We start from the raw sequence: 55,559 nt of genomic DNA on the forward strand, positions 1-55,559 counted from the left end.
AGCGGATCCCGCCGGCGTACCCCTTCGGGCACGGTCTCGGCTACACCACGTTCGCCCAGAGCGATCTGACCGTCGAGGTCACCGGCGAGGGTGACGACGTCCGGGCCATGGTCGCGGTGACTGTGACCAACACGGGGTCACGCCGGGGCACCGAGGTCGTCCAGGTCTACGTCTCCGACCTGTCGGCACCGGTCGCCCGCCCCGAGCGCGAGCTCAAGGGATTCGCGCGCGTCACGCTCGACGCCGGCGAGTCGGAGCGGATCGACCTCGAGCTCGGTCCGCGCGCGTTCGCGTACTGGCATCCCGTCCTGCGGCGCTGGGTGGTCGAGCCGGGCACGTTCACCGTCTCGATCGGCGCCTCGTCGGCCGACCTGCGCAGGAGCGTCACGGTCACCGTGGGCGGCGAGGAGCTCAGGAGGCCGCTGGCGGCCGACTCGACGCTGGCGGAGTGGAGTGCTGATCCTGCCGGGGCGCGGCTGCTCACGCGCGCGTTCGGCGACGCCGCGGCCAGGTCGGCGGTCGCGGAGCAGCCCATGGCCGCGCAGATCCCGCTGTCGGTGCTCGCCGGCCTGGCCGGCATCCCGAGATCGACGGTGGACGCGCTGGCCGAGGAGGCCGCGAGCCAGCAGGGGCCCCCCGGAGACGCCGTCAGCCCGGGACCTCACTGATCTCGGCGCGCGTGGCGGACAAGGCGTCGGCGAGAGCGTCGACGTCGACGGTGATCCCGACCCCGTGCCCACCGCCGCCGATCGAGATGGCGCCGGTGATCGCCGAGTCGATCACGACCGGCCACGCGGTCGTGCTCCCCAGCGGCGTGATGGTGCCGCGCTCGTAGCCGGTCACCGCCTTGGCCGTCGCGGCGTCGGGCATCGAGATGCGGTTGACTCCGAGGAGGGACCGCAGGCGGGGCCAGGACAGCTCTCGGTCACCCGGGACCATGACGAAGAGGTAGTCGTCGTCGCTCACGCGGAGCACCAGCGTCTTGACCAGCGCCCGTGGCTCGATCCCCCGGGCGGCGGCCGCCTCCTCGAGGGAGCGCACACGTCCGTGGCGCGTGACGGTGTGCGAGAGACCCAGCGCCTCGGCGGCGGCGATCGCGCGGGCGGACTGATCGGACGGGTCGGCCCCGGTCTCGGTGGTGGAGTCGGTCATGGGCACCATCGAAGCACGCAGGCCAGACGGCCGGGTCACACCATGCGGCGCACGATCCCGAGCGGGGCCTTCCGCAGGACGAGCGCGATCGGCCGCCACGGCCACGGGGGCACGATGCGCTCGGGCTTCTCGCTGTCGATCGCCTCCACCAGCGCCTTCGACCCCGTGATCGTGTCGACCATGCCCTTCGGCTTCTGCTCGACCTTGTCGTTCATCTCCGAGGCGATGTAACCGGGGAAGACGGTGGTCACCGCGATGTCGTGGCCCTTGCGGTTGACCAGGTCCGACCGGATCCCCTCCGCGAGCTGCGCCAGACCTGCCTTGGTCGCCGAGTAGGTCGTCATCGAGCTCGGCATCCCCCGCATCGCCGACACCGACGAGACGACGACGAGGTGTCCGGCGCGCCGGGCGTAGAAGTGCTCCATCGCCGCCTCGCACTGGGCCAGCGCGGCGACGAAGTTCGTCTCGGCGGTCTCCCGGTTCGCCTCGAACTTCCCCGTACCGATGCGCGCGCCCTTGCCCAGACCGGCGTTGACGACGACCCGGTCGAGCCCGCCGAGGTCGCCCGCTGCCGCCTTGAACACCGAGAAGACCTGCTCGTGGTCGTTGACGTCGAGCGCGTGGACGACCACGCGGATCGACGGGTACGCCGCCTCGAGCTCTGCCTTGAGCGCCTCGAGTCGGTCGACGCGGCGCGCGGTCAGTGCGAGGTCATGGCCCTTCGCCGCCCAGACACGGGCCATGCCGGCCCCGATGCCGGAGCTGGCGCCGGTGATGAGGATCGTCTTGCGCATGAGGTCTCCTGGGTTCGGGGGAAGCGGGTCAGCGGTACGTCACGAGGTCGGTCGGCAGGTGGGTGTGCTCATTGAACGAGACCAGGGTGCGTCCCGTCGATCCGGTGATCAGGGTGGTGACGCCGGCGTTGATGGCCACCGTGCTGAGGCGCGGCCACAGCGACTGGGCCTCGGGCGTCCACGTCTCGGCGTCGCCGGCCAGCACGTGCGCGGCGACGACCGCCAGCGGTCCCCCCGAGGTGAACACGACCACCGACTCGCGTCCGTCCAAGGAGTCGGTGAGCCGGTCGAACGCCGCGAGCACGCGGTTGGTGAAGTGCGCGTACGACTCGGCGTAGTCGCCGTCGTGACGACCGCTGGTCCAGCGACCGAGCGCCCCCAGGAAGATCTTCTGGAACTCCTTGGGGTCGGTCACCGTCCCCGCGCGTCCCGGGGCGTAGGCCTCGACGACCGACTCGTGGGCAAACTCGTCCCAGCCGTCGTCGACGTCGTACCCGTCCGACGGGCCCGCCGCGTCGAGCGCCGCGATCGCCGTCTGCGCGTGCCGCTTCATGGAGCCGGCGACGGCGCGCGTCGGCAGGAACCCTGAGGCTTCCCACGCCTGGCCCAGCGCGGTCGCCTGGGCGAAGCCGCGCTCGGAAAGCCGGTCGTAGTCGTCGGTGCCGAAGGACGCCTGGCCGTGCCGTACGAGGTGGATCGCGCTCATCGGCCGACCCGCGCGCCCGCCGTGCGCGCTCCGCCGCGCGCCTCGTCCTCGGCGGCGGCCTTGCGGGCGACGCGCAGCATGGCGGCGCGGTAGAGCCACGGCGCGAACCGCTTGGTCGCGTAGGCGATGCGCGCGTCGCGGTCGGGGAGGATGAGGTGCTTGCCGGCGTCGAGCTGGCGCAGCACCTCGGCGGCGACGGTCTCGGCGCTCCGCTTCGAGCCGTCGATGAGCTGACGCGCGGACGCGCTCGCCTCGGGGTCGGCGCTGCGGATCGAGTCGGCGAGGTTGGTGCGGAAGAACGAGGGGCAGACGACGGAGACACCCACGCCGTACGGCTCGAGCTCCCACCGAAGGGTCTCGCTGAGGGCGACGACGCCGGCCTTGACCGCGTTGTACTCGCTCATCCGCGGCGGGTGGACCAGGCCCGCGGCCGATGCGGTGTTCACCAGACGACCCGACCGCTGCTCCTTGAGCAGCGGCGCGAAGGTCCGGCAGCCGCGGGCGACGCCGAGCAGGTTGATCTCGGTGATCCACTCCCAGCCGTCGCTGGTGGTGAGGTCGATCCCGCCGCCGGCTGCGACGCCGGCGTTGTTGACGACGAGGTCGATGCCGTGCCAGGTCTCCTGGACCCAGGCAAGCGCACGCGACCAGTCGTCCTCGCTGCGCACGTCGAGGCGCTGGTAGGTCACCGCGTCGCCCAGGATCGACAGGGTGGCGGGCACGTCGTCGTGAACGTCGGTGGCGAGGACGCGGCACCGGCGACCGACGAGCTGGGCCACGAGGGCGAGCCCGAGGCCGGAGGCCGCTCCGGTGACGAGGACGCGGTCTCCTGTGCTGAGGCTCATGCGCCAGAGCGTACCGAGCGGGCGCTTACCTCCGGAACGGAGGCTTTGGAGGCGGCTCTCCGCTCGGTAGAATTGACGATTGGGACGCGACCTTCGTCTCGCCGTGCCCACGGGCTGTGAAGTCCTCCAGCCCGGTCGGCAGACCCGACGGCCGTCCCGCCAGGGACCCCTCCCCCGCCCAGCAGTGGCGGTCGGCGATGTGGGTGCCGCGACCGCCCGGGACGCGCCTTCGCGCGGCTCGTCGACGACGAGCGACACCTGTGTGGTCTCCAGAGGAGAAGCCAGAGTCGGCGTCCTGGGTCTGGCGAAACCGGGAAACCGTGACGTCATCCCAACAACGTCGCGACCTCATCCCTGCACGGCCTCGAGAGGAGTCGCATGTCTCATCAGAACCCGCCCGCCGGGTGGCACGTGGACCCGCACGTTCGCGGACAGCAGCGCTACTGGGACGGCCAGGCGTGGACGGCGCAGGTCCGACCGCTCATCCCGACCCCGCCGGCCGGGTGGTACGTCGACCCGCGCGTCCCCGGACAACAGCGCTACTGGGACGGCCAGGCGTGGACCGCGCATGTCCGACCGCTCGGGCCGAACCCGCCGAGCTCGCAACAGGGCAAGCCCTGGTACGAGAAGAAGCGGTTCGTGATCCCGATCGCAGTCGCCGGCCTGATCGCCCTTGGCGCGGCCGGTGGGGCATCCGGCGGCGCCACGGACGATGTCGTGACCGACACCGCGAAGCCGTCCGCCTCTGACCAGGCCGAAAAGGGCACCAAGGAAAAGGCTCAGGAGGATACGGACGCCGCCGAGAGGACGGCCCAGGAAGCGGCAGAGGCAGCAAAGGAAGCCGAGAAGAAGGAAGCTGCCAAGAAGAAGGAAGCCGAGAAGAAGGAAGCTGCCAAGCCCATCTCGGTCGATGCGGCCACGCTGATCAAGGCGTTTGAGGACAATGAGTTCGCCGCGGACGCCAAGTACAAGGGCAAGACGCTCCGCATCACCGGCAACTTGAGAAAGATCGAGACCGAACTGTTCGACGACAGCGACTACACCCTCCTCCTCGACGGCGGAGGAGAGTACGAGTTCGAACACGTGACCGCCTACGACGTTCCGAACAAGGACATTGCGAAGTTGGCCACGGGTGAGAAGGTCACCGTCGTGTGCAAGTTCAAGGACGGCGATGACCTCGGCGTCACGGTCAACAAGTGCGAGCTGGGCTGACGTCCCCGAGCGGGCGCTTACCTCCGGAACGGAGGCTTTGGGGGCGGCTCTCCGCTCGGTAGAATTGACGATTGGGACGCGACCTTCGTCTCGCCCTGCCCACGGGCTGTGAAGTCCTCCAGCCCGGTCGGCAGACCCGACGGCCGTCCCGCCAGGGACCCCTCCCCCGCCCAGCAGTGGCGGTCGGCGATGTGGGTGCCGCGACCGCCCGGGACGCGCCTTCGCGCGGCTCGTCGACGACGAGCGACACCTGTGTGGTCTCCAGAGGAGAAGCCATGAGACCGGGCTGGGCGAGTCCTGCGCGCCAGGAACTCGGTCGGCCCCGCAAAGAGAGGAGTCAGAAGTGCCGAACGCTGCCCCGTCGTCGACTCAGGAGAGTCCGCGAGTGGACGACGCCAAGGCTCAGCGTGCTGCCGCCAAGGCGTACGCGAAGGCTCAGCGTCCCTGGTACCGCAAGAAGCGTTTCATCATCCCCCTCGCGCTCGTGGTGGTGGGAGTGATCGCCGTCTCGAGCGGGGAGGAGAGCGAGGCCGGATCCACGACGACCGGCTCTTCGACCACATCGGAGGGGAACGCAGCGCCGAAGCCGTCGTACACCAAGAGCCAGGAGGAGGCGATCGAGGCCGCCGAGTCCTACCTCGACACGGGACACTTCTCCAAGAAGGGCCTGATCAGCCAGCTGTCCTCGTCGTACGCCGACGACTTCACGAAGGCGGACGCACGCTTCGCGGTGAACCACGTCGACGTCGACTGGAAGGCGGAGGCGGTCGAGGCCGCCGAGTCCTACCTCGACACGGGACACTTCTCCAAGAAGGGCCTGATCGGCCAGCTCTCCTCGTCGGCCGGCGAGGGGTTCACGCGCGCCGAGGCCGAGCACGCCGTCACGACGGTCGACGCCGACTGGAAGGCGGAGGCCGTGGAGGCGGCCGAGTCCTACGTCGAGCTCGGGGGCTTCTCCCGGAGCGGGCTGATCGACCAGCTGACGTCCTCGGCCGGCGAAGGGTTCACGCAGGCCGAAGCCGAGTACGCCGTCACGAAGGTCGGCCTCTGAGACCAGCGTCCTCGACACTCCGCAGCACCCGCGCCCGACCGGCAGCAACGCCGCCGGTCGGGCGCACTCGTCTCTTCTCCCCTCGTTCACTCCCGTGTCACGGTTGTGTAACGAGTCATGGGAGCGCTCCCAAGATCCTTGACGCAATCTGTGACGGCAATCACAGTGTCTGTGGGAGCGCTCCCATCAGACGGGGGCGGCGAAGGAGAGGATCACCGTGTCACACACACGCCGTTCGCGTTTGCTGGCTTCAGCAGCAGCGCTCGTCATGATGTCGTCGCTCGCCGCGTGCGGCGGGGACAGCGACGACGAGTCCGGGAAGGACGTCACGCTCCGCGTGAACCTGTTCGGCAAGTTCGGGTATGCCGACCTCTACAAGCAGTTCGAGAAGGAGAACCCGGGCGTCAAGATCGTCGAGACCGCCGAGGGCGACCTCGGCAAGTACAACACGCAGCTCACCCAGCGGATCGCCGCGGGGACGGGCGCAGGAGACGTGGTCGCGATCGAGGAGGGCCAGGCGGTGAACTTCCTGGCCAGCGCCGACAAGTTCGTCAACCTCCAGGACCACGGGGCCAACGACCTCAAGGACCAGTACCTCCCGTGGAAGTTCGAGGGCGCCACCACCGCCGACGGCTCCACCACGATCGGGCTCGGCACCGACGTCGGAGGGCTCGCGATGTGCTATCGCCGTGACCTCTTCGAGAAGGCCGGCCTGCCGACCGACCGCGAGCAGGTGGCCGCCCTGTGGCCGACGTGGGACGCCTTCATCGCCACCGGCCAGAAGTTCCAGGCGGGCATGAAGGGCCAGAAGTCGAAGTTCATCGACAGCGCCACCAACACCTACAACTCCATCCTCATGCAGGGAGCCGACCACACCTACTTCGACAAGGACGGCGAGCTCGTCATCGAGAGCAACCCCGCGATCAAGACCGCGTGGGACAAGGCGCTCGAGATGGACGAGAAGGGCATCTCGGCCGAGCTGAAGTCGTTCTCGCCGGAGTGGAACGCCGGCTTCAAGAACGGCGACTTCGCCACGATCGCCTGTCCCGCCTGGATGACCGGCTACATCAAGGACCAGGCCGGTGACGCGAACGCCGGCAAGTGGGACATCGCGACCGTCCCCGGCGGTGCCGGCAACTGGGGCGGCTCGTGGCTGGCCGTTCCGGAGGCCAGCGAGAACCAGGACATCGCGATCAAGCTCGTGAAGTTCCTGAGCAGCGCCGACGGACAGCTCGCCGCGTTCAACGCGGTCGGCAACCTCCCCTCCAACCCGACGCTGTACGACGATCCCGCGCTCAAGGAAGCGACGAACCCGTACTTCAGCGACGCACCGGTGGGCCAGCTGTTCGTGGCCGGCGCGGCCAACCTCGAGCCGGTCTTCCTCGGCGCGAAGAACCAACCCGTGCGTGACGCCGTCGAGAACTCGATGCGTGCGGTGGAGAACGGCAAGCGCAGCCCGAGCGAGGGATGGAGCACGGCCGTCAAGGACGCCGAGAAGGTCGCGGGGTAGGTCCGGCACGGCTCGCACCGGCGAGCCCTCACGCCCGTGGTGCCCGCGCCGCGCCCCCTACCGTGGCGCGGGCACCACGTGTCCAGCTCTCCACCTCGGACCAGGAGCCCGACATGCACCTGCGCGACCGGCTCGCCCGGATCGACATCCACGGCGCGCCGTACTTCTTCATCGCCCCGTTCTTCATCCTCTTCGGGATCTTCGGAGCGTTCCCCCTCGTCTACACCCTCTGGGTCTCGCTCCACGACTGGAGCCTGCTCGGCGGCAACGAGGGGTGGGTCGGGCTCGAGAACTACAGCGAGCTTCTCGCTGACGGCTACTTCTGGAACAGTCTGCTCAACACCTTCGCGATCTTCCTGATCGCCACGATCCCCCAGCTGATCGCCGCGCTCGCCCTCGCCCAGGTGCTCAACTCCAGCCTGCGCGCCCTCACCTTCTGGCGGATCGGCGTGATCATCCCGTGCGCGACCTCGGTCGCGGCGGTCGGGATCATCTTCACGATGATGTTCGCCCGCGACTTCGGGGTCGTGAACTGGCTGATCGGTCTGGTCGGCGTCGAGCCGATCGCGTGGAACCAGGAGCGCCTCCCGTCGTGGATCGCGATCGCCACGATGGTCGACTGGCGGTGGACGGGCTACAACGCGCTCATCCTGCTGGCGGCACTCCAGGCGGTCCCCAAGGACCTGTACGAGTCGGCCCGCCTCGACGGCGCGTCCGCAGCCCGGCAGTTCTGGTCCATCACCATCCCCATGCTGCGTCCCACGCTGATGTTCGTCGTCACGGTCTCGACGATCGGCGGGATCCAGCTGTTCACCGAGCCGCTCCTCTTCAACCCCGGAGCGAACTCGATCACCGGTGGCGACACCCGGCAGTTCCAGACGAGCGCGATGTACGTCGTCGAGCAGGCCTTCACCGGCCAGCGCTTCGGCTATGCGGCGACGATCGCCTGGATCCTGTTCGTGGTGATCGTGGTGGTGTCGCTCGTGAACTCCCTGCTCGTACGCCGCATCCGATCGGTCGACTGAGGAGCATCCGATGACGACACCCTTGACCACATCCGTCGCGCTGCCAGAGCTCGTCGACGAGCCCGACGAGCCCCCGCACCGCAGACGGGGCCGCTCCCGGCTCCACCGCGCCTCGCCGCTGACCTACCTGACGCTCACCTTCGTGCTGATCGCGTCGGTGGCCCCGCTCTACTACATGGTCGTGATGGCCTCGCGTCCCAACAGCGACATCACGAGCAACCCCCCTCCGATCACCCCGGGAGGCGAGCTCCGCGACAACGTGACCCGCGTGTTCGACAACCCCGACGTGGTCTTCGCCCAGGCGCTGCTGAACTCGCTGCTTGTCTCCCTGGTCGCGACGATCACCGTCGTCACGCTGTCGGCCCTGGCCGGGTTCGCGTTCGCCAAGCTGCGCTTCCGCGGCAAGAACGTGTATCTGCTCGCGGTGATCGGCACGATGATGGTGCCGGTCCAGCTGGGGTTGGTGCCGCTCTACATGCTCATGGGCTGGGTCGGCCTCGCCGGCAGCCTGTGGTCGGCGGTGCTGCCCTTCCTCGTGACCGGGTTCGGCGTGTTCTTCATGCGTCAGTACATCATCCAAGCCATCCCCGACGAGCTCATCGAGGCAGCCCGCGTCGACGGCGCGTCCACCTTCCGGATCTTCGCCCAGATCATCTTTCCCGCGCTGCGCCCCGCGGTCGCCGTGCTCGGCCTGCTCACCTTCATGGAGCGGTGGAACGACTTCATGTGGCCCTACCTCACACTCTCGCCGGAGAACCCGACCGTCCAGGTCGCCCTGTCGCGACTCTCGGGCGGCTACTACACCGACCAGGCGCTGGTGATGGCGGGCACGCTGCTCGCCACCGTGCCCCTGGTGCTCGTCTTCGTCCTGTTCGGCCGCCGCATCGTCGGCGGAATCATGGAAGGTGGAGTCAAGGCATGACCGACCTCGTCACAGAGCCGCTCACCACGCTCGCCACGGCGTTCCCTCCGGACTTCACGTTCGGCGCCGCGACAGCGGCCTATCAGATCGAGGGCGCGGTCACCGAGGACGGGAGGACGCCGTCCATCTGGGACGTCTTCTCCGCCGAGCCCGGCCGCGTGCACAACGGTGACACCGGTGAGGTCGCCTGCGACCACTACCACCGCATGCCGTCCGACGTGGCGATGATGCGCGACCTCGGCCTGAGGGCGTACCGGTTCTCCATCGCCTGGCCGCGCGTCCAGCCGGGAGGCCACGGTCCCGTGAACGCCCGCGGCCTCGCGTTCTACGACCGCCTCGTCGACACGCTGCTGGAGAACGGGATCCCGCCCTGGGCGACCCTCTACCACTGGGACCTGCCGGTCGAGCTCGAGCAGGCGGGCGGCTGGCCGGCCCGCGAGACCGCGTACCGCTTCGCCGAGTACGCCGGCCTCGTCGCCGACGCCCTCGGCGACCGGCTGAGCGGGCTGATCACGATGAACGAGCCGTGGTGCTCGGCGTTCCTCGGTTACGGCAGCGGGGTCCACGCACCGGGTCGCCGCGACGGCGCGGCCGCGCTGGCCGCCTCGCACCACCTGCTCCTCGGGCACGGCCTGGCGGCGGAGTCGGTCCGGGCGGCGGCACCCGCGGTGCCGTTCGGCATCACCCTGAACCTCTACCCGACCTCGCCCGGTGTCCCCCCGACCTACGACGGCCCGGACCGGGCGGCCTACGACGACGCCGTCCGCCGCATCGACGGGATCTCCAACCGCTGGTTCCTCGACCCTGTCTTCGGGCGCGGCTACCCCAGCGACGTCGTGGAGGACGTCCGCTCGACCAGCGCGCTCGAGTTCGTGCGTGACGGTGACACCGACATCATCGCGGCGCCGATCGACTTCCTGGGCATCAACTACTACACCCGTCACGTCGTCGCGCCGGGCGCCTACCCAGGGTCAGCGGGGGTCGAGTTCCTCTCGCGCGGCTTCCCGGTGACCGCGATGGGGTGGGAGGTGGACCCGGATGGTCTGTACGACGTCATCCGCCGCGTGCACGACGACTATCCCGCCGTGCCGATCGTCGTCACCGAGAACGGCTCCGCCTACGAGGACGTGATGGGGGCCGACGGCGCCGTGCACGACGAGGCGCGCCTCGCCTACCTGCGCGACCACCTGGGTGCGATCGCTCGCCTCATCGCCGACGGTGTCGACCTGCGCGGCTACTTCGCGTGGTCGCTGATGGACAACTTCGAGTGGGCGTTCGGCTACGACAAGCGGTTCGGGCTCGTGCACGTCGACTACGCGACCCAGCAGCGGACGCCGAAGGCGAGCGCACGCTGGTACGCAGACCTTCTTGCCACGCACCGCAACGGTACGGAGCTGCCGAACGGGATACTGGGCCCATGACGGGCAGCCGGGCGGACGGGACGACGAAGCGCCCCACGCTCGAGCAGGTCGCAGCGCTCGCCGGTGTCGGACGCGGGACGGCGTCGCGGGTCATCAACGGTTCGCCGTCGGTGGCTCCGCAGACGCGCGACGCCGTCATGAAGGCCGTGGCCGATCTCGGCTACGTCCCCAACCAGGCGGCGCGCTCGCTCGTCACGCGACGGACGGGCGCGATCGCGCTGGTGATCTCCGAGCCGGAGGAGCGGCTGTTCAGCGAGCCGTTCTTCGCCGGGGTGGTGCGGGGCATCTCCAGCGTCATGGACGAGCGCGACCGTCAGCTGGTGCTCGTGCTGGTGCACGGAGCGGCCGAGCGACGCGACGAGCCCGCGGCGTACCTGAGCCCGCAGCACGTCGACGGCGCCCTCCTGCTGTCGCAGCACGAGGGCGACGACCTTCCCCAACGGCTGCGCGAGCGCGGTCTGCGCCTCGTCTTCGGCGGTCGGCCGCCGAGCGACGACGGTCAGAGCTGGGTCGACGTGGACAACGTCGGGGGTGCCCGTGCCGCCGTGGCCCATCTCCTCGCCCGACGGCGTACGACGGTTGCCACGATCGCGGGTCCCCCGGACATGCAGGCTGGACGCGACCGGCTCCTTGGCTACCGCGAGGCGCTCGACGCTGCCGGTGTCCCCTTCGACACCGACCTCGTCGCGACCGGCGACTTCACCGAGCTCGGCGGCTGGCGGGCGATGCGTCAGCTGCTCGAACACCGACCCGATCTCGACGCGGTGTTCGTGGCGTCGGACCCCATGGCGCTCGGCGCGCTCCGCGCGCTGCGTGAGGCGGGTCGGTCCATCCCGGACTCGGTCGCCGTGGTCGGGTTCGACGACTCACCGATGGCTGCGGTGAGCGACCCTCCGCTCACGACGGTGAACCAGCCGGTCGAGCTGCTCGGGCGCGAGGCGGCCGAGATGCTGCTCGCCCGCCTCGCCGACCCGGAGGGGGCGAGCCCTCGCAGCGTGGTGCTTCCGACCAGCCTGGTCGTGCGCGGCTCGTCCTGACCCGCGGGATCAGGTGGTGAGGGCCTCGTCCGACGTGTCGGTCCCGGATGTCACGGCCGAGGCACCCAGAAGCCCGAAGCACGCAAGCCCGGCCGACTCTGCGTCGCCGCGTACGACGGCGGCCGCGAGGTCCTCGAGCCGCTCCCGCAGCTGTGGCGACTCCTCGGGCTCGGCGGTCTGCACGGCGAGGAGGTCGTCGAGGTCACCGAGCAGCGTGTCGCCGGCGAGCTTGCGGACGCACCGCCAGACCTCCCCGAACGCCGGCACCGTCCCGTCGTCGCCCAGCATCGCGATCCGCATGGCCTTCTGGCGGTGCTGCGCCGCAGCGCGGGCGATGCCGGCCATCACCGCCTCCCGAGCCGCGGCCACGTCGGGGCGTGGACGCGTGGCGATGCGGCCGGACAGGTCCTCGGCACCGGACGGCGACTCCCGGACGAGCGCGCCGACTCCGTGCCGCACCTCGACCCGCCCCTGCGTCTCCAGCGCCGCGAGCGCCTGCGCCAGCGTCGCGCGGCTGACCCCGAGGTCGCGGGCGAGCTGACGCTCGGGAGGAAGCCGGTCTCCCGCGACCAGACCCTGCGCCTCGATGAAGTCAGAGATGTGCTGCGCGAGGTGCTCGTACAGCCGCGGACGGGCGACGGGTCCGGGCCCGCTGCGTCGACCCTCGGCCTTGCTCATGGCACCGAGGGTACTTGACTTTTGCGGACGTGGACCAGAGGCTAGGCCACTGTAACTGTGGTCTGGACCACACTGATCACCTCACCTGGGAGGGTCCCCCGTGTCCACCGAAATCATCGCGTTGGCCGCCCTCGCGCTGGTCTTCCTGATCGCGACCGTCCGCAGCATCAACATGGGCGCGCTCGCCCTCGTCGCCGCCTTCATCGTCGGCCTGAGCGTGTTCGGCGACGACACCGACGCGATCATCAGCGGGTTCCCCGGGGACCTCTTCGTGATCCTCGTCGGCGTGACCTATCTCTTCGCGCTCGCGAAGAACAACGGGACGGTCGACTGGATCGTCCACGGCGCCGTCCGGGCGGTGCGGGGACGCGTCGCGCTCGTGCCGTGGGCCATGTTCTTCGTCTGCGCGGTCGTCACCGGGATCGGCGCGGTCAGCCCCGCCGCGGTCGCGATCGTGGCGCCCGTCGCGATGGGCTTCGCGCACCGCTACCGGATCCATCCCGTGATGATGGGCATGATGGTCGTCGAGGGTGCCACGGGCGGCAGCTTCTCGCCGATCGGCATCTTCGGGAGCATCACCAACGGGGTCGTCGACTCCAACGACCTCGACGGCAGCCCGACGTTCCTCTTCCTCGCCGCGCTGTTCGCAGCGTTCGTCGTCGCGGCCATCACCTACGTCGCGTTCGGCGGCCGCGAGCTCATCCGGCGCGGCAAGGACGAGCGTGCGCTCGCGGAGATCGGCGCGACCGCCGGCGCGGCGAGCTCGTCGGCGACGCGCGTCCCGGTCACCGGGACGCCCGGCTCGGTCGTCGAGCGCGGCCTCGGCCACGAGGACGGCCCCGACGCGATCGACGACGACACCCGCCTCAACCTCGAGCGCTCCACGACTCTCCTCGGCCTGGTCGCGCTGATCATCGGAGCTCTCGCCTTCGACCTCGACGTCGGCTTCACCGCCCTGACCGTGGCCGTCGCCCTGACGCTGCTCTTCCCCCCGTCGGCCCGCGGAGCCGTCGAGAAGATCAGCTGGGGCACGATCCTCCTGGTCGGCGGCATCGTCACCTATGTCAACCTGCTCCAGAACCACGGCGTCGTGTCCTGGCTCGGCGACCGCGTCGCCGAGGTCGGTGCCCCGCTGGTCGCGGCGCTGCTGATCTGCTTCATCGGTGCGGTCGTGTCGGCCTTCGCGTCGACCACAGGCATCATCGGTGCCCTCATCCCGCTGGCCGTACCGTTCCTGCTCACCGACCAGGTCAGCGCGATCGGCCTGATCGCCGCCCTCGCGATCTCCAGCTCGGTGGTCGACTGCAGCCCGTTCTCCACCAACGGCGCGCTGATCGTGGCGAACTCCGACGAGGCCGACCGCGAGCTCGTCTTCAAGCGGCTGATGCAGTGGGGCATGTCGATCGTCGTGGTCGCCCCCATCGTGACGTGGGCCGTCCTCGTCCTCCCGAGCGCGTGAGTGACCAGCACGAAACCCGACCGGCGGGCGGCGACCACGCCGCCCGCCTGCGGGAGTCGTTCACCGTTCAGGCCGAGACGTTCGAGGAGCCGGCACTCAACGCGGCGTTCACCTCCGCGCTCGACTGGATCATCGAGGCCGTCGCTCCTCGCCCCACCGACCGCTGTCTCGACCTGGCTGCGGGCACGGGCCTGGTCGGGCGAGCGCTGTCCCCGCACGTCGCCGAGGTCACCTGCGTCGACACCACGGCCGCGATGGTGGATCGTGGGCGTCGCGCCGCCGCGGGCGAGCGGCTGAGCAACGTCGCGTTCGTCCTCGCCGATGCCACCACGCCGGTCGTCGCGCCGGGCAGCGTCGACGTGGCGGTCACCCGGTTCTCGCTGCACCACGTCCCCGATCCCGTCGGCATGCTGCGCGCGATGGTCGACGCCGTGCGGCCGGGCGGACGACTCGTCGTCCACGACCTCGCCGCACCGCGAGACCCGGCGGTCGCGGCCCACCAGGACGCGATCGAGAGGTGGCGCGACGACTCGCACCTGCGTACGCCGGTCGTCGGCGAGGTCGCCGCCCTCCTGCGGGACCTTGGCGCCGTCGTCGACCGTACCGCCCGGCGCGCGTACGTCCGGCTGCTCGAGCCCTGGCTGGAGCAGGCCCGCACCCCGTCCGACCGTGCCGACCGCGTGCGTGCGGCCTTCGCCGAGGAGCTCTCCGGAGGGACGCCCACGGGTCTGCACCCCGAGGAGCGCGAGGATGGTGTCTGGTTCACCCAGACCTGGGAGCTCACCGTCGCCCACCGCCCGTGATCCGCTGTCCCTCAGCCAAGGAGCACCGCATGCTGTCAGACATCGTCGTCCTCGACCTCACCCGCGCCCTGGCCGGGCCGCACGCCGCGATGATGCTCGGTGACCTGGGCGCCCGGGTGATCAAGGTCGAGTCGCCGGGCGGTGACGACACGCGCGGATGGGGTCCGCCGTTCGTGGGTGAGCCCGGAGACGAGGAATCGACCTACTTCCTCTCGTGCAACCGCAACAAGGAGTCGGTCACGGCCGACCTCAAGAGCAGCGAGGGCAAGGAGCTGCTCACCCGGCTCGTCCGGCAATCCGACGTGCTCCTCGAGAACTTCCGCCCCGGCGTGCTCGCGCGCCTCGGGTTCTCCGAGGAGCACCTCCACGAGCTCAACCCGCGCCTGGTCGTCTGCTCGATCACGGGCTTCGGCCACGACGGTCCCGAGGGCGGCCGCGCGGGCTACGACCAGATCGCGCAGGGCGAGGCCGGCCTGATGAGCCTCACCGGCCCCTCGCCCGAGGAGCCCACGAAGGTGGGCGTGCCGATCGGCGACCTGCTGGCCGGCATGAACGCCGCGTACGGGGTGGTGGCCGCGCTGCACGAGCGCCACACCACGGGGCGGGGACGGGTGGTCCGCACGAGCCTGCTCGCGAGCATCGTCGGCGTGCACGCGTTCCAGGGCACCCGGTGGACCGTCGCGGGCGAGGTGCCGCGAGGGATGGGCAACCACCACCCCTCGATCTCCCCGTACGGGCTGTTCCGTACGGCCGACGCCCCCGTGCAGATCGCGGTGGGCAGCGAAGGGCTGTGGGCGCGGTTCGCACCGTTGATCGGACTCGACCCTGCCGCCGCACCGTACGCGACAAACCCGGACCGTGTCCGGCGTCGAGACGACCTCACCGCGGTGGTGGAGGAGAGATTCGCCGACGAGGGTGCGGAGACGTGGCTGGCGCGGCTGGCCGAGGCCGGCGTCCCGGCGGGCAAGGTGAGGACGCTCGACGACGTCTACACCTGGGACCAGACGCTCTCGCAGGGTCTCGTGATCGACGTCGAGCACGAGAGTCTCGGCACGGTGCAGCTGCCCGGGCCCTCCTTGCGGCTCGACGACAACGCGTACGCCGGCGGCCGCGAGCACCACCTGCCTCCGCCGCGGCTCGGACAGCACAACGCCTCCGTCGCCGCCTGGCTCGACGCGGCCGAGGCTGCGGAGGCCGCGCCGCCGAGGTGACGGGGCAGCCCGGCGCCGCCGGCACCGCCGGCGTCACCGGCGTCACCGGCGTCACCGGCGCGGCAGGGTCACCACCGGGACGGGGACGCGCGTCATGATCCGCGGCGCATTGGATCCGAGGAAGATCCGGCGCAGCGGTCCTTCGCGGCTCGACGTCATCACCAACAGGTCGCCCTCGAGCCAGCGGACGCGGTCGACCGCGCTGCGCCAGGAGTCGCCGACCGCGACCAGAAGGTCGGTGACCTCGGCGCCCTCCCTCTCGAGCAGGGCCGCGGCACGGTCCTGGACGGCGGTGACCCGTTCCTGCCACGCCCGGAAGACGTCGTCGTCGGCGCGACGGCCTCCCCCGTCCGGCAACGCCGGCACCCGCCGTACCCCGAACGTGACCAGGGCGATCCCCACGCCGGCCCGCTTCGCCAGGGCGACCGTGCCACCGACGGCCGAGTCCACGCCCTCGTCGGAGTCGACGGCGAGCACGACCCGCTCGACCCGGTCGCTCCACTCCGACCAGAAGGCCCGTGGCGCCACCATCACCGGCATCGGCGCGCGGTGCAGCAGCCAGCTCGCCACGCTGCCGAGCGCCAGATGACCGATCCTCGCGTCGCCCGAGGACCCCACCACGAGCATCGACGCCTCGACGCGCTCCGCCTCCTCGACCAGGGCGCGCGGGACGGACCGGGCGGCGCGGACGACGACGTCCGAGATCACCGCCGGAGGGAGGCCCTCGCGAGCACTGCTCACCGCCTCGGAGGCCATCGCCTCCAGGTGCCGCCGCCAGTCCGCGTCAGCGCCGGAGGCTGCGGTGCCCCGTCCCCACGCGTCGGCCACGACGCAGCAGAGGACCAGATCCTCCCCGGTCGACGCGGCGAGACGGCCCGCGAGGTGCACGGCGTTCGAGCCACGTCCGTCCGGGCCGACCGCCGCGACCACCGTCATGACCGTGCCTCCTCGTCCCCGTCGGCGCTCCGCAGCGTCGAGCGCTTGAAGCCGTAGGCGAAGTAGAAGATCAGGACCACCGAGACCCATCCCAGGAACACCAGCCACGTGACAAGGTCCAGGCCCGTGATCACATAGAGGCAGGCGGCGATGGAGAGCAGCGGCAGCACCGGGTAGAACGGCACCTTGAACGTCCGCTCCAGGTCGGGGGCGCGTCGCCGCAGAATGATGACACCTGCCGCGACCACCATGAACGCCACCAGCGTCCCGATGCTGACCGTGTCCAAGAGCCAGTCCAGCGGGATGAATCCGGCGATGATCGCGACCACGGTCGCGACGATGATCGTGTTCGGGACGGGGGTCAGGGTCCGCGGGCTGACCCGGGCGAAGATCGGTGGCAGCATCCGGTCGCGGCCCATGGTGAAGAGGATGCGCGTCTGGCCGTACATCACGACGAGGGTGATGCTGAAGATCGAGATCACGGCCCCTGCGGCGAGGACCGTGCTCGGCCAGGTGGACCCGGTGACGTTCTCGAGGATCTGCGCGAGCCCGGCCTGCTGTCCCTCGAAGTCCTGCCAGGGTTGCGCCGCGACCGCGGTCAGAGCCACCGCGACGTAGAGGATCGAGACGATGAGGAGCGACCAGATGATGGCCCTCGGCATGGTGTGCGCCGGGTCCTTGACCTCGTCCCCGGCGGTCGAGACGGCGTCGAGCCCGATGTAGGAGAAGAAGATCGTCGCCGACGCCGCCTGGATCCCCGCGACGCCGAACGGCGCGAAGTCACTCAGGTTGTCGGTGCTCCAGCCCGTGGCGGCGATCGCCACGAAGAGGATCAGCACACCGACCTTGATCGCCACCATGACGGTGTTGACGATGGCCGACTCGCTGGCGCCGCGGATCAGCAGCATCGCGCAAAGGCCGACCAGGACCATCGCCGGCAGGTTCACAATGCCACCCGCCTCGGGGGCGTACGACAGGTCGTGCGGGATGGTGGCCCCAAAGAGGTTGTCGAGGAGCTGGTTGAGGTACTCCGACCAGCCGACGGCCACGGCTGACGCCGACACCCCGTACTCGAGCAGGAGACAGGCGGCCACGACCATCGCGACGACCTCGCCGAGGGTGGCGTAGGCGTACGAGTAGGACGACCCCGACACCGGCACGCTCCCGGCCAGCTCGGCGTAGCAGAGCGCCGTGAGCCCGGCGGTGACCGCGGCGATCACGAAGGACACGACCACGGCCGGGCCGGCATCGGGGACGGCGGTGGTGAGGACGAAGAAGATGCCCGTCCCGACGGTTGCCCCCACCCCGAAGCCGATCAGCTGGACGAGCCCGATCGTGCGCTTGAGGCCTTCCTCGGCGTGCGGCCGCTGACCCACCGGCATCCGTCGGAAGATCTGTGAGGCGAACGACTCGGCCATGACCGATCAAAGGCACGGTCACGACCGCCCCGCAAGCCGGAGTGCGGCGGCGGGACGGCGTCGGAACGGCAGTAACCGGCGTCACGCATGGTGCGCGCGGCGCTCGGGTACCGAACGGTCTCCGACCGAAGGAGGCGCCTTTCCGATGGCCACGTCCACCAGCCCGCGCGACGGGCACGCGACCCTCGCGGACCGTCCACCGTCGCTCGCCCTGCCCGGGATCGTGCTGGGAGCCGGGCTCGGCGGGTTCGTCGACGGAATCCTCCTGCACCAGATCCTGCAGTGGCACCACCTGCTGACGTCGACCAACACCGACAACATCGGTGTGCCCTACTACCCGGCCAACACGGTGCACGGCCTCGAGATCAACACGCTGTGGGACGGCATCTTCCACGCCGTCACCTGGGTGCTGGTCCTCACCGGGCTGGCTCTCCTCTACTCGCGCGTCCAGCACTCGCGCGGACGGGTGTGGGCCTCGCGCGCGCTGTGGGGCTGGGTGCTCGTCGGGTGGGGCGTCTTCAACCTCGTCGAGGGCATCGTCGACCACCACCTGCTCGGGATCCACCACGTGCGGAGCGGTCCGAACGAGCTCGCCTGGGACCTCGCGTTCCTCGCGCTCGGTGCGGTGCTCGTCCTCGTCGGGTGGCTGCTGCAGCGCGGCGCCACGTTCACCGACGACCGGGCTGTGGCCGACCGGGCATGAGCCGGCTGACTGCGGCGGCCGGCCCCGGCGTGCTCGCGCACGGGCCGTCGCACGACGAGGGGGTCGGCAGCCGGCTCCTCGAGGTCGCCCTGACGACCGGCCCCCTGGTCGTCGTCACGCTCCTCGCCCTCGCCTACGTCGCCGCGGCTGTGATCGAACGCGGGCGTCGCGGGTGGTCGACCGTCCGCACCGTGGCCTTCGTCGCGGGGTCGGTGGTGCTCCTGCTGGCCCTCTCCCCCGCGTTCGACCGCTATGCCGACGACGACTTCGCGGGGCACGCCGCGCAACACATCCTGATCGCCATGCTCGCCCCGCTCCTGCTGGTGCTCGCCGCACCCGTCACGCTGCTGCTGCGTACCCTCCCGCACGCCGGAGCCGTCCGCGTGGGCCGGATCCTGCGGTCTCGACCCGTCGGGGTGCTGACCCGACCCGTCGTCGCGCTCGTCCTCAGCAGCGGTGGGCTCGTGCTGCTCTACTTCACCCCGCTGTACGACCTGAGCACCCGCAACGGCGCCGTCCACGGCCTCGTCCATCTCCACATGCTGCTGGCGGGCCTGCTCTTCGCCTGGGTGATCGCCGGTCCCGACCCTGCGCCTGGCCGGGCCACGGTGCCCGTGCGCCTCGTGGTGCTCGGGGTCGCCATCCTCGTCCACGCCGTGGTCTCGCAGCTGCTGTACGCCGGCCTGCTGGTGCAGGTCCGCGAGCCCGTGGCGGAGATGCAGGCCGCGGGGAACCTGATGTACTTCGGCGGCGACCTGGTCGAGCTGATGCTGGCGCTCGCGCTCCTGCTCACCTGGCGCACGAAGCCGGCGCGGACGCACGAGGGCCCCGAGACCGTGCGGTCCCGGGGCCCTGTGGCGATCAGCTGATCACGCGATCAGGCTGATCGGACTGCTCAGACGAACTTCTCGTCCTTCGCGGCCTTCTCGAGCAGCAGTGCGGGCGGGGTGAAGCGCTCGCCGTACGCCGCGGCGAGCTCCTGGGCCCGCTCGGTGAACGCCTGCACGCCGATGCGGCCGTCAGCAGCCTCGTAGCCGTTGATGTACTGCAGCGCACCACCGTAGACCGGCGGGAAGCCGATGCCGAAGATCGAGCCGATGTTGGCGTCGGCGACGGTGCGGAGCACACCCTCCTCGAGACAGCGGACCGTCTCGATGGCCATGATGAAGGTGTAGCGCTCCTGCATGTCGGCCCACGGGATCTCCGCGCCCTCCTTGCGGAACTGCGAGAGTCCCGACCAGAGGTGCTTCTTGGCGTCGGCGGGGTACTCGTAGAAGCCCGCGCCGGCCGCCTTGCCCTTGCGGTCGAGGTCGACGAGCGTGTTGATGACGTCCATCGCCGGGCTGTCGGGGAAGGCCTTGCCCTCGCCCTCGGCGGCGGCCTTGGCCTCGCCGTTGATCTTCTGCGGCAGGGTCAGCGTGACCTCGTCGATCATCGCCAGCGGCGGAGCCGGGAAGCCCTTCGTCGTCGCGGCGCGCTCGATCGAGACCGGGTCGAGGCCCTCGGCGAGCATCTCCGCGCCCTCCATCGTGAGGGTGCCGAAGACGCGGCTGGTGAAGAAGCCGCGGCTGTCGTTGACGACGATCGGCGTCTTCTTGATCTGCTTGACGTAGTCGAGCGCGCGGGCGATCGCCTCGTCGGAGGTCTTCTCGCCCACGATGATCTCGACCAGCGGCATCTTGTCGACCGGCGAGAAGAAGTGGATCCCGATGAAGTCCTCGGGACGCTTGACGCCGTCGGCGAGGATCGTGATCGGCAGCGTCGACGTGTTGGACCCCAGCAGGGCGTCGGGCTTCACGACCGGCTCGAGGTCACCGAAGACCTGCTTCTTGAGCTCGACCGACTCGAAGACGGCCTCGATGACGAAGTCGCATCCCTCGAGCTCGGCGTAGTCGGCCGTCGGGTGGATGCGTCCGAGGATCTCGTCGCGCTTCTCGGCCGTCAGGCGCCCCTTCTCGACCTGCTTGTCGAGGAGCTTGGTGCTGTAGGCCTTGCCCTTCTCGGCCGCCTCGATCGAGATGTCCTTGAGCACGACGTCGATGCCCGCACGGGCCGAGACGTACGCGACGCCGGCGCCCATCATGCCGGCACCGAGGATGGCGAGCTTGGTGGCCTTCGTCTTCTCGATGCCCGCCGGACGCGAGCCGCCGGCGTTGATCGCGTTGAGGTCGAAGAAGAACGCCTGCGTCATGTTCTTGAACTGCTGGCCGGTGACCAGGTCCACGAAGTAGCGCGACTCGATGCGCGAGGCGGTGTCGAAGTCGACCTGCGCACCCTCGACGGCCGCCGACATGATGTTGCGCGGAGCCTTGAACGGAGCGCCCTTGGTCTGCTTGCGCAGGTTGGACGGGAACGCCGGGAGGAACTGCGCCAGCTTGGGCGACGAGGGGGTGCCACCGGGCATCCGGTAGCTCTTCTTGTCCCAGGGCTGGGTGAAGGCCTCGGCGTCGTCCTTGTTGGCGAGGATCCACGCCTTGGCGGCGGGGACCAGGTCGTCCTGCGTGGCGACGACCTGGTCGATCAGACCGGTTTCGAGGGCGCGCTGGGGCTTCATGCGCGGTCCCTGGAGGAGGACCTCCATGAGGGCCTTCTGCAGGCCGAACATCCGGACGGTGCGGGTGACGCCGCCGCCGGCGGGCAGCAGGCCCAGGGTGACCTCGGGCAGACCGATCTCGTAGCGGCCCTCGACGGCGATGCGGCGGTGGGTCGCGAGAGCGATCTCCAGGCCGCCACCGAGCGCCGCGCCGTTGATCGCCGCGACGACCGGCTTGCCGAGCGTCTCGAGCGTGCGCAGCGTGGCCTTCATCGCCTCGACGCTCTCGAACACGACAGGCGCGTCCGCGGGGGTCATCTGCGTCATCAGCTTGAGGTCGCCACCGGCGAAGAACGTGCTCTTGCCGCTGGTGACGACGACGCCGGTGAGGTCGTCCTTCTCAGCGACGAGACGGTCGACCGCCGCCTTCATCGAGGCCTGGTAGGCCTCGTTCATCGTGTTGGCGCTCTGGGTCGGGTCGTCGAGGACCAGGGTGACGATGCCGTCCTCGCCGCGTTCGTAACGGACGGCCTCGGCCGCCGTGGTCGTAGCGTTCTCAGTCATTCGTGTGTGCTCCGTGAACTCTGCTCGTCAAGAAAGGGTGAGTCGGTGGGCGAGGGATCAGAGACGCTCGACGACGGTGGCGATGCCCATGCCGCCGCCGACGCACAGCGTCGCGACGCCGTAGCGCTGGTCGCGTCGCTCGAGCTCGTCGACGAGGGTGCCGAGGATCATGGCACCGGTCGCGCCGAGCGGGTGGCCCATCGCGATCGCTCCACCGTTGACGTTGACGATGTCGTGCGGGACGGACATGTCCCGCATGAAGCGCAGCACCACCGCGGCGAACGCCTCGTTCATCTCGTACAGGTCGATGTCGCTCGCCTCGAGGCCCGCCTTCGCGAGAGCCTTGCGGGTCGCCGGCGCAGGGCCGGTGAGCATGATCGTGGGCTCCGAGCCGGAGACCGCGGTCGCGAGGATCCGGGCGCGCGGGGTGAGGTCGTTGCGCCGGCCCGCCTCCTCGTTGCCGATCACGACGATCGCGGCACCGTCCACGATGCCGGAGCTGTTGCCGGCGTGGTGGACGTGGTCGATCTTCTCGACCGAGTGGTACTTCTCGAGGGCGACGGCGTCGAACCCGCCGAAGTTGCCGATCGCCTCGAACGACGGTGCGAGCGAGGACAGCGACTCGACCGTGGTGCCCGGACGCACGAACTCGTCGTGGTCGAGGATCGTGAGGCCGTTGACGTCCTGCACCGGGACGACCGACTTGGCGAAGTAGCCGTTGGCGATCGCCTTGGCGGCACGCGCCTGCGACTCCGCGGCGTAGGTGTCGACGTCGGTGCGGCTGAAGCCCTCGATCGTCGCGATCAGGTCGGCGCCGATGCCCTGGGGCACGAAGTCGGTCGCGAACGCGGTGGCCGGGTCCATCGCCCAGGCGCCACCGTCGGCGGCCATCGGGACGCGGCTCATCGACTCGACGCCGCCGGCGAGGATCAGGTCCTCCCAGCCGGACCGGACGCGCTGCGCGGCCTGGTTGACCGCCTCGAGGCCCGAGGCGCAGAAGCGGTTGAGCTGCACGCCCGCGACGCTGTCGGGGAGTCCTGCGGCGAGCGCGGCGGTCTTGGCGATGTCGGCGCCCTGGTCGCCGACGGGGGTGACGCAGCCGAGGACGAGGTCCTCGACCTGGCCGGGATCCAGAGTCGGGTTGCGCTTCTGGACCTCCTCGAGGAGCCCGGTCACGAGGCTGATGGGCTTCACCTCGTGCAGGGATCCGGTCTTCTTGCCGCGCCCGCGGGGGGTGCGGATCGCGTCGTAGATGAATGCCTCAGTCATGGCGGTCCTTCGATTCGTTGACGACCCGACAAAGTTACTTGCGAGTAACGAGTGTGTCAATGATACCTAAAGGCCACTATGACACCACCGCTGTCATGGTGTTGTCGCGCGGTGGTCAGTGGCGCGACCACTCCCCGAGGAGCACCTGGAGCGCGGCCACGAGGGCCACCGGCTGGTCGAGCATGATGTGGTGCCCCGCGTCCGGGACGACGGTGACGGGAACGTGCCCGCCCAGCCGCTCGGCGACCGTTGTCGTGATGTCGGTGGTCGCCATGCCCCGCTCCCCTCGGACCAGGGCCGTGGGGCAGTCGGTCTCGGCCACCTCGGCGGGCTCCATCTGGGCGCTGAGGAACACGTGCGGGTCGAACTTCCAGGTCCAGCCGCCCTCCACCTCGCGCACCGAGCCCGCCGCCACGTGCTCACGGACGTACGGGAGGGTCGCGTCGTCGGGCGGCAGCGTACGGAAACGGCGCACGATCTCGTCCCAGCTGGGATAGACCTTGTTGCCGGGCAGGTGCCGCCCGGACTCCTTCCACGCGCGGGTCTCCGGCGACATCTGGCGCACCGGGGAGTCGATCGCGCAGGCGCCAGCGAGCCGTGACCCGTGGTCACGGGCCGCGGTCAGGCTCACGAACCCGCCCATGCTGTGCCCGATCACGACCGGCAAGACGCCGTCCTGTGCACCACCGGACGGCGTCTCGGCCGCGGCGACCGCCATCACCTCCTCGGCGAAGGTGGCGAGGTCGTACTGCCGTCGCCACTGCGAGTCGCCATGCCCGGAGAGATCGATCGCGGCGACCCGGTGCGACGCCGCGAGGAACGGGGCGACGTGGTCCCACCAGCCGGCGTGCGCCGCGCCTCCGTGCACGAGCACGACCACAGGCATCCCCGGCTCGCCCCACGTGCGGTAGGCGATCCGTGCGCCGGCCACGTCGACGTCGTGGCGGTGGTACGGCGTTGCGACCGCCTCGGAGAACCAGGCGGGTACGGCGGTGACCGGCGCCGCACCGGTCGTCTGCGAAGACATGGGCCCCCTCGGGGAGGACGAGCTGTGATCCTTCCGGAACCCTACGACCGGCGGCGTACGATCTCGCGCTTGGTCTCGTTGACGGCGCTCTCGTAGGCCGTCACGAGCGCTTGCACCGTGAGCGGCTTGAAGCGCTCGACCATCGCCGCGATCGCCTCCGACGACTCGCCGCTCGCTCGGTAGTGCGGCAGCACCTTGTCGCGGAAGACCTCGGTCAGCTCCTCCGCGATCGCCCGGGCATGCGTCTCGAAGATGCGCTCGGCCTCGACGGCGCCGTCGAGCGGGAGACCGAGGTCCATGAGCTCGATGCCGATCGACAGGTGGGCGGGCGCGACTCGGAAGACGTCCTCGTCGGGCGTCGGCTCGACCACCCGCAGCGCGACGAGCAGCTCGATGTCGTCGTCGGACAGCGGCCTGCCCGCGCGCGCCTCCAGCGTCGCCCGGTCGGCCGTCTCGGGCAGGTCGGAGAGCCAGGGCGCCAGCATCGTGCGTTGAAGCGCGACGTCGCCCGGCGTGGCCGTGGGCGAGAGGCGCTCGAGGTATCCCTCGATGGCCGAGAGCGTGAAGCCGTGCGCCTGGAGCTCGCGCACGAGCTCGAGCCGCACCAGGTGGTCGGCACCGTAGAACCCGTTGCGCCCCTCGCGGACCGGCGGCGGGATGAGCCCTCGGCCGGCGTAGAAGCGGATCGTACGGACGCTCATCCCGACCCGCTCGGCGAGCTGCTCGACCGACATCCGGTCCGGTCCTGTCGGGGTCATGTCCGCACGATAGACCGCTCGACGGCTCTGGTCAGTCCACCCCCATCGGCAGGATCACGACGGGGCACGGGGCGGTCCGGGCGAGGACGTCGCTGACCGAGCCCAGGGCGTTGTGCCTGATCGTGGACGTGCCGTGGCTGCCGATCACGAGCAGCTGTGCCCCAGCAGCGACCGACAGGAGGACGTCGACCGGCAGCCCTTCGTGGACCCCGACCGCCACCTCGGCGTCGCCGTCGTGGAGCGCGGCCACCTCGGCCGTCTCGGCCGCGAGGCGCTCGCCCTCGGCGATGGTCCGGACCGACGATCGGTCGGGATCGACGGTGATCACGACCTGCACCGCCGCGCCCCGCAGGTCGGCCTCCGTCATCGCCCAGTGGAGCGCGCGTCGCGCTCCCGCCGAGCCGTCGCTGCCGACGACGATCGTCCCGGTCCGTTGTGGAGACTCAGTCATGCCGCCATCCTGTCGGACGCGCGGCCGGCAGGCGACCCTCAGAGACCCATCGTGCGGCCGATGATCTCCTTCATGATCTCGGTCGTGCCCCCGTAGATGGTCTGGATGCGCGTGTCCGCGTACGCCTTGGAGATCGGGTACTCGCTCATGAAGCCGTACCCGCCGAAGAGCTGGAGGCACTGGTCGACCGTCTTCTTCTGGACCTCGGTCGTCCACCACTTGCCCATCGCCGCGTCGGAGATGGTGAGCGTGCCGGCGTTGAGCTCCATGATCGAGCGGTCGACGAAGACCTGAGCGATCTGCGCCTCGGTCTCGAGCTCGGCGAGGGTGAAGCGGGTGTTCTGGAAGGAGCCGATCGGACGTCCGAACGCCTTGCGCTCCTTGACGTACTCCAACGTGAGGTCGATGACGGCGCGGCACGCGGCGGCGGCGGCCACCGAGATCGCGAGCCGCTCCTGAGGGAGCATCTCCATCAGGTAGACGAAGCCGTTGCCCTCCTCGCCGAGGAGGTTCTCCTTGGGGACCCTGACGTCGGTGAAGAAGAGCTCGGCGGTGTCCTGCGCCTTGAGGCCGAGCTTGTCGAGGTTGCGACCGCGCTCGAAGCCCTCCATGCCGCGCTCCAGCACGATCAGCGAGACGCCCCGCGCCCCCGCGCTCGGGTCGGTCTTGACCGCGACGATCACGAGGTCGCCGAGGATGCCGTTGGAGATGAAGGTCTTCTGGCCGTTGACGAGGTAGTGGTCGCCCTGGTCGATCGCCGTGGTCGCGATCGCCTGGAGGTCCGAGCCGGTGCCGGGCTCGGTCATGGCGATCGCCGCGATCGACTCGCCGCTGCAGAACGCGGGCAGCCAGCGCGCCTTCTGCTCCTCGTTCGCGTACGACAGCAGGTATCCCGACACGAGGTCGACGTGCAGCGGGAAGCCGACACCGCTGGCGTGCGCCCGCGCCAGCTCTTCGTCGATGATCGCGTTGTAGCGGAAGTCCGAGACCCCGCCACCGCCGTGCTCCTCCGGCATCATGAAGCCGAGGAAGCCCTGCCGACCGGCAGCCCGCCACATGTCGCGGGAGACGATGCCGTCGATCTCCCACTGTGCGTGGTACGGCTTGATCTCCTTGTCGACGAAGGTCCGGAAGGCGTCGCGGAACGCGTCGTGGTCCTCGGTGAAGATGGTGCGCTGCATCGGCGGGCCCTTCGTGGTGTCGTGGTTAGGACGGATCGTTCTGGACGACGGCGCCGGACGCGACGAGGGCGTCGACGTCGCCGACGCCCCACGCGGCGAGGGCTTCGCGGGTGTGCGCCCCGGGCCGGGCGGGGGGACGCCCCAGGGTGGCCGGAGTCCGCGAGAACCGCGGTGCGGGCGCCGCCTGGACGACGCCGTCGTGCTCGACGTACGTGCCGCGCGCGGCGAGGTGCGGGTGCTGGGGTGCGTCGCGCATCGGGACCACGGGCGCCACGCACGCGTCCGTGCCCTCGAAGACCTCCGCCCACTCGGCCTGCGTGCGCTCGGCGAAGCGGGCCGCCAGGCGGGCGCGCAGCTCCGGCCAGACGCGAGGGTCGTTGCGGTCGGGCAGCGGTGGGTCGGGCAGCGCCACGTCGGCCGGCACGTCGAGGCCGAGCAGCCGCACCATCTCCGCATAGAACTGCGGCTCCAGCGCGCCCACGGACATCCAGCGTCCGTCGGAGGTCTCGTACACGTCGTAGAACGGCGCACCGCTGTCGAGGAGGTTGGTGCCGCGGGCATCGTTCCAGGCGCCGACCTGCTGGAGGTTGGTGATCATCGTGAGCAGGTGCGCCGTGCCGTCGACGATCGCGGCGTCGACGACCTGGCCGCGGCCGGAGGTGCGTGCCTCGAGGAGAGCGGCGAGGAGGCCGACGACGAGGTAGAGCGAGCCACCCGCGAAGTCGCCGAGCAGGTTCATCGGGATCTGCGGGGGCCCGCCCGCGCGGCCGATCGGGTCGAGCGCCCCGGAGACGGCGACGTAGTTGACGTCGTGCCCGGCGCTCGAGGCGAGCGGGCCGTCCTGGCCCCACCCCGTCATGCGTCCGTAGACCAGCCGAGGGTTGCGCTCGAGGCAGACGTCGGGGCCGAAGCCGAGCCGCTCGGCGACGCCGGGCCGGAAGCCCTCGACCAGCACGTCGGCACGCTCGACCAGCTCGAGCAGGACGGCGACACCGTCGGGCTGCTTGAGGTCGATCGCGACCGTACGGCGACCGCGGGCGAGGACGTCACGCTCCTGCGGCAGCGACTGGAGGCCTCCCGGCGACACCCGGTCCACACGGACGACGTCCGCGCCAAGGTCGGCGAGGAGCATCGCGGCGAAGGGGCCGGGGCCGATCCCCGCGATCTCCACGACCCTGAGGCCGGACAGCGGGCCGGACAGCGGGCCGGACGGCGGTGTGGTGTCGGTCACGCCCTGATTGTGACAGTAGGACTGTCAGAGTGGCAAGCGCGCGCCACCTGCGGCTACGCTCGCCGAGTGTGACACGTCCGATGTCACATCCCGCGTGACAGGAGAGCGTCGATGAGCGTCGTCTACAGCAGGCAGGGCTCCGGTGAGCCGCTCGTCCTCCTCCACGGGATCGGTCACCGCAAGGAGGCGTGGAACCCCGTGCTGTCACGGCTCGCCGCGCACCACGACGTCGTCGCTCTGGACCTCCCCGGTTTCGGCGCGTCGCGGGCCCTCCCGAGGAGCAGGCGCGACGGCATGGACCAGCTCACCGAGGCGCTGGCCGACTTCTTCGCCGCCGTCGGGATCGACCGGCCCCACGTCGTCGGCAACTCCCTCGGTGGCGCCCTGGCCCTCGAGCTCGCCGCCTGCGGCTCCGTGCGTACCGCGACGGCGCTCTCCCCCGCCGGGTTCTGGACCGAGCCCGGCCGCGCCTGGGCGTTCGCGGTATTGCTCGGGCTGAAGGGCACCTCCCGCCTTCCCGAGCCGTTCGTCCGCCGCATCTCGACCCGCCGCTGGACCCGGGCGGCGGCGATGTCGTCGCTGTTCGCCCACCCGGGGCGGATCACCGCCGACGACTTCCTCGGCGACACCTTCGCCCTGCGCGACGCCGACGCCTTCGTCCGGGTGCTTCGGTCGGGGGCGCGCTACCACTACCGCGGCCGGCCGTCGGTCCCGACGACGGTGGCCTGGGGGGCGAAGGACCGCATCCTCCTCCCGTCCCAGGCGCAGGAGGCACGTCGACGGCTCCCGACGGCGACGCACGTGGCCCTCCCCGGCTGCGGCCATGTCCCGATGATCGACGACCCCGACCTCGTCGCCGCAGTGATCCTCGAGCGCACGCGCGGAGTCTCGCCGGTCGCGGCCTGACCGGCGTACGGATCACGCCTTGCGGCGGCCACCCGGCCGCTCGCGAAGCCCGACCAGGGTGAACAGGAACACCAGCGCCGCCGTGATGCAGAGCAGCGTGAGCCCGACCGTGTAGGTGTGGTCCTCCTCGTTGTAGGTCGCACCCATCACCAGCGGCGGGAAGAAGCCGCCGAGACCACCGGCGGCACCGACGATCCCGGTGACCGAGCCGGTCTTGTCGGCCGGAGCGCGCTGGGCGACCCACGCGAACACCGACCCCGACCCGAGCCCCAGGAACGCCGCCATCGCCACGAAGGCGAGACCGGCCGGCCACTCCGGCTCGGGACGCAGTGCGAGCACCACGGCCATCACCGCGGTGCCGGCGAGCGAGACGAGGGTGACGAACCGCGGCCCCAACCTGTCCGACAGTGCACCGCCGACGGGGCGCGCGATCACGGCCGCCAGCGCAAACCCCGCCGTCCGCTCACCGGCCTCCGTGAGGCCGTACCCGTAGGTCGTCACGTCGCCGAGGTAGGTGGGCAGATACGTGGAGAACGCCACGAACCCGCCGAACACGATCGCGTAGAGCAGGGACATCTGCCAGGTCACCGGCTCCTTGAGCGCCGCCAGGAGCTTGGGTCCGGCCTTGTCCGCCGCCGGGCTCCAGCGTGGGGAGTCCCGCATGAACGCCCAGCACGCCGCGGCCGTCGCCAGCAGGGCGACGGCGAGGATCACGTGCGTCGCCATGTAGCCGAACCAGTCCACGAAGCGCGGGGTGAAGAACGACGACAGCGCCGTGCCACCCATGCCCGCACCGAACAGGCCGGTCGCGAAGCCCTGGCGCGGCTTCTCGTACCACGCCTTCACCGTGGGGATGCCGACCGCGAACGTCGTGCCGCCGATGCCGAGGAAGAACCCGAAGACGAGAAGCAGGGCGTAGGAGTCGGCGTTGCCTGCCACCGCGACGAGGACCACGAACGGTGCCGTCGCGACGAGCAGGACGGTGAACATCAGCCGGCCGCCGTACCTGTCGGTGAGCGTGCCGGCCGCGATCCGGCCCAGCGACCCGACGATCACGGGGACCGCGACCGCGAGCGACTTCTGCGTGGAGCTCAGGTCCATGTCGCCGGCGTAGCGGGCCGCGAGCGGCCCGATCATGTTCCACGCCCAGAAGCTGATCGCGAACGCCCAGGTGGCGAGGATCAGGTTGCGGGTCTGGGCGGCCCTCGGGAGAGCAGGTGCGTCGGTGGCGGTGCTCATCGCGGTGCCTTTCGGTGATCCACGGCCTGGTCGGCCGGTCAGCGGTCGCGGTCCGGTGTGCCGACGGGCTCCCAGCCCGGCCGCGGCGCGCGGGTTGCGGAGACGTCGTCGCGGCTGCGATAGACGATGTAGGGGCGGAACAGGTAGTGGACCGGCGCCGTGAACGCATGCACCAGCCGCGTGAACGGCCAGATCGCGAAGAGCGCCAGGCCGACCAGCGTGTGCACGTGGAACGACGTGGACGCGGCCGCCATCGCGTCGACGTCCGGCTGGAGGACGAACAGGCTCCGGAACCAGGGCGACACCGTGTGCCGGTAGTCGGTGACGTTGGTGTCGAACACGCTCACGCCGGTGGTCACGAGCCCCGCGACGATCGCCGCGACCAGCACGACGTACATCGTCTTGTCGTTCTTGGTGGTGGCCATGAACACCGGCCCGGTCTTGCGCCGGCGATAGATCAGCATGACGACGCCGACGAGCGTGGCGAGACCGGCGATCGTCCCGAGCGACAGCGCCATCGCGTGGTACTCGCTTTCGCTGACGCCGATGGCGTCGGTCCACGCCTCCGGGACGAGCAGCCCGATGACGTGCCCGATCACCACGACGAGGATCCCGAAGTGGAACAGCGGGGACGCGATGCGCAGCAGCGCCGACTCGTAGAGCTGGGAGGACCGGGTGGTCCAGCCGAACTGGTCGTAGCGGTAGCGCCAGATCAGCCCGCCGACGAAGGTCGCGAGGACCAGGTACGGGATGACCCCCCACAGGACGACGTCCATCAGTGACCTCCGGAGTCCGACATCGGCAGGAGACGGGGGTCGTAGGAGTCGAGCCCGACCGTCTCCGTGGGTGGCCCCGCCATCGCCATCGCGGCGGCGCGGTCCTGCGGTCCCGGGCCGTCGTACGTCGCGCACACCCCGCGCAGCACGTGGGCCCACGGGGTGGGCGTCGCCCCGGGCTCGTCCTTGCCGGCGGTCTGCTCGAGCGCCAGCCGCAGCAGCTCCACGCTCGGCCGGTAGCGCTCGAGGAGCTCGCCGCCGCGCTCCGGGTCGTGCGCCGCCAGCTCCAGCACCATCGGCAGGTAGTCGGGGAGCTCGCCGTGGGTGTCCACGAGCAGTCCGGAGTCGCGGTAGGCCTGCTTGAACCCCGCGAGCACCTCGCCACGGCGCCGCGTGTCTCCGTCGGTGAAGTAGGAGAGGTAGAGCGGATGCTTGCGGTCCAGGTCGAAGACCTCGACGTACCGGCGCGCCAGCGCCTGCACCGGGGTCTCCTCGATGACGTCGATGAAGGCGAGGAGGTGCCGGTACGGCTCGCGGCGCGCGGTGCGACCGCGTCCGGCGGACTGCTCCTCGAGCGCAGCGCGGATCAGCGGGAGGCGTTCGACGAGCCGTTCGTCGGGATAGGCGAGGAGCAGCGCGGCGCTGCGGTGCGCGACCCGGTGGTCGGTCATGGGACGTCCTCCCGGTCGGTCGCCGGAGGCGGGAACATCCCCTGCGGAGCACCGCGGCCGTCCCAGTTCAGGAGGTTCACCTGGCCGCTGCTCGAGGGGTCCGGGGCGGCCACGGTGTCGGTTCCCTGACGCTGCCTGAGCGCGTGGAAGTTCTCGACCGCCATCGGCACCGGCCGTCCGCTCGCCTCGCCGACCGCCCCCGACTCGTACATGCCCGGCCCTTCCTCGAAGTCGAGCGAGCAGCCGAGCTCCTCGAGGTCGTGGGCCTGCTCGGCGTGTGCCGTCGGGATCACGTACCGCTCGTCGTACTTGGCGATCGCCATCAGGCGGTACATCTCGTACATGTCCTCCTCGGACATGTCGACCGACGCCGGGATCGTGCCGTCAGCGACCTTGCCGAGGTTGATCCCGCGCATGTAGGACCGCATCGCGGCCAGCTTGCGCAAGACGCCGGTGATCACGTCGGTGTCCCCGGCGGTGAAGAGCTCGGCGAGGTACTCGACGGGGATGCGCAGCGCCTCGATCGCCCCGAACAGGGTGCGCTCGTCCTCCGCGTCGTGCCCCTGGTCGGCGAGCAGGTCGACGATCGGTGACAGCGGCGGAACGTACCAGACCATCGGCATCGTCCGGTACTCCGGATGCAGCGGCAGCGCGACCTTGTAGCGCTTGGCCAGCGCGTAGACCGGTGAGCGGCTCGCGCCCTCGATCCAGTCCTCCGGGATCCCGTCGGCCCGGGCCTGCGCACGGACCTGCGGGTCGTCGGCGTCGAGCATGAGGTCGAGCTGCGCCTGGTAGAGCTGCTGCTCGTCCTCGACGGACGCGGCCTCGGTGACGCGGTCGGCGTCGTAGAGGAAGACGCCGATGTAGCGCAGCCGTCCGACGCAGGTCTCGGCACACACCGTCGGGATGCCGACCTCCACCCGCGGGTAGCAGAAGGTGCACTTCTCGGCCTTGCCCGACTTGTGGTTGAAGTACATCTTCTTGTACGGGCAGCCGGTGATGCACTGCCGCCAGCCCCGGCACCGGTCCTGGTCCACGAGCACGATCCCGTCCTCGGACCGCTTGTAGATCGCACCGCTCGGGCACGACGCCATGCACGACGGGTTGAGGCAGTGCTCGCAGATCCGCGGCAGGTAGAACATGAAGGTCCGCTCGAGGTCGAAACGGATCTTGTCCTCGGACTCGCGGCGCACCTTCTCGACCATCGGGTCCTGCAGCACCGACTCCGGCCCACCGCCGAGGTTGTCGTCCCAGTTCGCCGACCAGGTGATCGCCATGTCCTTGCCGGTGATCAGCGACTTGGGGCGCGCCACGGGGAAGTCGTCACCCAGCGGCGCGCGGGTGAGGTTCTCGTAGTCGTAGGTCCAGGGCTCGTAGTAGTCCGACAGCTCGGGCTGGACCGGGCTGGCGAAGATGGTGAACAGCCGTCGGGCGCGTCCGCCGGTGCGCAGCGAGAGCCGCCCACGACGGTTGCGTACCCAGCCGCCCCGCCAGCGCTCCTGGTCCTCGTACCGGCGGGGATAGCCCTGACCGGGTCGGGTCTCCACGTTGTTGAACCAGACGTACTCGACGCCGCTGCGGTTGGTCCACGCCTGCTTGCACGTGACCGAGCAGGTGTGGCAGCCGATGCACTTGTCGAGGTTCATCACCATCGCGACCTGCGCCATGACCTTCATCGGTTCTCGCTCTCCGCCCGTGGCCGGCCTGGGCTCGGACTAGTACGTCACCGGCACGGTCCGCTTGCGGACGGTGCAGACGATGTCGCGCTGGTTGCCCGTCGGGCCGAGGTAGTTGAACGCGTAGGACAGCTGCGCGTACCCGCCGACGAGGTGGGTCGGCTTGACCAGCAGACGGGTGACGGAGTTGTGGATACCGCCGCGTCGACCGGTCTTCTGCGACTTCGGGACGTCGATCAGGCGCTCCTGCGCGTGGTGGACGTAGACGACGCCGTCGGGCATCCGGTGGCTCACGATCGCGCGCGCGACGAAGACACCGTTGGCGTTGTCGCACTCCACCCAGTCGTTGTCGGCGACCTCGATCCGGTCGGCGTCCCCGACGCTCATCCACACCATCGGACCGCCGCGCGACAGCGAGAGCATGAGGAGGTTGTCCTGGTACTCCGAGTGGATCGACCACTTGTTGTGCGGGGTGAGGTACCGGACCGCGATCTGCAGGGCACCGTCCTCCACGGGAGCCGCAGCGTCTCCCACGGCCACGTCTCCGTACATGCGGTGCATGTCCAGGGGCGGACGGTACGTCGGCAGCTGCTCGCCGTAGTCGCGCATCCAGGCGTGGTCGAGGTAGAAGTGCATCCGCCCGGTGAGCGTGTGGAACGGCTTCAGGCGCTCGATGTTGACCGTGAACGGCGCGTAGCGTCGCCCGCCGGTCTCCGATCCCGACCACTCCGGAGAGGTGATCACCGACTGCGGAGCCTCCTGCGTCATCCGGAAGGTGATCTGCTTCTCCTCCGCGCCCTCGGCGAGGTCGACGAGCGGGCGGCCCGTGCGCCGCTCGAGGTCGCGGAAGCCCTGTGCGGCGAGGTGCCCGTTGGTCGTCCCGGAGAAGGTGAGGATCGCCTCCGCCATCCGCGAGTCGGTGTCGATCGCGGGCCGGCCCTCGGCCGCTCCCGACCCCATCACGCCGTGCTTGGCACCGAGCGAGGCGACCGCCTCCTCGAGGTCGTAGGTGATGTTCTTGGTGGTGAAGCCGAGCTGCTCGGCCTTGGGCCCGACGGCGGCGAGCTTGTCCGCGATCGCGGTGTAGTCGCGCTCGACGACGGCCACGACCGGCATCGTCTTGCCGGCGACCGGATCGGTCTGCCCCTCCCTCCAGTCGAGGCTCCGCCCGCCGGGCTGCGCGATCTCGCCCGGTGTGTCGTGCTGCAGCGGGACGGTGACCAGGTCCTTGCGGACCCCCAGGTGCGTCTTCGCCATCTCCGACAGCCTCACCGCGATCGCGGTGAACATGTCGAAGTCGCTGCGCGTCTCCCACGGCGGGTCGATCGCCGGGGTGAAGGCGTGCACGTACGGGTGCATGTCGGTCGAGGAGAGGTCGTACTTCTCGTACCAGGTGGCAGCCGGGAGGACGATGTCGGACAGCAGCGTCGTCGAGGTCATCCGGAAGTCGGCCGACACGAGCAGGTCGAGCTTGCCCCGCGGCGCCTCGTCCCGCCACCGGATCGTGCGCGGCGGCTCCGGTGCGTCGGTGTCGTCGACGTTCGACCGGGTGCCGAGCAGGTACTCGAGGAAGTACTCGTTGCCCTTCGCCGACGAGCCGAAGAGGTTCGAGCGCCACAGCACGAGCGTGCGCGGCCAGTTCTGCGGTGCGTCGACGTCGTCGATCGCCGCGTTCAGGCTGCCGTCCCGGAGCCGGTCGGCGATCCACGAGCCCGCGTCCGCCGCCGAGCCGGCGGCCGTCGCCGCGCCCGCCTCGTCGGCGAGGTCGAGCGGGTTGCGGTCGAACTGCGGATAGAACGGCATCCATCCCATCCGTGCCGACTTCGCGATCAGGTCGGCGGTGTGCAGGCCGCCGAGGTCACCCTCCGCGAGCGGTGAGGCGAGGACGTCCTGGTGGGAGCCGTCGGAGCGCCACTGGCCGGTGTGCATGTACCAGTACGACGTGCCGGTCATCGTCCGCGGCGGGCGCGACCAGTCGAGCGCGTTGGCCAGCGACAACCAGCCGGTGATCGGACGGCACTTCTCCTGGCCGACGTAGTGCGCCCAGCCGCCGCCGTTGCGCCCCATGGCTCCGGTGATCATGAGCAGCGTCAGGATCGCCCGGTACGTGACGTCCCCGTGGAACCACTGGCAGACGCCCGCGCCCAGGATGATCATCGTCCGCCCGCCCGACTCCTCGGAGTTCTGAGCCATCTCGCGTGCGATCCGGATGCACTGCGACGCGGGCACCGACGTGATCGCCTCCTGCCAGGCCGGCGTGTACGGCGACGACGCGTCGTCGTACCCGGTCGGCCACTCGCCGGGCAACCCGTCGCGGCCGACGCCGTACTGCGCGAGCATCAGGTCGAGCACCGTGGTGACGGTGTGCTCCCCGACGCGACGGACCGGGATGCCGCGCCGGATCACGCTTCCCGAGCCGTCGGGGGCGTCGAAGGCGGGCATCAGCACCTCGGCCGGCCGCGCGTCCGGGCCGATCACCGACAGCGCGGGGTCGACCTCGCCGAGGTCGAGGTTCCAGCGGCCTTCACCCTCCTCGCCGTAGCGGAACCCGACCGATCCGTTGGGGACCACCGGCTCGTTCGTAAGGGCGTCGAGGAGCACCGTCTTCCACGCCTCGTTCTGCGACGTCCCCGAGCCCTCGAGGTCGGCTGCGGTGAGGAAGTTCTCCGGGACCCAGGAGCCGTCGTCGGACTGCCTGAGCCGGACGAGGAAGGGCAGGTCGGTGTACTGCTTCACGTAGTCGGTGAAGAACGGGACCTGGCGCTCGATGTAGTACTCCTTGAGCATCACGTGGCCCATCGCCATCGCCATCGCCGCGTCGGTGCCGGCCTGCGCCGGCATCCACTCGTCGGCGAACTTCGTGTTGTCGGCGAAGTCGGGTGAGACCGCGACCACCTTGGTGCCGCGATACCTCGCCTCCGCCATCCAGTGCGCGTCCGGCGTGCGGGTGACGGGGACGTTCGACCCCCACATCAGCAGGTACGAGGCGTCCCACCAGTCACCGGACTCCGGGACGTCGGTCTGGTCGCCGAACACCTGCGGGCTCGCCACCGGGAGGTCGGCGTACCAGTCGTAGAACGACGTCATGACGCCGCCGATGAGCTGGATGAAGCGCGTGCCGATGCAGTGCGACACCATCGACATCGCCGGGATCGGAGAGAAGCCCGCGCACCGGTCCGGCCCGTACGTCTTGATCGTGCTCACGTGCGCGGCGGCGGCGATCTCGACCGCCTCCTCCCACGAGATGCGGACGAGGCCACCCTTGCCGCGGGCCTGCTGGTAGCGGCGACGCTTGTCAGGGTCTGCCGCGATCTCCGCGAAGGCGAGGACCGGGTCGCCGAGACGCTCCTTGGCCTCGCGGTACATCTCGATCAGGACACCTCGTCCGTACGGGTAGCGCACCCGGGTGGGCGAGTAGGTGTACCAGGAGAAGGCCGCGCCGCGAGGGCATCCGCGCGGCTCGTACTCGGGGCGGTCCGGTCCCGTGGTGGGATAGTCGGTCTGCTGCGCCTCCCACGTGATGATCCCGTCCTTGACGTAGACCTTCCACGAGCACGACCCCGTGCAGTTCACCCCGTGCGTGGACCGAACGACCTTGTCGTGGCTCCACCGGTCGCGATAGAAGACGTCGCCGCGGCGACCGCCCTTGCGATAGACAGCGCGCCGGTCAGCACTCTCGTCCCAGCGTGAGAAGAAGTCACCGAGCGCGAGCAGGGCCTCCGACGCAGGACCGTCCGTGCCCCCGCCGGATCCCCGGCGCCGAGCACGCGCTCGTCCTTCACGGGTGGTCTGAGTCATCACAGCCTCCTCTCGCGACAACGTAGGTCGGACCGGGCATGGCCGCGACCGGAACTTCTGCGGCCCTCTGACCCCCTGTTCGCCGCCGAGCGGGGCGGGCCGGGGCCGACTACGCTCACCGTCATCGCCCGCACGGAGACGGAGGTTCGTATGCGCGACGTCGCTGCGCTCACCGAGGAGTACGTCGACGCCGCCAGCTCGGCGCCGCACGGAAGGAGCGCCGAGCTGGTGCTCACCGACGGCCCGTTGCGCCAGAGCGTCCTCGGGCTCGCCGAGGGCGCCGAGCTCTCCGAGCACGAGGCACCGCCGGCAGGCAGCATCCTGGTGCTCACGGGCGCGATCGAGGTCGTCGGCGCGTCCGGCACGACCGCCCTCGAGACGGGCATGCTCGCGCAGATCCCCCGCGAGCGTCACTCGGTGAAGGCGCTCGCCGACTCGGTCTTCCTGCTCACCGCTGTGACCGACATCTGACGCACCGGCGGGTAGGCCCTCGATCCGTGGGTACCGACGCGGCATGAAGGACATCGCAGCTGCCACGACGCCGGAGCGGAAGGCCGTCCAGACCGTACGAGCGATGGCTGCCGTGGTCGGCGCCACGTTCGTGCTCGTCGGGATCCTGGGATTCGTCCCGGGGGTGACGACGAACCTCGACGCGATCACCTGGGCCGGTCACGAGAGCGACGCCGAGCTCTTCGGCCTCTTCGAGGTCTCCGTGCTGCACAACATCCTCCACCTCGGGTTCGGGGTGGCCGGGCTGGTCCTCGCGCGGAGCGTGATCGGCTCGCTGCGCTATCTCCTCTGGGGCGGCGTCGCCTATCTGGGCCTGTGGGCGTACGGCGTCATGGTCGACCACGACCACGGCGCCAACATCGTCCCCGTGAACGATGCCGACAACTGGCTCCACCTCGGGCTGAGCATCGGCATGATCTTCCTGGCCGCCGTCGGGCGAGGACTGCTGACGCCCCGCGCGGCCGAACGCGCGCCTGGACGTGCCACGAACTGACGGGATCGCTCAGGTCCGGGCGCTCAGGTCGGGGCGCTCACACCAGGAACTGGAACGCCGGGTCGTCCGGAGACAGCTTCGTGGCGCGCACCGGCGAGTCCTCGAGCCGCGCGACCAGCCCGCCGAGATCGTCGGGAGAGCCGAGCTCGATACCGACGAGCGCCGGCCCTGTCTCCCGGTTGTGCCGCTTGACGTACTCGAAGAGCGTGATGTCGTCGTCCGGCCCGAGCACCTCGTCGAGGAACCGCCGCAGCGCCCCTGGCTCCTGCGGGAACTCCACGAGCCAGTAGTGCTTCACGCCGCGCGAGACCAGCGCCCGCTCGATCACCTCGGCGTAGCGGCTCACGTCGTGGTTACCACCGGACACGACCGCGACGACCGACTCGCCCGGCGCCACGAGCCCGGGCACGCGCAGGGCAGCCGCGGCGAGCGCCCCGGCCGGCTCCGCGATCACGCCGTCGACCTCGAAGAGGGCGAGCATCTCCTCGCTCACGGTGCCGGCGTCGACATCGACCAGCTCGACCGCCCGGCCGCGACGGGCCAGGTCCTCGAGGACTGCCCAGGTGTGGTCCCCCACCCGGCGAACCGCGGCACCGTCGACGAACGCGTCGACCTCGTCCAGCGTGACCGGAACGCCCTTGCCCATCGCCGCGGCCATGCTCGCCGCGCCTGAGGGCTCCACACCGACGATGCGGGTGTGCGGGTGGCGTACCGCGAGCCACGCCGCCATGCCCGCGACCAGGCCCCCTCCTCCGACCGGCACGACGACGACGTCCGGGGCCGAGCCGAGCTGCTCACCGACCTCTCGCGCGACGGTGCCCTGCCCGGCGATCACGTCCGGGTGGTCGAACGCGGGCACGATCGTCGCGCCGGTGCGGGAGGCGTCCTCGTACGCGGCCGCGCTCGCGGCGTCGTAGGTGTCCCCACCGACGATGACCTCGACCGCGTCGCCGCCGAGCGTCGCGATGCGGTCGCGCTTCTGTCGCGGCGTGGTCCGCGGGAGGTAGATGCGTGCGTGCGCGCCGAGGGCACGCGCGGCGTACGCGACTCCCTGGGCGTGGTTGCCTGCGCTCGCGGCGACGAGGCCGCGCCCGCGTTCGGCGTCGTCCAGCCGCGAGATCATGTGGAAGGCGCCGCGGAGCTTGTAGGAGCGGACGACCTGGAGGTCCTCACGCTTGAGCCACACGTCGGCACCCGTCTGCTCGCACAGGCGGACGTCGCGCTCGAGCGGTGTCCGCAGAGCGACCCGGGAGACGGGCTCGTAGGCGGCGTCGACGTCGTCAGCGGTCACAGGCACACCGTCCAGCGTAAGGACGGGCGTTGTCCCACTCGCACTCGCCCGCCCGTCGAGACGCCCACCGAGACGCACGTCACGGGCGCGTCAAGATCGCGTCAAGGCCGGTCAAGGTCGCGTCAAGGTCGGCCGCAGGCAGCCGTCAGCGGCCAAGACTCGGCGTCATGAGTCTTGACACCGGCCTCCTGATCACACTGGTGGCCCTTCTGATCGGCTATCTGGTCGCCTCTCTCATCCACCCGGAGCGGTTCTGATGAGCGACGGTCTCGCAGGCGCGCTGAGCCTGCTCGCCCTCGTCGCCCTGCTGGCCTTGGCCTACCGCCCTCTTGGCGACTACATCGCCCGGACGCTCGAGAGCCCGCGCCACAGCCGCGTCGAGCGCCCGCTGTACCGGCTCGCCGGGGTGAACCCGGACGCGACGCAGAGCACCCGCTCGTACGCGCTGGCCGTCGTCGGCTTCTCCGTCGTGAGCCTCCTCCTCCTGTACGTCCTGCTGGTCGCACAGTCGGCCCTGCCCTACTCCCGTGGGATGGGGGGCATGCCCTGGGACATGGCGCTCAACACCGCCGTCTCGTTCGTCACCAACACCAACTGGCAGTCGTACGCTGGTGAGTCGACGCTCGGCTGGACCGCGCAGGCCGCCGGGCTCGCCGTGCAGAACTTCGTGTCGGCCGCGGTCGGCATCGCGGTCGCCGTCGCTCTGATCCGCGGCTTCACGCGAGACCGCTCGGACCAGCTCGGCAACTTCTGGGTCGACCTCGTCCGGGTGAGCCTGCGGGTCCTCCTCCCCATCGCCTTCGTCGGGGCCGTGCTGCTCGTGGTCGTGGGCACCGTGCAGAGCTTCGGCGCGGACCAGGTCGTGGACACGGTCACCGGCGGGCAGCAGACGATCACGACCGGGCCGGTCGCGAGCCAGGAGGCGATCAAGGAGCTCGGCACCAACGGCGGCGGGTTCTTCAACGCGAACTCGGCCCACCCCTTCGAGAACCCGAACGGCTTCTCGAACCTGCTCGAGATCTTCCTCATCCTCCTGATCCCGGTCGCCCTGACCCGCACGCTGGGCACGATGCTCGGCAACCGTCGGCAGGGATACGCGGTCCTGGCGGCGATGGGCGCCCTCTTCGTCACCTCGCTCGCAGTGACCACCTGGGCCGAGGTCGGTGCGCACGGACAGTCCGCACAGGCTGCCGGCGCCGCGATGGAGGGCAAGGAGACACGCTTCGGTGAGTGGGCATCCGCCCTCTTCGCCACCGCGACGACCGGCACCTCGACCGGGGCCGTCAACGCCGCGCACGACTCGTTGACCCCGACGGGCGGAGGAGCGGTCCTCGTCAACATGATGCTGGGCGAGGTCGCGCCCGGCGGTGTCGGCGCCGGGATCTACGGCATCCTCGTGATGGCGATCCTCGCGGTCTTCGTCGCAGGTCTCATGGTCGGCCGTACGCCCGAGCTGCTCGGGAAGAAGATCCGCTCGACCGAGATGCGCTACGTGGCGCTCTACACGCTGACCACGCCTGCCCTCGTCCTCGTCGGCGTCGGGATCGCGATCGGCCTCCCCAGCACCGCAGCAGCGATGGGCAACCCGGGAGGCCACGGCTTCTCCGAGGTCGTCTACGCGTTCACGTCGGCGGCGAACAACAACGGCAGCGCGTTCGGCGGCATCACGGTGACGTCCACGTTCTTCCAGCTGATGCTCGCCGCGGCGATGCTGCTCGGCCGGTTCGTGCCGATCCTGTTCGTCCTCGCCCTGGCCGGCTCGCTGGCGCGCCAGGGGAAGGTCCCCGAGACGACCGGCACCCTTCCCACTCACACTCCCCTGTTCGCGGGCCTGCTGGTCGGGGTCGTCCTCGTGATGACCGGGCTGACCTACTTCCCCGCGCTCGCCCTCGGTCCGATCGCGGAGGCCCTCGCATGACCCTCTCCCAGCTCGTGAGCCAGGCGCCGACGGCCCTGGCCAAGCTCGACCCGCGCCACATGTGGCACAACCCGGTGATGTTCGTGGTGCTCGTCGGGTCCGTCCTCACCACCGTCCTCGCCCTCGCCGACCCCGGCTTCTTCACGATCGCGATCGCGGTCTGGCTGTGGTTGACGGTGATCTTCGGCAACCTCGCCGAGGCCGTCGCCGAAGGACGCGGCAAGGCGCAGGCCGCCTCGCTGCGCGCCGCCCGCAAGGACACGGTCGCCCGACGCCTCGAGCGCGACGGCACCGAGACGGAGGTCCCCGGCACGGACCTCGCGATCGGTGACCGGGTGGTCGTCGCGGCCGGGGAGGTCATCCCGGGCGACGGCGACGTGGTCGAGGGCATCGCGTCGGTCGATGAGTCGGCGATCACCGGCGAGTCCGCTCCTGTGATCCGCGAGGCAGGCGGTGACCGGTCGGCGGTGACAGGCGGCACGACCGTGCTGTCGGACCGGATCGTCGTGAGGATCACCGCGGCCCCGGGCAGCACGTTCCTCGACACGATGATCGCGCTCGTCGAGGGCACCTCGCGGCGCAAGACACCCAACGAGAACGCCCTGACGATCCTGCTGTCCAGCCTCACGATCGTCTTCCTGCTGGCGGTCGCGACGCTGGCACCGATGGCAGACTACGCGGGTGCACCGCAGCGCACGCTCGTCCTGGTGGCGCTGCTGGTCTGCCTGATCCCGACCACCATCGGCGCTCTCCTCTCGGCCATCGGCATCGCCGGCATGGACCGGCTCGTGCGGGTCAACGTCCTCGCGATGTCGGGTCGCGCTGTCGAGGCCGCAGGTGACGTCGGCACGCTGCTGCTCGACAAGACCGGGACCATCACCTACGGCAACCGCCGCGCGACGTCCTTCGTCCCGCAGGCGGGTCTGGACCCCGAGGTCCTGCGGGACACCGCACGACTCTCGAGCCTTGCCGACCCCACTCCTGAAGGCCGGTCGATCGTCGAGCTCGCCCTCACGCAGGGCGCTCCCGACGTGCCGCTCCCGGTCGGGGCCCAGATCGTCGAGTTCTCCGCATCGACGCGCATGTCCGGGGTCGACCTCGCCGACGGGACGGTGGTCCGCAAGGGCGCCTGGTCGGCCGTCCTCGCCTGGCTCGACCAGACCGCTCTGCCCCCGAGCGTCGAGTCTGCCGTGGAGCGCATCAGCGCGGACGGCGGCACCCCGCTGGTCGTCGCCGTCCGCCCCGCGCACGGCGGCGCAGGACAGGTCCTCGGCGTGATCCACCTCAAGGACGTCGTGAAGCCCGACATGGCCGAACGCTTCGCCGAGCTGCGCCGGATGGGCATCCGTACGGTCATGGTGACCGGCGACAACGCGGTCACGGCGAAGGCGATCGCGGCGGAGGCCGGTGTGGACGACGTCCTCGCCGAGGCGACGCCCGAGGAGAAGATGGCCTACATCCGTCAGGAGCAGGCCGGCGGCCGCCTGGTCGCGATGACCGGTGACGGCACGAACGACGCTCCCGCGCTGGCCGCGGCCGACGTCGGCGTCGCGATGAGCTCGGGAACGTCGGCCGCCAAGGAGGCCGGCAACATGGTCGACCTGGACTCCGACCCGACGAAGCTCATCGACATCGTCGAGATCGGCAAGCAGCTGCTCATCACCCGAGGCGCTCTGACGACCTTCTCCGTGGCGAACGACGTCGCCAAGTACTTCGCGATCATCCCCGCGATGTTCGTCGCGGCCTACCCCGGCCTGGAGTCGTTGAACGTCATGCGGCTGCACAGCCCCGAGTCGGCGATCCTCTCGGCAGTCGTCTTCAACGCGCTCATCATCGTCGCGCTGATCCCGCTGTCGCTCAAGGGCGTGAAGTACCGGGTGACCTCCGCGGCCGGACTGCTGCGACGCAACCTCGTGGTCTACGGCCTCGGTGGCCTGGTGGCGCCGTTCGTCGGGATCAAGATCATCGACCTCCTCCTCTCGACCCTCTTCGGCTCCGCACTGTGAGCCCGTACGGAAAGGGCACGCGCATGACCACGACCACCACCCCCGCGGACCGGGAGTCCGATGCGGCACCTGTCCACGCCCCGCTCGGCGCCGGGCTCCTGCGTCAGACCGCGACGGGGCTCCGCATCCTGCTCGTCCTCACGGTGATCCTCGGGATCGGCTACCCCGCAGCCGTCTGGGCCGTCGGCCAGGTCGTCGCGCACGACCACGCGAACGGGCAGGTCGTCGAGGTCGACGGCCGACCCGTCGGATCCGCGATCATCGGGCAGACCTTCGAAGACCCGGCGCTGTTCCACCCGCGGCCGTCGGCCACCGAGTACGACGCGCTGGCGAGCGCCGCGAGCAACCTCGGCCCGTCGAACCCGGACCTTCTCGCCTCGATCGAGGAGCGGAGGACCGCCGTCGCCGAGGAGGAGGGGGTCGCCCCGTCCGACGTCCCGGCCGACGCCCTCACCGCCTCCGGCTCCGGCCTCGACCCACACATCTCGCCGGTGTACGCCGACCTCCAGGTGGCACGCGTCGCCGAGGCCAACGGCCTGGACCCGTCGACAGTGCGCGACCTCGTCACCGAGCACACCGCCGGGCGCACGCTCGGCTTCCTCGGCGAGGAGGGAGTGAACGTCCTGCTGCTCAACCTTGCGATCCTCGACGCCGCGAAGGCCTGACAGGATGGCGGACATGGACCATCCGCCCTCGCACCGCGGGCGGCTCCGGGTCTATCTCGGGGCCGCTCCCGGCGTCGGCAAGACCTACCGGATGCTCGACGAGGCACGCCGCCGCCGCGACCGCGGGACCGACGTCGTCGTCGGGTTCGTCGAGACCCACGGCCGGGTCCACACCGCCGAACAGCTCGACGGTCTGGAGGTTGTCCCCCGACGTCGGGTCACGTACCGGGAGTCGACGTACGAGGAGATGGACCTCGACGCCGTCCTGGCCCGGCGGCCCGAGGTCGTCCTGGTCGACGAGCTCGCTCACACCAACGTCCCTGGCGTTACGCACGCCAAGCGCTGGGAGGACGTGGACGCGCTCCTGGCCGCCGGGATCGACGTCGTCACCACCCTCAATGTCCAGCACCTGGACTCGCTGAACGACGTCGTGGAGGCGATCACCGGGGTCCGGCAGCGGGAGACCGTGCCCGACCAGGTGGTGCGCAGCGCCGACACCGTCGAGCTGGTCGACATGAGTCCCGAGGGGTTGCGGCGCCGGCTGGCCCACGGCAACGTCTACTCCGCCGACCGGGTGGACGCGGCGCTGTCCCGCTACTTCCGGGAGGGCAACCTCGCGGCGCTCCGCGAGCTCGCGCTGCTCTGGGTGGCCGACCGGGTCGACGAAGGGCTCGAGCGCTACCGGCACGAGCACCAGATCGATGCGACCTGGCCGGCGCGGGAGCGGATCGTGGTCGCGGTGACCGGTGGCGCGGAGTCCGCGACCCTCTTCCGCCGGGCGGCGCTCATCGCCGGTCGGACCGCGGGCGGCGAGTGGCTGGCGGTCTACGTCGCCCGTCGCGACGGCTTGTCGGGCACCTCGCCCGACCAGCTGGCACGCCAGCACGCGATGGTCACCGACCTGGGAGGCAGCTTTCACACCGTGGTCAGCGACGACGTCGCCGACGGGATCCTCTCGTTCGCGCGGGCGGAGAACGCGTCGCAGATCCTCATCGGCGCCAGCAGGCGCGGACGGTGGTCCGCAGCCCTGCGACCTGGGGTCGGCGAGCGGGTGATCGCCGGATCGGGAGACGTGGACGTCCACATCGTCAACCACCAGGAGGCGCGGAGAGGCACCCGAGACCGGCGGCGGCCCGACCTCGGGACCCGGCGCACCGTCCTGGGCTACGGCCTCGGCGTGGTCCTCCCGGTGCTCGCTGCGCTCCTCCTGAACCTCACCGCCGACCTGCACGACCTCACTCTCGAGTCGATGGTCATGCTGAGCGTGGTGGTGCTGGTCGCGCTGGTGGGCGGTCTGGTGCCGGCCCTCGTGGCGGCCCTGCTGTCCGCGGCCCTTCTGAACTGGTTCTTCGTGGCCCCGGTGCACACGCTGACGATCGCGCGCGGCCAGTACGTCGTGGTGATCGGCGTCTTCGTCGTGGTGGGCGTCGCCGTCGCGTCGGTCGTCGACGTCGCGGCAGGACGGGCCGCGCAGGCGCGGCGGGCGTCGACCGAGGCCGACGCGCTGGCGGTCCTCTCCCACAGCCTCCTCCATGCGGGCGAGAGCCTGCCGACGCTGCTCGCACAGGCGTGCAAGGTCTTCGGCATGCGTGGCGCGGCGATCCTGGAGCGGGCGTCGCCCGGGTGGGAGACGGTCGCCGCGTACGGCGACGCACCGGACACCGTCTCGGCTGCCGACGTCGAGGTGCCCATCGACGACCACACCTCCCTGGTGCTCCGGGGACGGACGCTCGCGGCCTCGGACCGGCGGCTCCTCACCGCCTACGCCGCGCACGCCCGAGTCGTCAGGGACCGTACGCGAGCGGCGGACCAGCGCGTGCACGCGCACGAGCTGGCCGAGGCCGACCGGACGCGTACGGCCCTCCTCGCCGCGGTCTCGCACGACCTGAGGAGTCCGCTGGCCGCCATCAAGGCTGCCGCCTCGAGCCTGCGCAACGACGAGATCACCTGGTCGGCGGAGGACGAGGCCGAGCTGGTGATGACGATCGAGGAGTCTGCCGACCGCCTCGACGCGCTGGTCGCCAACCTCCTCGACATGAGCCGCCTCCGCGCAGGCGCGCTCACCGCGCTCCCCACCGACGTCGACGTCGTCGAGGTCGTCCGCAGGGCGGTCGCGGGGCTGCCTGACGCCGAACGCATCGAGGTCCGGGCGGCGGAGGGTCTCCCGGGGGCGTGCGCCGATGCGGGTCTCCTCGAACGCGTCCTCGCCAACCTGGGCGAGAACGCTCTCAAGCACACCTCGGGTCCGGTGCAGGTCCAGGCGTCGGCGTACACGGAGTCCGACGGCGCTCGCCGGGTGTCCGTGCGCGTGGTGGACCACGGCCCGGGAGTGCCGTCCCAAGGGCGCGACCGTATGTTCGCCCCCTTCCAGCGCCTGGGTGACGTGCCGCAGGGTGACGGTGTCGGTCTCGGTCTGGCCGTGGCGCGTGGGCTCACCGAGGCGATGTCGGGCACGCTGGAGGTCGAGGAGACGCCGGGCGGTGGCCTGACCTTCGTCGTCACGCTGCCGCAGGCACCGGTCTCCGGGGGCCCACCGGACGAGGAGCCAGGATGACCGTCGTGCTGGCGGTCGACGACGACCGCGCGATCCTGCGGACGCTCCGCATCAACCTCCGCGCACGCGACTACGAGGTCGAGACCGCCGGCGACGGACGGTCGGCGCTGCAGGCCGTGACCGAGCGGGTCCCTGACGTGATCCTGCTCGACCTCGGCCTGCCCGACGTGAGCGGCACCGAGGTGATCCGCCGGATCCGTGCCACGAGCAGCGTGCCGATCGTCGTGCTCTCCGCGCGCCACGAGGCCGACGACAAGGTCGAGGCGCTCGACGCCGGTGCGGACGACTACGTGACGAAGCCGTTCGGGATGGAGGAGCTGCTCGCTCGCCTGCGGGCGGCCGTACGCAGGGGCGGGACCTCCCCGTCGCCGTCGCCCGCGGTCTCCGTCGGCGGACTCGTCATCGACCCCGAGGACGGCACCGCCGTGAAGTCCGGCGTGGAAGTGCACCTGACCCCGACGGAGTGGAGGATCGTCACCGCCCTGTTGCGGCGTCCCGGGCGGCTCGTCCGCCAGAGCGAGCTCCTGCGTGAGGTGTGGGGACCGGCGTACGAGCGCGAGACCCACTATCTGCGGGTCTATCTCGCGCAGATCCGCCGCAAGCTCGAGGACGACCCCGCCAACCCCAGGCACTTCGTCACCGAGCCAGGGCTGGGCTACCGCTTCGTCGGGTGAGCGCTCCCGGGCTCAGCGCACGCTCGGGCGGTCGATGATCCAGCGCCACGTCCCGTCGGGCTGACGCCGCGCGACCTCGCACGTCGTCGCGCCGCCGGCACCGGCGTCCATCGGCAGCACCGTCGTGGAGAGGGCCACGTCGCCTCGAACCAGCGGCCGACGCGGGATGCCCGCCCGGATCGGCCGGTGACCGGCGAGGGCGCGCGCGTAGAAGGCACGGATGTCGTCGTGCCCGACCGCGAGGCGGCCGTCGGGCATCTCGAGCACGGCCGTCGGCTCGTAGAGCGCGACGACGCCCTCGACGTCGCGGGCGGTGAGGCGCTCGACGAGCTGCACGCTCAGCTCGTCGGGAGTGCGTGGGGCGGCGAGGAGATCGGACGACGTGGACATGTGTTCGAGAGTAGGTGCGGGCACTGACACGTCTCGGCGCTCGGGTCTAGCGTGCTGGAGCATGACGGAGATCGTGCTGTTCCACCACGCCCAGGGGCAGACCGAGGGGTTCATCGGGTTCGCCGACGAGCTCCGTGCGGCCGGCCACACCGTGCACACGCCCGACTACTTCGACGGCCGGACGTTCACCAGCGTCGAGGAGGCTGTCGGCTACCGCGACGAGGTCGGCCGGGAGGAGCTGATGCGCCGCGCAGGAGCGGCGGTCGACGGGCTTCCGGCCGAGGTCCTGTGGATGGGGATGTCGCTCGGGGCGGTCTTCGCCCAGCTCGAGGCCCAGACCCGACCCGGGGCCCTCGGTGCTGTCTTCCTCTACGGCGTGCTGCCTCCCGAGGCACTCGGTTCGACCTGGCCCGCCGGACTCCCCGCCCAGGTCCACGGCATGGTCGACGACCCGTGGATCGACTGGGATGCCGAGGTCGCGCCGTTCGCCGAGGCCTCCGGGGCGGAGGTGTTCCGCTATCCCGGGACCCGTCACCTGTTCGGCGAGGTCGGCAACGTCGACTACGACTCCGACGCGGCCGGCCTGCTGCGCGAGCGCGTGCTCGCCTTCGCCTCCCGCGTCGGCTGAGGAGGAGGTCACCTGATGCCATCGATGAGCGACGCCCCACGACTCCCGATCAGCTCGGCCAGCCGGTGGCGCGACTGGCTCGCCGACCACCACGCCGACCCCGAGCCCGGAGTCTGGGTGGTGTGGGCTCGACGCGAGGCCGACCGCCCCGAGCTCACGTACGAGGCGTTGATCGAGGAGGCCCTGGCCTTCGGTTGGATCGACGGTCAGGCCAAGGGCCTCGACGACGAGCACTCGATGCTGTGGATGACCCGCCGTCGCCCCGGCTCGGTGTGGAGCCGCCTGTCGAAGGAGCGTGTCGCCCGCGTCGAGGCCTCCGGACGCATGACTCCTGCCGGCCGGGAGGCGATCGACCGGGCGAAGGCCGACGGGTCGTGGACCGTGCTCGACTCCGTCGAGGCGATGGAGGTCCCCGACGACCTCGCGGCTGCCCTGGACGCCGACCCCGAGGCACGGCGTCAGTTCGACGCGTTCACCGCGGGTCGCCGCAAGCAGATCCTGCGCTGGCTCGTCGATGCGAAGCGTCCCAGCACCCGTGAGACGCGCATCGCCGAGGTGGTCCGGCTCGCCGCCCAGGGGATCGCCGCCAACAACCGGTAGCCAGGACGTCGCGCGGTCACCCGAGGGGCTGGAGCACCTCGAGCCGGTTGCCGAACGGGTCTGCGGTGTAGAAGCGCCGATGCCCTGGGAACGCGTCGTCCCAGGTCACCTCCACGCCGGCCGCCGCGAGCCGCGCAGCCACGTCGTCGATCCGCGCGACGAGGATCCCGGGGTGCGCCTTGCGCGCGGGTCGGAAGTCCTCCTCGACCCCCAGATGCACCTCCACGCCGCCCGACCGGAACCAGCAGCCGCCCCGAGGCGCGAGCTCGGCGGGCTTCTCCAGCTCGTGCATGCCGAGCACACCGCCCCAGAACGCACGGCACGCGTCCTCGCCGCCGGCCGGGATCGCCAGCTGGACGTGGTGCAGGTGGACGAAGGCGAGGTGCTCCGGGTCGGAGTGCGGGACCGTCATGGCGGCCACGCTATCCGGGCGCGCCCTCCCGGAACACCTGCGCCGACGCGATGGTTGTCCCCATACGTGAGCCGTTCTCCCGACACCGTGACGCTGGTCGACGTGGTCGTGATCGGCGCAGGACAGGCCGGGCTCTCGGCGGCGTACCACCTCCAGCGGCTCGGGGCCTCGTTCGTCGTCCTCGATGCGAACCCCGCTCCCGGGGGCGCGTGGCAGCACCGGTGGCGCACGCTGACGATGGGTGACGTCCACGGGATCGCGACCCTTCCGGGACTCGATGTGCCCGAGGCCGTGGACGACGCGGCCGCCCGTGACTTCGTTCCCGCGTACTACGCCGCCTACGAGGAGCGCTTCGGCCTCCCCGTCGTCCGACCGGTGCGGGTGAGCGCAGTCGAGGACGCCGACCCCGGGAACCGCGGCGGGGACCTCCTCGTCCGCACGGACGCCGGCGTGTGGCGCGCGCCGGCGGTCATCAACGCCACGGGGACGTGGGAGCGACCGTTCTGGCCGAGCTATCCAGGAGCGTCGTCGTTCCGCGGCCGCCAGCTCCACACCCACGGCTACGAGGGACCCGAGGACCTCGCCGGTCTGGACGTGGTCGTCGTGGGCGGCGGCGCCTCCGCCGTGCAGGTCCTCGGCGAGATCGCCCCGCTCGCCGCGTCGACGACCTGGGTCACGCGTCGCGAGCCCGTGTGGCGCGTCGGCGATTTCGACCCGGACGCCGGCCGCGAGGCGGTGGCGCTGGTCGAGGAGCGCGTACGGCAGGGCCTCCCGCCGCAGAGCGTCGTGAGTGTGACCGGTCTGCTGCTGCGCCCTCAAGAGGCACGCGCCGCGGCGATGGGGGCGTACGAGCGGCACCCGATGTTCACGCGGATCGAGCCCGAGGGGGTGCGGATGGCCGACGGGACCTTCCGGCACGCGGACGCCATCGTGTGGGCCACGGGCTTCCGGGCCGTGCTGAGCCACCTGGCGCCGTTGCACCTGCGCGAGGACACCGGCGGAGTGCGTCTCGTCGCCCGTGAGGATGCGCACACCCCGACGACCGCGGCACGCGACCACCGGGTGCAGCTGGTCGGCTACGGGCCCTCGGCGTCGACGATCGGGGCCAACCGCGCGGGGCGGGTGGCCGCCCGGTCGGCGGTGCGGGTCCTCGACGACCGAGCCGCCGCCTGAGCCCGTCGGAGTCGGAGTCGGAGTCGGAGTCGGAGTCTCACAGTTTCAAACGCATCAGCCAACGCGAGTCGACATGATGTGTTCATGCGTGTCGGAGTGGCCCAGCGGGACGAGTCAAGGGACGAAGCCGCCCTGGCGGATACGGTCCCAAACTTCATCCTCGTGACCGTCTTCGGAGCTCTGATTGGCACGGGAGTCACGAGACTATCTCCGCCGCAGTGGCTCCTGTGGCCAGGCCTGGTCCTGACATTCGTCGCCTGCCTTTCACTCCCCCGTCACGGATTGTTACGTGAGCACCGTTGGGGAGGCGTCCGATGGGTTCGGATACTTTCAGTTCTCTCCCTTTTGATCTGTCTCACCGCGATCGGCTGGCTTTCAGCGGCGGGGCCTGGAGACGCGCTTCCGCTGGCCGTGATCTCAATATCCACGTGGTCCGCCGCCGTGCTGGCTTGTAGGCAAACCCTTTGGTCTAAAGTGCCCCGGTGGGTAATCGCAACTGGGACGTCCGCGATCTTACTCGGTACCTCGTTCCTCTTGTTCTCGGTGGGTCGTTTCAACGCAGACGAGGCACCTCTGCATGTGGGGCTGCTCATCATTGGGTTCTTTCTCGTCACAACAGGGGCTCTGCACCTCGCCTCACAGACCCGCAAGTCGGATCTCCTCCTACCGTTGGCGGGAACCGCTCTCCTCGTGGGCGGTTTAGAGCCGCTCTCCACCGAGGAGGGATTCCTGATCGGTTGCGTGACGATATGTGCGGGAGTTTCAACATTCTTTGTCTCTCTAGCCAGAGTTCTTAATGACGACGACTTGAGCCGAACAGGAGCTCAGATCCTCGCCGTTGTGCTCATTATCGCGGCTCCTCTTGTGTCGCTACCGTTCGGCTTATTGGCGGCCACGCCGGTTCTTATTGCGGGAGTCACCACGTTAATCGCAACGTTCGCGATCCATCACTCCAGTAGGCGAGGTCTGACCACAGCATTGGCGGGCTACTCCGTTGCCTGCGCCGCGGGCAGTTTGGTTGCCTTTTCGGCCCCCGGAACCGGGACGATCGGGACCGCGCTGACGTTCGCAGCAGTCGCAATGGCCGCCGCTGGCGTGCTTAACGAGCGCCCTCCTGGCGGATGGCGCCGAACCAGGCTCGTGAGGTGGTTATCTGAAAGCTCGACGCACGGATAGTCCCGGGGTGCTCGACGACCGGCTATCGCCTGAGCCGATGCAACGGCTTGCACTGCAACGAGTTGCATATACACTCGGCACATGGCCCTGGAGCACGCGATCCTCGTCTCGCTCGCCGAACGATCGGCGTGCGGCTACGACCTGACGCGCCGGTTCGACAAGTCGATCGGCTACTTCTGGAAGGCCAGCCACCAGCAGATCTACAAGGTGCTGGGGCGGATGGAGGGTGACGGGCTGGTGGAGTCGCACCCGGTTCCGCAGGACGGCCGACCGGACAAGAAGGTGTACGCCATCACCGGCGCGGGGCACGCCGCGCTGCTCGAGTGGTCACGCACACCGAGCCCGTCAGAAGCCTCCCGGAGCGACTTCGCGGTCAAGCTCCGCGGGCTGCCGTACTGCGACCGCGACGCCGTTCTCGCCGACGTACGCCGCCGGGCGGAGACCCACCGCGAGCGGCTCGCGTACTACCGCGCCGACGAGGCTCGCAACTTCTCCGACGCCGATGCGCTCGACGACGGCCAGCGCGCGCAGTACGCCGTGCTCCGTGGAGGTCTGCTGCTCGAGCAGGCCGGGCTCGACTGGTGCGAGGAGGTCGAACGGCTGCTCAAACAGCCGAGCGCGCCTTCCGCCTCGACCGGAGCGCCGTGAACGCCACCCACAGGATGCCGACCGCGATCGAGACGGCCACGACGATCAGCACCGCGTGGACCCACAGGAAGCCGGTCGGCGTGCTGTCCCCGACGGCGCCCTCCCACGCTCGCTCGTCGTCCCACACCGCCATCCCGAACCGCGGCCAGATGACGATGTTGAACACGCCGGCCAGCACCAGGAACCACGCAGCACGACGAGAGATCACCCGTCTAGTGAACACCAGAGGATCCCATGGCTGAGCAGCCCGCCCCCACCCCGTACCCGCACCTCCTCTCCCCGATCACGGTCGGCGGGGTCACGCTGCGCAACCGCGTGATGATGGGCTCGATGCACACCAAGCTCGAGGACCGGGCGAGCGACATCTCCAAGCTCGCGGCGTACTTCGCCGAGCGGGCCGAGGGTGGCACCGCGCTCCTCGTCACCGGCGGGTACGCCCCGAGCTGGCGTGGCTGGCTCAGCCCGATGGGCTCGACCATGGCGTCCCGTCGCCTGGCCGACCGCCACCGGGAGGTCACGGAGGCGGTCCACGCCCACGACAGCCGCATCCTCATGCAGGTGCTGCACGCCGGCCGGTACGGATACTCCCCTTTCTCCAAGGGCGTCTCGGCGAAGAAGTCGCCGATCACCCCGTTCAAGCCGAGCGCGATGAGCACCCGCGAGGTCGAGCGGACGATCCACGACTTCGTGCGCGCCGCGCTGCTCGCCCAGCGCGCCGGCTACGACGGCGTCGAGGTCATGGGGTCCGAGGGATACCTCATCAACCAGTTCCTCGCGGCCCGCACCAACGACCGCACCGACGCCTGGGGTGGCACCGCCGCGAAGCGGATGCGCTTCGCCGTCGAGGTGGTCCGCCGCATCCGTGAGGCCACCGCGGAGCAGTTCATCGTCCAGTACCGGATCTCGCTGCTCGACCTCGTCGACGACGCGCAGACCTGGGAGGAGACCGTCGAGCTGGCCCGCAAGCTCGAGGAGGCGGGCGCGTCGATCCTCAACACCGGGATCGGCTGGCACGAGGCCCGCGTCCCCACGATCGTCACCTCGGTGCCACGCGCCGCGTTCGCCTGGGTGACCGGCAAGCTGCGTCCCGAGGTCGGGATCCCGGTGATCGCCTCGAACCGCATCAACACCCCGGAGATCGCCGAGAAGATCCTCGCCGACGGCCAGGCCGACATGGTGTCGATGGCGCGCCCGCTGCTCGCCGACGCCGCGTTCGTCAACAAGGCGGCCGCCGGCCGCGCCGACGAGATCAACACCTGCATCGCCTGCAACCAGGGCTGCCTCGACCACACCTTCAGGAACCAGCGCGCGACCTGCCTGGTCAACCCCCGCGCGGGCTACGAGACCGAGCTGCGCCTCCTCCCCGTCCCCGAGCCGCGCCGCAAGCGGGTCGCCGTCGTCGGCGCCGGCCCCGCGGGACTCGCCGCAGCCACGGAGATCGCCGACCGCGGGCACCAGGTGACCCTGTACGAGGCCGACGACCAGGTGGGCGGCCAGTTCCGGCTGGCACAGCGGATCCCCGGCAAGGAGGAGTTCGCCGAGACGCTGCGCTACTACGCACGGCGCCTCGAGACCACCGGCGTCGACGTGCGGCTCTCGACCCGGGCGACCGTCGCCGACCTTCAGGCGTACGACGAGGTCGTCGTCGCGACCGGCGTCGTCCCTCGGGTGCCGGAGATCAAGGGCCTGGACCACGCGAGCGTGGCGTCGTACCCCGACGTGATCGAGGGCCGCGTCGAGGCTGGAGAGAGGGTAGCCGTCATCGGCGCGGGCGGGATCGGCTTCGACGTCGCCGAGTTCCTCCTCCACGAGCCGGACGAGGACCTCGACGAGTGGATGGCACGCTGGGGCGTGACCGACCCCGAGCTCGAGCGCGGGGGCCTCGCGACCAAGGTCAAGGCGCCGCCGAAGCGAGAGGTGTGGCTCCTCCAGCGCAAGGACGCACCGCTGGGCAAGGGCCTCGCCAAGACCTCGGGCTGGGTCCACCGCGCCACGCTCAAGGACGCCGGCGTCCACATGCTCGGCGGCGTCACGTACGAGTTCGTCGACGACGCGGGGCTCCACATCCTCGACCGGGACGGCGCCGAGCAGGTCCTGGCGGTCGACACCGTCGTGGTGTGCGCAGGACAGGAGTCGGTCGCCGACCTCGCCGAGCCGCTGCGCGAGGCCGGCGTGAGCGTGCACGTGATCGGTGGCGCCGACGTGGCCGCCGAGCTGGACGCCAAGCGCGCCATCCGCCAGGCGACGGAGCTGGCCGCCCGCCTCTGAGCCGCGAGCCGATGCGGCGCTGAGCGGCCAGGATGAGGGCATGAGACTCGCCTACGGCTGCATGGGACTCGGGTCCGCCGGATCCGCACCGACCGACGAGGAGGTCGACCGCGCAGAGGCCGCGGTCCGCACGGCGTACGACATCGGCATCCGTCTCTTCGACCATGCCGACATCTACGGCGGCGGATCCGCGGAGGCGGTGTTCGGGACCGTCCTCGCCCGCAACCCGGGCCTGCGGGACCAGCTCGAGATCCAGACCAAGTGCGGGATCGTCCTCGGCGGCGCGGAGAACGGCAACGCATACGACCTGTCCCGCGAGCACATCCTCGCCTCGGTGGAGGGGAGCCTCGCGCGGCTCGGCATCGATCGGCTCGACCGCCTGCTCCTGCATCGCCCGGACCCGCTCGCCCGACCGGAGGAGATCGCCGACGCGTTCGACGTGCTGCGGGCCGAGGGCACGGTCCGCGGCTTCGGCGTCTCCAACATGGCCGCGTCGCACATCGCTCACCTGCGCTCGGCGGTCGATCAGCCGCTCGAGGTCGACCAGGTCGAGCTCGGTCTGCACCACCGCGACCTCATCGAGGCGGGCGTGCTCGTCAACCATCCCGACGCGCGGGCGTACGCACCGGTGGCGGGGACGCTCGAGTACTGCACCGACCACGCCATCACCGTCCAGGCGTACGGGCCGCTGGCCCAGGGACGCTTCACGGGAAGGCCGCGAGGGCCGGAGGACGAGGCCACGGCCGCGCTCGTCCGCCGCTACGCCGACGAGCTCGGGGCCGCGCCGGAGGCCGTCGTCCTGGGGTGGCTCCTCAAGCACCCTGCGGACGTCGTCGCCGTCATCGGCACGACCGACCCCGGCCGCATCCGTGCCTGCGCCGACGCCGAGGCGGTCGGAGAGGCGATGACGCGTCACCAGTGGTGGTCGTTGTGGTCTGCGGCACGTGGTAAGCCAGTGCCGTGACCCCCCAGCTGCTCCAGCCGAACCTCGTCCACCATTTCTACGCGGGCGGTGCGCGCATCGCCGCCCTCCGGGGCCTGCCGCCGGTCGAACGCTGCCCGGAGGAGTGGGTGGGCGCGACGGTGGCGCGCGACGGCTCGTCAGAGGTCGGCCTCGCCCGTACGGCCGACGGGACGCTGGTCCGCGATCTCGTCCAGGCAGACCCCGCCGCCTGGGTCGGCGGCGACAG

General features: G+C 70.6%; 52 protein-coding genes (2 of these 52 only partly in view). 29 read left to right on the top strand and 23 right to left on the bottom strand.

What is annotated here, in order from left to right; translation table 11 throughout:
* Window positions 1-668 carry the 3' portion of a glycoside hydrolase family 3 N-terminal domain-containing protein gene (locus tag KV102_RS05700; protein WP_220345557.1) on the top strand. 1,630 nt of this gene lie to the left of the window's left edge, so only the last 668 of its 2,298 coding nucleotides appear in the window; its start codon lies off the left edge, out of view; the stop codon is at window positions 666-668.
* Here KV102_RS05700 and KV102_RS05705 read toward each other — a convergent pair.
* The 4 genes from KV102_RS05705 to KV102_RS05720 are packed head-to-tail and all read right to left on the bottom strand — an operon-like array spanning window position 649 to window position 3,497.
* Window positions 649-1,152, bottom strand: coding sequence for an aminoacyl-tRNA deacylase (locus KV102_RS05705; RefSeq protein WP_220345558.1), 504 nt, complete (start codon window positions 1,150-1,152; stop codon window positions 649-651). The two genes, KV102_RS05700 and KV102_RS05705, sit on opposite strands and share 20 nt — an antisense overlap.
* 35 nt (window positions 1,153-1,187) lie before the next feature.
* Window positions 1,188-1,946, bottom strand: coding sequence for an SDR family oxidoreductase (locus tag KV102_RS05710; protein ID WP_220342429.1), 759 nt, complete (start codon window positions 1,944-1,946; stop codon window positions 1,188-1,190).
* Between the two features lie 28 nt (window positions 1,947-1,974).
* Window positions 1,975-2,652, bottom strand: coding sequence for a histidine phosphatase family protein (locus KV102_RS05715; protein ID WP_220345559.1), 678 nt, complete (start codon window positions 2,650-2,652; stop codon window positions 1,975-1,977).
* Window positions 2,649-3,497 (bottom strand): SDR family NAD(P)-dependent oxidoreductase, encoded by an 849-nt coding sequence (locus tag KV102_RS05720; RefSeq protein ID WP_220345560.1) that lies wholly within the window; start codon window positions 3,495-3,497, stop codon window positions 2,649-2,651. The genes KV102_RS05715 and KV102_RS05720 overlap by 4 nt, the downstream gene beginning before the upstream one ends.
* A gap of 378 nt (window positions 3,498-3,875) precedes the next feature.
* Here KV102_RS05720 and KV102_RS05725 point away from each other — a divergent pair, with 378 nt between their 5' ends.
* From KV102_RS05725 to KV102_RS05755, 7 genes are all read left to right on the top strand, one after another.
* Window positions 3,876-4,709, top strand: a complete 834-nt coding sequence (locus KV102_RS05725; protein ID WP_220345561.1) for a DUF2510 domain-containing protein — start codon at window positions 3,876-3,878, stop codon at window positions 4,707-4,709.
* A gap of 385 nt (window positions 4,710-5,094) precedes the next feature.
* Entirely contained in the window at window positions 5,095-5,760 is a 666-nt protein-coding gene (locus KV102_RS05730; protein WP_220342577.1) for an Ltp family lipoprotein, read from the top strand.
* Between the two features lie 268 nt (window positions 5,761-6,028).
* Window positions 6,029-7,270, top strand: coding sequence for an ABC transporter substrate-binding protein (locus KV102_RS05735; protein WP_255560565.1), 1,242 nt, complete (start codon window positions 6,029-6,031; stop codon window positions 7,268-7,270).
* Between the two features lie 113 nt (window positions 7,271-7,383).
* Window positions 7,384-8,295: a carbohydrate ABC transporter permease gene (locus KV102_RS05740; protein WP_220342579.1), complete on the top strand. Its 912-nt coding sequence runs from the start codon at window positions 7,384-7,386 to the stop codon at window positions 8,293-8,295.
* Between the two features lie 10 nt (window positions 8,296-8,305).
* Window positions 8,306-9,217 (top strand): carbohydrate ABC transporter permease, encoded by a 912-nt coding sequence (locus KV102_RS05745; RefSeq protein WP_220342580.1) that lies wholly within the window; start codon window positions 8,306-8,308, stop codon window positions 9,215-9,217.
* Entirely contained in the window at window positions 9,214-10,638 is a 1,425-nt protein-coding gene (locus tag KV102_RS05750; RefSeq protein WP_220345562.1) for a GH1 family beta-glucosidase, read from the top strand. Before KV102_RS05745 ends, KV102_RS05750 begins: the two co-directional genes overlap by 4 nt.
* Entirely contained in the window at window positions 10,635-11,675 is a 1,041-nt protein-coding gene (locus tag KV102_RS05755) for a LacI family DNA-binding transcriptional regulator (RefSeq protein ID WP_220342582.1), read from the top strand. Before KV102_RS05750 ends, KV102_RS05755 begins: the two co-directional genes overlap by 4 nt.
* A 9-nt stretch (window positions 11,676-11,684) precedes the next feature.
* Here the strand turns inward: KV102_RS05755 and KV102_RS05760 are convergent, their stop codons facing one another.
* Window positions 11,685-12,353, bottom strand: a complete 669-nt coding sequence (locus KV102_RS05760) for a FadR/GntR family transcriptional regulator (RefSeq protein ID WP_220345563.1) — start codon at window positions 12,351-12,353, stop codon at window positions 11,685-11,687.
* Window positions 12,354-12,453: 100 nt separating this feature from the next.
* On the opposite strand from KV102_RS05760, the gene KV102_RS05765 reads away from it, so the two are divergent.
* Genes KV102_RS05765 through KV102_RS05775 form a run of 3 tightly spaced genes read left to right on the top strand, consistent with a single transcriptional unit; the run spans window position 12,454 to window position 15,826 of the window.
* Window positions 12,454-13,812, top strand: coding sequence for an SLC13 family permease (locus KV102_RS05765; protein WP_220345564.1), 1,359 nt, complete (start codon window positions 12,454-12,456; stop codon window positions 13,810-13,812).
* Entirely contained in the window at window positions 13,809-14,615 is an 807-nt protein-coding gene (locus KV102_RS05770) for a class I SAM-dependent methyltransferase (RefSeq protein ID WP_220345565.1), read from the top strand. The genes KV102_RS05765 and KV102_RS05770 overlap by 4 nt, the downstream gene beginning before the upstream one ends.
* 29 nt (window positions 14,616-14,644) lie before the next feature.
* Window positions 14,645-15,826, top strand: a complete 1,182-nt coding sequence (locus tag KV102_RS05775) for a CaiB/BaiF CoA-transferase family protein (RefSeq protein ID WP_220345566.1) — start codon at window positions 14,645-14,647, stop codon at window positions 15,824-15,826.
* 51 nt (window positions 15,827-15,877) lie between these two features.
* On the opposite strand, the gene KV102_RS05780 is transcribed toward KV102_RS05775, so the two are convergent.
* Together KV102_RS05780 and KV102_RS05785 are read right to left on the bottom strand one after the other, a co-directional pair.
* Window positions 15,878-16,762 (bottom strand): universal stress protein, encoded by an 885-nt coding sequence (locus KV102_RS05780; protein WP_220345567.1) that lies wholly within the window; start codon window positions 16,760-16,762, stop codon window positions 15,878-15,880.
* A complete protein-coding gene (locus tag KV102_RS05785; protein ID WP_220345568.1) occupies window positions 16,759-18,180 on the bottom strand; it encodes an APC family permease in 1,422 nt (473 codons plus the stop codon). Before KV102_RS05785 ends, KV102_RS05780 begins: the two co-directional genes overlap by 4 nt.
* A gap of 145 nt (window positions 18,181-18,325) precedes the next feature.
* Between KV102_RS05785 and KV102_RS05790 the strand changes: the two genes are divergently transcribed.
* The gene (locus tag KV102_RS05790; RefSeq protein ID WP_220345569.1) at window positions 18,326-18,883 is read left to right on the top strand and encodes a DUF2243 domain-containing protein; all 558 of its coding nucleotides are present in this window, start codon (window positions 18,326-18,328) and stop codon (window positions 18,881-18,883) included.
* A complete protein-coding gene (locus KV102_RS05795; protein WP_220345570.1) occupies window positions 18,880-19,752 on the top strand; it encodes a cytochrome c oxidase assembly protein in 873 nt (290 codons plus the stop codon). The genes KV102_RS05790 and KV102_RS05795 overlap by 4 nt, the downstream gene beginning before the upstream one ends.
* A gap of 26 nt (window positions 19,753-19,778) precedes the next feature.
* On the opposite strand, the gene KV102_RS05800 is transcribed toward KV102_RS05795, so the two are convergent.
* The 7 genes from KV102_RS05800 to KV102_RS05830 all read right to left on the bottom strand — a co-directional run bounded on the left by KV102_RS05800 (window position 19,779) and on the right by KV102_RS05830 (window position 27,897).
* Complete coding sequence (locus tag KV102_RS05800; protein ID WP_220345571.1) at window positions 19,779-21,980, bottom strand: 3-hydroxyacyl-CoA dehydrogenase NAD-binding domain-containing protein; 2,202 nt, start codon at window positions 21,978-21,980, stop codon at window positions 19,779-19,781.
* 57 nt (window positions 21,981-22,037) lie between these two features.
* Window positions 22,038-23,249 (bottom strand): acetyl-CoA C-acetyltransferase, encoded by a 1,212-nt coding sequence (locus KV102_RS05805; protein ID WP_220342592.1) that lies wholly within the window; start codon window positions 23,247-23,249, stop codon window positions 22,038-22,040.
* A 115-nt stretch (window positions 23,250-23,364) separates the two neighbouring features.
* A complete protein-coding gene (locus KV102_RS05810; protein ID WP_220342593.1) occupies window positions 23,365-24,276 on the bottom strand; it encodes an alpha/beta fold hydrolase in 912 nt (303 codons plus the stop codon).
* 41 nt (window positions 24,277-24,317) lie between these two features.
* Window positions 24,318-25,034, bottom strand: a complete 717-nt coding sequence (locus tag KV102_RS05815) for a MerR family transcriptional regulator (protein WP_220342594.1) — start codon at window positions 25,032-25,034, stop codon at window positions 24,318-24,320.
* A gap of 31 nt (window positions 25,035-25,065) precedes the next feature.
* Complete coding sequence (locus KV102_RS05820) at window positions 25,066-25,485, bottom strand: universal stress protein (protein ID WP_220342595.1); 420 nt, start codon at window positions 25,483-25,485, stop codon at window positions 25,066-25,068.
* 38 nt (window positions 25,486-25,523) lie between these two features.
* Window positions 25,524-26,666, bottom strand: a complete 1,143-nt coding sequence (locus tag KV102_RS05825) for an acyl-CoA dehydrogenase family protein (RefSeq protein ID WP_220345572.1) — start codon at window positions 26,664-26,666, stop codon at window positions 25,524-25,526.
* Window positions 26,667-26,691: 25 nt separating this feature from the next.
* A complete protein-coding gene (locus KV102_RS05830; RefSeq protein WP_308290235.1) occupies window positions 26,692-27,897 on the bottom strand; it encodes a CaiB/BaiF CoA-transferase family protein in 1,206 nt (401 codons plus the stop codon).
* 111 nt (window positions 27,898-28,008) lie between these two features.
* Between KV102_RS05830 and KV102_RS05835 the strand changes: the two genes are divergently transcribed.
* Window positions 28,009-28,803, top strand: coding sequence for an alpha/beta fold hydrolase (locus tag KV102_RS05835; RefSeq protein WP_220342598.1), 795 nt, complete (start codon window positions 28,009-28,011; stop codon window positions 28,801-28,803).
* 12 nt (window positions 28,804-28,815) lie between these two features.
* Here the strand turns inward: KV102_RS05835 and KV102_RS05840 are convergent, their stop codons facing one another.
* From KV102_RS05840 to KV102_RS05860, 5 genes are read right to left on the bottom strand one after another with little or no spacing between them, the layout of a single operon-like run.
* Complete coding sequence (locus tag KV102_RS05840; RefSeq protein ID WP_220345573.1) at window positions 28,816-30,042, bottom strand: nitrate/nitrite transporter; 1,227 nt, start codon at window positions 30,040-30,042, stop codon at window positions 28,816-28,818.
* Window positions 30,043-30,080: 38 nt separating this feature from the next.
* The gene (gene narI, locus KV102_RS05845) at window positions 30,081-30,818 is read right to left on the bottom strand and encodes a respiratory nitrate reductase subunit gamma (protein WP_220345574.1); all 738 of its coding nucleotides are present in this window, start codon (window positions 30,816-30,818) and stop codon (window positions 30,081-30,083) included.
* Window positions 30,818-31,489 (bottom strand): nitrate reductase molybdenum cofactor assembly chaperone, encoded by a 672-nt coding sequence (gene narJ / locus KV102_RS05850; protein ID WP_220345575.1) that lies wholly within the window; start codon window positions 31,487-31,489, stop codon window positions 30,818-30,820. The genes narI and narJ overlap by 1 nt, the downstream gene beginning before the upstream one ends.
* On the bottom strand, window positions 31,486-33,165 hold the full coding sequence (narH, locus tag KV102_RS05855; RefSeq protein WP_220345576.1) for a nitrate reductase subunit beta: 1,680 nt from the start codon (window positions 33,163-33,165) through the stop codon (window positions 31,486-31,488). Before narH ends, narJ begins: the two co-directional genes overlap by 4 nt.
* Window positions 33,166-33,204: 39 nt before the next feature.
* Window positions 33,205-36,963, bottom strand: coding sequence for a nitrate reductase subunit alpha (locus tag KV102_RS05860; protein WP_220345577.1), 3,759 nt, complete (start codon window positions 36,961-36,963; stop codon window positions 33,205-33,207).
* Window positions 36,964-37,113: 150 nt separating this feature from the next.
* Between KV102_RS05860 and KV102_RS05865 the strand changes: the two genes are divergently transcribed.
* Complete coding sequence (locus tag KV102_RS05865; RefSeq protein WP_220342604.1) at window positions 37,114-37,434, top strand: hypothetical protein; 321 nt, start codon at window positions 37,114-37,116, stop codon at window positions 37,432-37,434.
* A 43-nt stretch (window positions 37,435-37,477) separates the two neighbouring features.
* The gene (locus tag KV102_RS05870; RefSeq protein WP_255559828.1) at window positions 37,478-37,966 is read left to right on the top strand and encodes a DUF4383 domain-containing protein; all 489 of its coding nucleotides are present in this window, start codon (window positions 37,478-37,480) and stop codon (window positions 37,964-37,966) included.
* Window positions 37,967-38,003: 37 nt separating this feature from the next.
* Here KV102_RS05870 and ilvA read toward each other — a convergent pair whose 3' ends face one another.
* Window positions 38,004-39,263 carry a threonine ammonia-lyase IlvA gene (gene ilvA, locus KV102_RS05875; RefSeq protein ID WP_301021546.1) on the bottom strand — a complete coding sequence of 420 codons (1,260 nt, stop codon included), beginning with the start codon at window positions 39,261-39,263 and terminating at the stop codon, window positions 38,004-38,006.
* 161 nt (window positions 39,264-39,424) lie between these two features.
* Between ilvA and kdpF the strand changes: the two genes are divergently transcribed.
* Genes kdpF through KV102_RS05905 form a run of 6 tightly spaced genes read left to right on the top strand, consistent with a single transcriptional unit; the run spans window position 39,425 to window position 47,074 of the window.
* Window positions 39,425-39,514, top strand: coding sequence for a K(+)-transporting ATPase subunit F (kdpF, locus tag KV102_RS05880; protein WP_167000460.1), 90 nt, complete (start codon window positions 39,425-39,427; stop codon window positions 39,512-39,514).
* Window positions 39,514-41,175, top strand: coding sequence for a potassium-transporting ATPase subunit KdpA (kdpA, locus tag KV102_RS05885; protein WP_220342605.1), 1,662 nt, complete (start codon window positions 39,514-39,516; stop codon window positions 41,173-41,175). The genes kdpF and kdpA overlap by 1 nt, the downstream gene beginning before the upstream one ends.
* Entirely contained in the window at window positions 41,172-43,181 is a 2,010-nt protein-coding gene (gene kdpB / locus KV102_RS05890) for a potassium-transporting ATPase subunit KdpB (protein WP_220345578.1), read from the top strand. Before kdpA ends, kdpB begins: the two co-directional genes overlap by 4 nt.
* Window positions 43,182-43,204: 23 nt before the next feature.
* Complete coding sequence (gene kdpC / locus KV102_RS05895) at window positions 43,205-43,846, top strand: potassium-transporting ATPase subunit KdpC (RefSeq protein WP_220342607.1); 642 nt, start codon at window positions 43,205-43,207, stop codon at window positions 43,844-43,846.
* A gap of 13 nt (window positions 43,847-43,859) precedes the next feature.
* Window positions 43,860-46,400, top strand: a complete 2,541-nt coding sequence (locus KV102_RS05900) for an ATP-binding protein (RefSeq protein WP_255560566.1) — start codon at window positions 43,860-43,862, stop codon at window positions 46,398-46,400.
* Complete coding sequence (locus tag KV102_RS05905) at window positions 46,397-47,074, top strand: response regulator (RefSeq protein WP_220342609.1); 678 nt, start codon at window positions 46,397-46,399, stop codon at window positions 47,072-47,074. The genes KV102_RS05900 and KV102_RS05905 overlap by 4 nt, the downstream gene beginning before the upstream one ends.
* A 12-nt stretch (window positions 47,075-47,086) precedes the next feature.
* Here KV102_RS05905 and KV102_RS05910 read toward each other — a convergent pair whose 3' ends face one another.
* Window positions 47,087-47,464 carry a nuclear transport factor 2 family protein gene (locus KV102_RS05910; RefSeq protein ID WP_220345580.1) on the bottom strand — a complete coding sequence of 126 codons (378 nt, stop codon included), beginning with the start codon at window positions 47,462-47,464 and terminating at the stop codon, window positions 47,087-47,089.
* 61 nt (window positions 47,465-47,525) lie between these two features.
* Here KV102_RS05910 and KV102_RS05915 point away from each other — a divergent pair, with 61 nt between their 5' ends.
* Window positions 47,526-48,092 (top strand): dienelactone hydrolase family protein, encoded by a 567-nt coding sequence (locus tag KV102_RS05915; RefSeq protein WP_220345581.1) that lies wholly within the window; start codon window positions 47,526-47,528, stop codon window positions 48,090-48,092.
* Between the two features lie 15 nt (window positions 48,093-48,107).
* Entirely contained in the window at window positions 48,108-48,692 is a 585-nt protein-coding gene (locus KV102_RS05920) for a YdeI family protein (protein WP_220345582.1), read from the top strand.
* Between the two features lie 16 nt (window positions 48,693-48,708).
* On the opposite strand, the gene KV102_RS05925 is transcribed toward KV102_RS05920, so the two are convergent.
* The gene (locus tag KV102_RS05925; protein WP_220345583.1) at window positions 48,709-49,104 is read right to left on the bottom strand and encodes a VOC family protein; all 396 of its coding nucleotides are present in this window, start codon (window positions 49,102-49,104) and stop codon (window positions 48,709-48,711) included.
* A gap of 66 nt (window positions 49,105-49,170) precedes the next feature.
* On the opposite strand from KV102_RS05925, the gene KV102_RS05930 reads away from it, so the two are divergent.
* Together KV102_RS05930 and KV102_RS05935 are read left to right on the top strand one after the other, a co-directional pair.
* The gene (locus tag KV102_RS05930; protein ID WP_308290236.1) at window positions 49,171-50,277 is read left to right on the top strand and encodes an FAD-dependent oxidoreductase; all 1,107 of its coding nucleotides are present in this window, start codon (window positions 49,171-49,173) and stop codon (window positions 50,275-50,277) included.
* 1,257 nt (window positions 50,278-51,534) lie between these two features.
* Window positions 51,535-52,101, top strand: coding sequence for a PadR family transcriptional regulator (locus tag KV102_RS05935; protein ID WP_220345584.1), 567 nt, complete (start codon window positions 51,535-51,537; stop codon window positions 52,099-52,101).
* Here KV102_RS05935 and KV102_RS05940 read toward each other — a convergent pair.
* A complete protein-coding gene (locus KV102_RS05940; protein ID WP_220342615.1) occupies window positions 52,058-52,309 on the bottom strand; it encodes an SCO4848 family membrane protein in 252 nt (83 codons plus the stop codon). The two genes, KV102_RS05935 and KV102_RS05940, sit on opposite strands and share 44 nt — an antisense overlap.
* A gap of 26 nt (window positions 52,310-52,335) precedes the next feature.
* On the opposite strand from KV102_RS05940, the gene KV102_RS05945 reads away from it, so the two are divergent.
* The 3 genes in view from KV102_RS05945 to KV102_RS05955 are tightly spaced (at most 40 nt apart) and all read left to right on the top strand, a layout consistent with a single transcriptional unit that may run on beyond the window.
* On the top strand, window positions 52,336-54,369 hold the full coding sequence (locus KV102_RS05945) for an NADPH-dependent 2,4-dienoyl-CoA reductase (protein ID WP_220345585.1): 2,034 nt from the start codon (window positions 52,336-52,338) through the stop codon (window positions 54,367-54,369).
* 40 nt (window positions 54,370-54,409) lie between these two features.
* The gene (locus KV102_RS05950) at window positions 54,410-55,333 is read left to right on the top strand and encodes an aldo/keto reductase family oxidoreductase (protein WP_220345586.1); all 924 of its coding nucleotides are present in this window, start codon (window positions 54,410-54,412) and stop codon (window positions 55,331-55,333) included.
* Window positions 55,330-55,559 carry the 5' end (the start) of a class I mannose-6-phosphate isomerase gene (locus KV102_RS05955; protein ID WP_220345587.1) on the top strand. It continues 808 nt past the right edge of the window, so 230 of the gene's 1,038 nt are visible here — the first part of the coding sequence; the start codon lies at window positions 55,330-55,332; the stop codon falls past the right edge of the window. Before KV102_RS05950 ends, KV102_RS05955 begins: the two co-directional genes overlap by 4 nt.

It is taken from the genome of Mumia sp. zg.B53 (assembly GCF_019550935.1).
In the GTDB taxonomy this organism is placed as follows: domain Bacteria; phylum Actinomycetota; class Actinomycetes; order Propionibacteriales; family Nocardioidaceae; genus Mumia.

What these genes read in the sequence shown, in the direction of transcription:
- KV102_RS05705 (WP_220345558.1), bottom strand. Translation starts at nt 1,152, where the DNA reads ATGACCGACTCCACCACCGAGACCGGGGCCGACCCGTCCGATCAGTCC.
- KV102_RS05710 (WP_220342429.1), bottom strand. Translation starts at nt 1,946, where the DNA reads ATGCGCAAGACGATCCTCATCACCGGCGCCAGCTCCGGCATCGGGGCC.
- KV102_RS05715 (WP_220345559.1), bottom strand. Translation starts at nt 2,652, where the DNA reads ATGAGCGCGATCCACCTCGTACGGCACGGCCAGGCGTCCTTCGGCACC.
- KV102_RS05720 (WP_220345560.1), bottom strand. Translation starts at nt 3,497, where the DNA reads ATGAGCCTCAGCACAGGAGACCGCGTCCTCGTCACCGGAGCGGCCTCC.
- KV102_RS05725 (WP_220345561.1), top strand. Translation starts at nt 3,876, where the DNA reads ATGTCTCATCAGAACCCGCCCGCCGGGTGGCACGTGGACCCGCACGTT.
- KV102_RS05735 (WP_255560565.1), top strand. Translation starts at nt 6,029, where the DNA reads ATGATGTCGTCGCTCGCCGCGTGCGGCGGGGACAGCGACGACGAGTCC.
- KV102_RS05740 (WP_220342579.1), top strand. Translation starts at nt 7,384, where the DNA reads ATGCACCTGCGCGACCGGCTCGCCCGGATCGACATCCACGGCGCGCCG.
- KV102_RS05745 (WP_220342580.1), top strand. Translation starts at nt 8,306, where the DNA reads ATGACGACACCCTTGACCACATCCGTCGCGCTGCCAGAGCTCGTCGAC.
- KV102_RS05750 (WP_220345562.1), top strand. Translation starts at nt 9,214, where the DNA reads ATGACCGACCTCGTCACAGAGCCGCTCACCACGCTCGCCACGGCGTTC.
- KV102_RS05755 (WP_220342582.1), top strand. Translation starts at nt 10,635, where the DNA reads ATGACGGGCAGCCGGGCGGACGGGACGACGAAGCGCCCCACGCTCGAG.
- KV102_RS05760 (WP_220345563.1), bottom strand. Translation starts at nt 12,353, where the DNA reads ATGAGCAAGGCCGAGGGTCGACGCAGCGGGCCCGGACCCGTCGCCCGT.
- KV102_RS05775 (WP_220345566.1), top strand. Translation starts at nt 14,645, where the DNA reads ATGCTGTCAGACATCGTCGTCCTCGACCTCACCCGCGCCCTGGCCGGG.
- KV102_RS05780 (WP_220345567.1), bottom strand. Translation starts at nt 16,762, where the DNA reads ATGACGGTGGTCGCGGCGGTCGGCCCGGACGGACGTGGCTCGAACGCC.
- KV102_RS05785 (WP_220345568.1), bottom strand. Translation starts at nt 18,180, where the DNA reads ATGGCCGAGTCGTTCGCCTCACAGATCTTCCGACGGATGCCGGTGGGT.
- KV102_RS05790 (WP_220345569.1), top strand. Translation starts at nt 18,326, where the DNA reads ATGGCCACGTCCACCAGCCCGCGCGACGGGCACGCGACCCTCGCGGAC.
- KV102_RS05795 (WP_220345570.1), top strand. Translation starts at nt 18,880, where the DNA reads ATGAGCCGGCTGACTGCGGCGGCCGGCCCCGGCGTGCTCGCGCACGGG.
- KV102_RS05800 (WP_220345571.1), bottom strand. Translation starts at nt 21,980, where the DNA reads ATGACTGAGAACGCTACGACCACGGCGGCCGAGGCCGTCCGTTACGAA.
- KV102_RS05805 (WP_220342592.1), bottom strand. Translation starts at nt 23,249, where the DNA reads ATGACTGAGGCATTCATCTACGACGCGATCCGCACCCCCCGCGGGCGC.
- KV102_RS05810 (WP_220342593.1), bottom strand. Translation starts at nt 24,276, where the DNA reads ATGTCTTCGCAGACGACCGGTGCGGCGCCGGTCACCGCCGTACCCGCC.
- KV102_RS05815 (WP_220342594.1), bottom strand. Translation starts at nt 25,034, where the DNA reads ATGACCCCGACAGGACCGGACCGGATGTCGGTCGAGCAGCTCGCCGAG.
- KV102_RS05820 (WP_220342595.1), bottom strand. Translation starts at nt 25,485, where the DNA reads ATGACTGAGTCTCCACAACGGACCGGGACGATCGTCGTCGGCAGCGAC.
- KV102_RS05825 (WP_220345572.1), bottom strand. Translation starts at nt 26,666, where the DNA reads ATGCAGCGCACCATCTTCACCGAGGACCACGACGCGTTCCGCGACGCC.
- KV102_RS05835 (WP_220342598.1), top strand. Translation starts at nt 28,009, where the DNA reads ATGAGCGTCGTCTACAGCAGGCAGGGCTCCGGTGAGCCGCTCGTCCTC.
- KV102_RS05840 (WP_220345573.1), bottom strand. Translation starts at nt 30,042, where the DNA reads ATGAGCACCGCCACCGACGCACCTGCTCTCCCGAGGGCCGCCCAGACC.
- narI (WP_220345574.1), bottom strand. Translation starts at nt 30,818, where the DNA reads ATGGACGTCGTCCTGTGGGGGGTCATCCCGTACCTGGTCCTCGCGACC.
- narJ (WP_220345575.1), bottom strand. Translation starts at nt 31,489, where the DNA reads ATGACCGACCACCGGGTCGCGCACCGCAGCGCCGCGCTGCTCCTCGCC.
- narH (WP_220345576.1), bottom strand. Translation starts at nt 33,165, where the DNA reads ATGAAGGTCATGGCGCAGGTCGCGATGGTGATGAACCTCGACAAGTGC.
- KV102_RS05860 (WP_220345577.1), bottom strand. Translation starts at nt 36,963, where the DNA reads ATGACTCAGACCACCCGTGAAGGACGAGCGCGTGCTCGGCGCCGGGGA.
- KV102_RS05865 (WP_220342604.1), top strand. Translation starts at nt 37,114, where the DNA reads ATGCGCGACGTCGCTGCGCTCACCGAGGAGTACGTCGACGCCGCCAGC.
- KV102_RS05870 (WP_255559828.1), top strand. Translation starts at nt 37,478, where the DNA reads ATGAAGGACATCGCAGCTGCCACGACGCCGGAGCGGAAGGCCGTCCAG.
- kdpF (WP_167000460.1), top strand. Translation starts at nt 39,425, where the DNA reads ATGAGTCTTGACACCGGCCTCCTGATCACACTGGTGGCCCTTCTGATC.
- kdpA (WP_220342605.1), top strand. Translation starts at nt 39,514, where the DNA reads ATGAGCGACGGTCTCGCAGGCGCGCTGAGCCTGCTCGCCCTCGTCGCC.
- kdpB (WP_220345578.1), top strand. Translation starts at nt 41,172, where the DNA reads ATGACCCTCTCCCAGCTCGTGAGCCAGGCGCCGACGGCCCTGGCCAAG.
- kdpC (WP_220342607.1), top strand. Translation starts at nt 43,205, where the DNA reads ATGACCACGACCACCACCCCCGCGGACCGGGAGTCCGATGCGGCACCT.
- KV102_RS05900 (WP_255560566.1), top strand. Translation starts at nt 43,860, where the DNA reads ATGGACCATCCGCCCTCGCACCGCGGGCGGCTCCGGGTCTATCTCGGG.
- KV102_RS05905 (WP_220342609.1), top strand. Translation starts at nt 46,397, where the DNA reads ATGACCGTCGTGCTGGCGGTCGACGACGACCGCGCGATCCTGCGGACG.
- KV102_RS05910 (WP_220345580.1), bottom strand. Translation starts at nt 47,464, where the DNA reads ATGTCCACGTCGTCCGATCTCCTCGCCGCCCCACGCACTCCCGACGAG.
- KV102_RS05915 (WP_220345581.1), top strand. Translation starts at nt 47,526, where the DNA reads ATGACGGAGATCGTGCTGTTCCACCACGCCCAGGGGCAGACCGAGGGG.
- KV102_RS05920 (WP_220345582.1), top strand. Translation starts at nt 48,108, where the DNA reads ATGCCATCGATGAGCGACGCCCCACGACTCCCGATCAGCTCGGCCAGC.
- KV102_RS05925 (WP_220345583.1), bottom strand. Translation starts at nt 49,104, where the DNA reads ATGACGGTCCCGCACTCCGACCCGGAGCACCTCGCCTTCGTCCACCTG.
- KV102_RS05935 (WP_220345584.1), top strand. Translation starts at nt 51,535, where the DNA reads ATGGCCCTGGAGCACGCGATCCTCGTCTCGCTCGCCGAACGATCGGCG.
- KV102_RS05945 (WP_220345585.1), top strand. Translation starts at nt 52,336, where the DNA reads ATGGCTGAGCAGCCCGCCCCCACCCCGTACCCGCACCTCCTCTCCCCG.
- KV102_RS05950 (WP_220345586.1), top strand. Translation starts at nt 54,410, where the DNA reads ATGAGACTCGCCTACGGCTGCATGGGACTCGGGTCCGCCGGATCCGCA.